The organism is Sphingobacterium deserti, assembly GCF_000757725.1.
In the GTDB taxonomy this organism is placed as follows: domain Bacteria; phylum Bacteroidota; class Bacteroidia; order Sphingobacteriales; family Sphingobacteriaceae; genus Sphingobacterium; species Sphingobacterium deserti.
Map to the genome: position 1 here is coordinate 57,672 of NZ_JJMU01000021.1, position 57,671 is coordinate 115,342.

General features: G+C 45.2%; 31 protein-coding genes (2 of these 31 cut by a window edge). 1 reads left to right on the top strand and 30 read right to left on the bottom strand.

Going from position 1 to position 57,671, the window contains the following annotated elements:
- From DI53_RS05870 to DI53_RS05985, 25 genes are all read right to left on the bottom strand, one after another.
- On the bottom strand, positions 1-113 hold the 5' end (the start) of the coding sequence (locus DI53_RS05870; RefSeq protein WP_037496581.1) for a sodium:solute symporter family protein. Its footprint begins 1,465 nt before the window's first position; the window shows 113 of its 1,578 coding nt (coding positions 1-113); it begins with the start codon at positions 111-113; the stop codon falls past the left edge of the window.
- Positions 110-1,249: a four-carbon acid sugar kinase family protein gene (locus DI53_RS05875; protein ID WP_037496582.1), complete on the bottom strand. Its 1,140-nt coding sequence runs from the start codon at positions 1,247-1,249 to the stop codon at positions 110-112. The genes DI53_RS05870 and DI53_RS05875 overlap by 4 nt, the downstream gene beginning before the upstream one ends.
- Before the next feature lie 2 nt (positions 1,250-1,251).
- The gene (gene pdxA / locus DI53_RS05880) at positions 1,252-2,280 is read right to left on the bottom strand and encodes a 4-hydroxythreonine-4-phosphate dehydrogenase PdxA (protein ID WP_037496583.1); all 1,029 of its coding nucleotides are present in this window, start codon (positions 2,278-2,280) and stop codon (positions 1,252-1,254) included.
- On the bottom strand, positions 2,273-3,211 hold the full coding sequence (locus DI53_RS05885) for a dihydrodipicolinate synthase family protein (RefSeq protein WP_037496585.1): 939 nt from the start codon (positions 3,209-3,211) through the stop codon (positions 2,273-2,275). Before DI53_RS05885 ends, pdxA begins: the two co-directional genes overlap by 8 nt.
- A 1-nt stretch (position 3,212) precedes the next feature.
- Positions 3,213-4,364: an iron-containing alcohol dehydrogenase gene (locus DI53_RS05890; RefSeq protein ID WP_037496587.1), complete on the bottom strand. Its 1,152-nt coding sequence runs from the start codon at positions 4,362-4,364 to the stop codon at positions 3,213-3,215.
- Between the two features lie 20 nt (positions 4,365-4,384).
- Positions 4,385-5,536, bottom strand: a complete 1,152-nt coding sequence (locus tag DI53_RS05895; RefSeq protein ID WP_037496589.1) for a sialidase family protein — start codon at positions 5,534-5,536, stop codon at positions 4,385-4,387.
- Between the two features lie 6 nt (positions 5,537-5,542).
- Positions 5,543-8,287 carry an alpha-L-rhamnosidase gene (locus DI53_RS05900; RefSeq protein WP_037496593.1) on the bottom strand — a complete coding sequence of 915 codons (2,745 nt, stop codon included), beginning with the start codon at positions 8,285-8,287 and terminating at the stop codon, positions 5,543-5,545.
- A 12-nt stretch (positions 8,288-8,299) separates the two neighbouring features.
- Positions 8,300-11,068: a glycoside hydrolase family 2 gene (locus tag DI53_RS05905; RefSeq protein WP_037496595.1), complete on the bottom strand. Its 2,769-nt coding sequence runs from the start codon at positions 11,066-11,068 to the stop codon at positions 8,300-8,302.
- A gap of 12 nt (positions 11,069-11,080) precedes the next feature.
- Positions 11,081-12,514, bottom strand: coding sequence for a sialate O-acetylesterase (locus DI53_RS05910; RefSeq protein WP_052072121.1), 1,434 nt, complete (start codon positions 12,512-12,514; stop codon positions 11,081-11,083).
- Positions 12,514-14,337: a sialidase family protein gene (locus DI53_RS05915; protein WP_037496598.1), complete on the bottom strand. Its 1,824-nt coding sequence runs from the start codon at positions 14,335-14,337 to the stop codon at positions 12,514-12,516. The genes DI53_RS05910 and DI53_RS05915 overlap by 1 nt, the downstream gene beginning before the upstream one ends.
- A gap of 2 nt (positions 14,338-14,339) precedes the next feature.
- Complete coding sequence (locus DI53_RS05920) at positions 14,340-15,260, bottom strand: glycoside hydrolase family 43 protein (RefSeq protein WP_037496602.1); 921 nt, start codon at positions 15,258-15,260, stop codon at positions 14,340-14,342.
- Entirely contained in the window at positions 15,260-16,660 is a 1,401-nt protein-coding gene (locus tag DI53_RS05925) for a glycoside hydrolase family 140 protein (protein ID WP_037496604.1), read from the bottom strand. Before DI53_RS05925 ends, DI53_RS05920 begins: the two co-directional genes overlap by 1 nt.
- Positions 16,661-16,662: 2 nt before the next feature.
- Positions 16,663-19,677, bottom strand: coding sequence for a DUF6298 domain-containing protein (locus tag DI53_RS05930; RefSeq protein WP_206538005.1), 3,015 nt, complete (start codon positions 19,675-19,677; stop codon positions 16,663-16,665).
- A gap of 444 nt (positions 19,678-20,121) precedes the next feature.
- A complete protein-coding gene (locus tag DI53_RS05935; RefSeq protein ID WP_206538006.1) occupies positions 20,122-21,732 on the bottom strand; it encodes a pectate lyase family protein in 1,611 nt (536 codons plus the stop codon).
- Between the two features lie 6 nt (positions 21,733-21,738).
- Complete coding sequence (locus tag DI53_RS05940) at positions 21,739-23,376, bottom strand: polysaccharide lyase (RefSeq protein ID WP_052072123.1); 1,638 nt, start codon at positions 23,374-23,376, stop codon at positions 21,739-21,741.
- Between the two features lie 300 nt (positions 23,377-23,676).
- On the bottom strand, positions 23,677-24,645 hold the full coding sequence (locus DI53_RS05945) for a hypothetical protein (protein ID WP_131555179.1): 969 nt from the start codon (positions 24,643-24,645) through the stop codon (positions 23,677-23,679).
- A gap of 30 nt (positions 24,646-24,675) precedes the next feature.
- Complete coding sequence (locus DI53_RS05950; RefSeq protein WP_037496610.1) at positions 24,676-26,541, bottom strand: RagB/SusD family nutrient uptake outer membrane protein; 1,866 nt, start codon at positions 26,539-26,541, stop codon at positions 24,676-24,678.
- Between the two features lie 11 nt (positions 26,542-26,552).
- Complete coding sequence (locus DI53_RS05955) at positions 26,553-29,765, bottom strand: SusC/RagA family TonB-linked outer membrane protein (protein ID WP_117624852.1); 3,213 nt, start codon at positions 29,763-29,765, stop codon at positions 26,553-26,555.
- A gap of 47 nt (positions 29,766-29,812) precedes the next feature.
- Positions 29,813-31,459 (bottom strand): DUF5123 domain-containing protein, encoded by a 1,647-nt coding sequence (locus DI53_RS05960; protein ID WP_081939396.1) that lies wholly within the window; start codon positions 31,457-31,459, stop codon positions 29,813-29,815.
- A 427-nt stretch (positions 31,460-31,886) separates the two neighbouring features.
- The gene (locus DI53_RS20260) at positions 31,887-32,027 is read right to left on the bottom strand and encodes a hypothetical protein (protein ID WP_157836750.1); all 141 of its coding nucleotides are present in this window, start codon (positions 32,025-32,027) and stop codon (positions 31,887-31,889) included.
- Between the two features lie 546 nt (positions 32,028-32,573).
- Positions 32,574-34,598, bottom strand: coding sequence for a RagB/SusD family nutrient uptake outer membrane protein (locus DI53_RS05965; protein ID WP_037496614.1), 2,025 nt, complete (start codon positions 34,596-34,598; stop codon positions 32,574-32,576).
- Between the two features lie 28 nt (positions 34,599-34,626).
- A complete protein-coding gene (locus DI53_RS05970) occupies positions 34,627-37,893 on the bottom strand; it encodes a SusC/RagA family TonB-linked outer membrane protein (protein ID WP_071790464.1) in 3,267 nt (1,088 codons plus the stop codon).
- A gap of 122 nt (positions 37,894-38,015) precedes the next feature.
- Positions 38,016-38,678, bottom strand: a complete 663-nt coding sequence (locus DI53_RS05975; RefSeq protein ID WP_071790465.1) for a DUF3826 domain-containing protein — start codon at positions 38,676-38,678, stop codon at positions 38,016-38,018.
- A 484-nt stretch (positions 38,679-39,162) separates the two neighbouring features.
- Positions 39,163-40,941, bottom strand: coding sequence for a RagB/SusD family nutrient uptake outer membrane protein (locus tag DI53_RS05980; RefSeq protein WP_037496616.1), 1,779 nt, complete (start codon positions 40,939-40,941; stop codon positions 39,163-39,165).
- Positions 40,942-40,953: 12 nt separating this feature from the next.
- Positions 40,954-44,037 (bottom strand): SusC/RagA family TonB-linked outer membrane protein, encoded by a 3,084-nt coding sequence (locus DI53_RS05985; RefSeq protein ID WP_052072129.1) that lies wholly within the window; start codon positions 44,035-44,037, stop codon positions 40,954-40,956.
- A gap of 395 nt (positions 44,038-44,432) precedes the next feature.
- On the opposite strand from DI53_RS05985, the gene DI53_RS05990 reads away from it, so the two are divergent.
- Positions 44,433-45,308 (top strand): AraC family transcriptional regulator, encoded by an 876-nt coding sequence (locus DI53_RS05990; protein WP_037496618.1) that lies wholly within the window; start codon positions 44,433-44,435, stop codon positions 45,306-45,308.
- A 406-nt stretch (positions 45,309-45,714) separates the two neighbouring features.
- Here the strand turns inward: DI53_RS05990 and DI53_RS05995 are convergent, their stop codons facing one another.
- The 5 genes in view from DI53_RS05995 to DI53_RS06015 are tightly spaced (at most 12 nt apart) and all read right to left on the bottom strand, a layout consistent with a single transcriptional unit that may run on beyond the window.
- Entirely contained in the window at positions 45,715-49,197 is a 3,483-nt protein-coding gene (locus DI53_RS05995; protein ID WP_037496620.1) for a malectin domain-containing carbohydrate-binding protein, read from the bottom strand.
- Positions 49,198-49,199: 2 nt separating this feature from the next.
- Entirely contained in the window at positions 49,200-51,989 is a 2,790-nt protein-coding gene (locus tag DI53_RS06000; protein ID WP_037496621.1) for a glycoside hydrolase family 95 protein, read from the bottom strand.
- Positions 51,990-51,996: 7 nt separating this feature from the next.
- The gene (locus DI53_RS06005) at positions 51,997-53,571 is read right to left on the bottom strand and encodes a glycoside hydrolase family 28 protein (RefSeq protein ID WP_052072130.1); all 1,575 of its coding nucleotides are present in this window, start codon (positions 53,569-53,571) and stop codon (positions 51,997-51,999) included.
- Complete coding sequence (locus DI53_RS06010) at positions 53,568-55,103, bottom strand: MGH1-like glycoside hydrolase domain-containing protein (protein ID WP_037496623.1); 1,536 nt, start codon at positions 55,101-55,103, stop codon at positions 53,568-53,570. The genes DI53_RS06005 and DI53_RS06010 overlap by 4 nt, the downstream gene beginning before the upstream one ends.
- A 12-nt stretch (positions 55,104-55,115) precedes the next feature.
- Positions 55,116-57,671, bottom strand: the 3' portion of a protein-coding gene (locus DI53_RS06015) for an alpha-d-galacturonidase (protein WP_037496625.1). Its footprint extends 195 nt past the window's final position; 2,556 of the gene's 2,751 nt are visible here — the last part of the coding sequence; the start codon falls outside the window, past its right edge; its stop codon occupies positions 55,116-55,118.

Consider the following 57,671-nt stretch of genomic DNA (forward strand, 5'->3'; position numbering starts at 1 on the left):
TAAGCTTCAGTAGATTTCTGATTTTTGGCGTATTTCAACCCGAAATATAAAGTAACCAGTAAAACGGCTACGATAATACCATAATCAAAAACACTTAAAATAGGTTTATTCATTTTATGTTAGGTTTACGTTGTGGACCAAAGGCCCATAATTCTTCTGTCCACGGGTAACTTCCCGGCTTTAGCGTGATAGCAAGTTCCTTTTCCGGAACTTCGTTTCTGATCACACCGGGCGCATGTTCCGCCGTGGGTAAGAGCACATCAATGTTTAGGGCGTTAAGGACAGCTTGCGCCGTTGCTCCGCCCTCTATAATGAGCTCTTTTGGCATATCCGTTTGAAGCATAGACACGGTGTTGGCCATGCTCGTGCGGATCGTGTCCGCTCCTGCAACCAACCCGGCCTGCACCGCGAAAACGGCAATTCTATTTTTCTTGAGTAAGTTAAGCAGTTTGTCAGCGACTTCCCTTTCGCTTCCTTTTCGCCGCCAATATATCACATTTTCTTGCGATAACGCAGTTATTCTTGTAACACTTTGCTTATGATTGGATCCACATATGTACAGGATTGGTTCTTTTCGAAAATACGGCTCCTGCCCTGCTGCCATTTTACGCTCCGAGCGCTTCTGTAGCAAGGCCTCGAAAAAGGCGGCAGCGCCAGCACATAAAGCATTTTCTGGGATATGACGCGACCACTGATGTAGGTCGTCCCAAGATTTGGCCGCCGCTATAACTTGCCTGTGTGTCTTTTGCCACAGCGCAGGTTTTTGCAATACCGACCACAGGCTACTTCCCAATAAATCTAATAGATTACTGGAACGTACCGGAAATTCAGGGTCGCGAGCAAAATCTGTATCTGCGATGGGGGCTCCGGCTACAAGATATTGTTCTCCCTGGATAACCCGATCCAGATTAGGATTAACTGGGCTAAAGAATACATATTCACGCTGTAGCAAAGACTGGTAATAGGCTAACTCTTCCTTGATGTGTCCGCGCAAAGCGGAGTCAAATTTCAAGTAAACCCAATCCCATGTTTTCGTGTTCGATGCTGCGAAAATAGCTGCCCGATGAGCACGGGCATCTTCTGTTTTTAGGGATCTGGAGTTGCTGTTCAACACCAGTACGTCGGCCGTAACCGATTGGTTCAGGTGCCGCACGATCTGGCTGGATAGACCATGCCGAAGCGCGATGCCTGCTATTTCCGCGGCACCGGTCAAATCGTCTGCAATAACCAATATCGATCCCCTACTCATTGTTACTTTTTATTTGCGGCCAGTTGTACGGCTGATTCGATGGCTAAGATCATTGCATCTGCGCTAGCCACACCTTTACCCGCAATTTCAAACGCTGTTCCATGGTCTACTGAAGTACGGATGATGGGTAGCCCCATGGTGATGTTAACTCCTTTTACGCTGTCCATTTGCTTTTTCTCCGCATTCCACTTAAAGCCTGTGAGCTTAAACGGGATGTGGCCTTGGTCATGATACATGGCCACGATACCGCCGTAATGACCTGTGGCTGCTTTTGAAAATAGGGTATCGGCCGGTACGGGTCCATCCACATCATATCCTTTTTCTTTTGCAGCTATTACTGCTGGCAATATTTCTTCGTCGTCTTCGGTTCCAAACAATCCCGAGTCTCCGGCATGCGGATTTAAACCAGCTATACCGATCTTCAAATTTTGCTCGCCCAGACTAATCAAACCTTGCTGCAACAACTCAACAACTTCTAAAATCCGATCTTTCTTCACTAGATCACAGGCTTGCCGCAGGGATACGTGCGTGGAGACATGGATTACTTTCATGTTATCTTCCACGAGTAGCATTGCATATTTTTTTGTTCCGGTGTAATGGGCATAAATCTCCGTATGGCCCGCAAAATGATGGCCGGCTTCGTTGATCGACTTTTTATTAATTGGGCCAGTAACCGTAGCGTCAATAGTGCCGGCAAGCGCCAATTCGATGACCTTGGTTACTGATTCAAAAGAAGCTTTTCCTGCTTCGGCGGAAATTTCGCCAAAGGTTACTTTCGACAGATCGGTATTTTTTAGATCAAAAACATCAGCAGCGGCAGGTTCAAAAAGTGCATCTTCAACGTTGGTTATTGCATGAATCGACAGGGGAATACTGAGTTTTGTAGCTATCTGCTGAAATACGACTACATCACCGACTAAAATCGGCCGACAGATATCGCGAACACGTGCATCTAAAAGCGCTTTTAGCGCAATTTCGGGTCCGATACTTGCCGGATCACCCATGGTGATGCCTATAATAGGTTTATACATGATTGACTAAATTCAGTTTAATATTTTCATTCGTAATTAGGGCCCGGAAAGCCTCAACAAGGGCGCGCTCCTCTTCGATGGCCAACGCATATAATGGCGGCATCATAAATGGTTCGCACAATCCAAGCTGTTTCATCAACACCTTCAAAGCCCACAGCGATTCGCCTAAGGATTTATTGGATTGATAGAGGGCACCCAGTTCATCGGATTGTTTCTGCAATAGATTCGCACGATCCGCGTCTGCTCGCTCCGCGGCTTCACACATCTCGGTGTAGATTGCGGGTGCAAAGTTTCCTGAACTTGGTATAATACCATCGCTACCATGCAATAGGGAATACGCGCTTGCACCTGCCCAGCCCATGTAATGTTTAAAATCCGTTCGGTCTTTCCAAAGCTGCAACGACTGGTCTAGTCGTTCCAAGCTACGTTCCGAGTCCTTAATGGCAACAATCTTTGGATGATAGCTCAAACGATCCAAAAGATCGAGTGGAATCGACATATGTGTTGTCGCGGGGATATTATAAATGATGAGGTTGTTGGGAATGGCTTCCGCCAGATCCAAGAAGTACTTTTCCATTTGTACTTCAGAAAGCTTATAGTAGGTAGGCAAGGTTGCGGCAACATCTTCCACACCCAAGCTATACGCCAGTTGCGCAAATGCGATAGAGTCTTCCAGAATATTAGAAGAGACGCCTACATATAATTTTTTATCTTGGGGTTTGTTCGCTACTGCTGCACGTAGGTAATCTTCTTTAAAGGATGTCGATAGCGACGCTGATTCGCCCGTTGTACCCAGGATGAACGGCGTTGCCCCATTGGCATACAGATACAGGAATATACGCGCTACGGCGTCTTGATCGAGGCTAAGGTCTTCCTTCAAAGGTGCAATGACCGGTACAATGGTCTCTTTACTTTTAATTTCGTGTTTCATATTAATAGGCGGCATTAAATAGGGTTATGGCATCCTGCAGAGTGACTTCTCGCGGATTATTGATTAGTAGTCTTGTTATTTTCAGGGCGTCTTCTGCCATCTGGGGAATGGCTTCCCGAGGGATATTGACATCCCGCAAACGTGCGGGAATACCACATTCGTTGATCAGCTCTTTTACTTTCGCTATACCTGCTTTTGCGGTTTCTTCATCAGTCGATTTTCTCTCACAGCCTAGTGCGACGGCGACATCGGCATAGCGTTTTGGCGCAGCCGGATAGTTGTATTCCATGACATATGGCAATAAGAGTGCGTTGGATAATCCGTGGGCCAGGTGAAACATACTGCCTAATGGATAGGACAAAGCATGCACAGCAGCCGTATTCACGGGGCCTAAACAGAATCCACCCAACATACTTCCCATAGCGACTTCGCTACGCGCCTGTACGTTCTCGCCATTTTTAACCGCCTCCACCAAATTGGCTGCAATGAGGCGCATGCCTTCAAAGGCATACATATCGATAAAAGGCTGTGCAAATTTATTGGTGTAGGCCTCTAAACAATGCGTTAACGCGTCGAGGCCTGTGGCAGCTGTTATGGCTGCTGGCACCCCTACTGTAAGTAAAGGATCTACGTAGACCGCATCCGGCACTAAAAACGGACTGATAATTCCTTTCTTTTGGTTTTCGTCATCCACCAAGATAGCATTTGGCGATACCTCGCTACCCGTTCCTGCTGTCGTTGGAGCACAAATTAATCCGATTGTCCGGCCTTTCAGCAATCCGTTTCCTACAATTTCTTCCAGTGATTGGCTATTATTAAGCTGTGCAGCAACGAGTTTGGCTACATCCAGCACACTCCCGCCCCCAATCCCGACAACGGTGTCGGCATCGACTTGACTATATTGCTGCAAAATCGTTTTAAAGTCGGCAAATGACGGTTCTTGTTCGATTGTTGTATCCAGCACGATAGCTATATCATTTTTTTTCAAATGACTACAGAAATCCTCCAACGCTCCTAGCAAGGGTTTAATCGTCATAATGATGACGGACTTACGGCCTTCCGCAACAATATCTTCTGCAAGCTGCCCAAGCACCCCGTTTCCAAAAATGAGTTTCCCTGGAAAATTTATCTTTAATATACGCTCTGCTGACATAGTTTCTTTCGTCTTTTTTATTATTCTTCTTCGGCTTTATAGGTCTCTAATGTGGGCAATGTATAGCCCTTCACCTGAGGCCAAACGCCATTTTTTATTTTTCGTTTTTTCAGTTTTGCCGGATCAACGACAACATGTTTCATCTTTTGGCGACGCCAGGTATAGACAAAATGAAGCATACCATCCTGCGTTTGTATCACGGCGGGGTATGAGTATTGACTGATTGGCGAATCTTCCAAGATCAATACGGCATCCCAATTTTTTCCATCTTTCGAGATAGAGACATTCAATGGCGTGCGTGCCCCTTTCGGATTCTCTTTCGGTGGCAACACGTGGTTGTAGACCAACACATGTGTGCCGTTTTTCATCGTCACCGCATCGGTACCAGAATTATTATTTGGTAAGCTTGTTTTTTTTAGCGGCGACCATGTTTCTCCGTTGTCTGTTGACCATGATTCTACAATGGCCCAGTTCCGGCTACGTGCCAAGATTTGTAATCTGCCATTGCCATGATCCAACACACTTGGCTGTATGGCATTGAGATCGTCTTCCCCGCGTGCAATAGGTCCCACTTTACGCCAGGTTTTACCAAAGTCGGACGTGATTTCGAAATGTATATTCCACCCGTTTCCTTCTGTGCTAGTGGGACAGATCAAATTACCGTTGCTAAGCAACACGGGCTTATTTTTTATCGGTCCTAAATAGCCTTCCGGAAGTTTTTCCGCTGCCGACCAGGTTTTGCCACCGTCAGAAGAGCGTTTCACCATGCCCCACCATGCGGATGGCTTAGGACCAATTTTGTAGAAAAGTAGTAAGTCGCCAGCAGGAATTTGATAGAGCACAGGGTTCCATGTAGGCAGTCTGCTTCCGTCCTCTTGCACGCCATCCGCTACGGAAGCGGGCGCCGTCCACGCATTGTTTTCATAACGGCATACATAGATCTCCACATCCGGATCGCGCTCGCGCGTGCCACCAAAGAACGCATACACCAGCCCGTTCTGTGTCTCTGCTAAAGTCGCGGAGTGACAAGAAGGAAACGGCGCTTTGTTATAGATGAATTCATCTGTAACAATTCCCTTCCGCCATTTGTGAAGTGCATTTTCCTGTGCCGCAGCCATGAAAGACACGAGCAGAAGTAACATCGTTGTTATTCGTTTATCGATTATCATCATCTCTTTCTATCGTTTTATCTTAAATTCATATTCGCCCGAGCCTACCTCAAGCAATACCTTATCTTTTTGGGTTTCCACATACCTAACGCCTTCGATTTGACCAAGCTTCTTTCCGCCTTCGGTAATTGCCGTGGGAGCCGAAGCCGGGATAAACACACGAGCTTTGCTGTTTGCCGGAATTCGGATTTTCCAAAGCATCTGTCGCTTATCCATTGTCCAGGAGGAGCTAATCTCTCCACGCAAGCTTTGGTAGCTTGCATCAACGTGCGTAAGCCCCGAAATGAAGCTTGGATTCATGTGGATGGTCTCAAAAGCGTTCGTTTCCGTTTTGATACCTGCCAGGTTCTCGTAATACCAAACCAATAGGTCACCCAACATCATCACATGATTTTGCGAATTCATTTTTGGATGTGCCGTGTTCCCGTTCCATAGTTCCCAGATAGTCGTCGCACCATTCTCAATCATATACCCCCAAGAAGGGTATGTGTTTTTTGTTGCGATGCCGTAAGCTAAGTCTGCACGTCCCATTTCGGTCAACGTACGCATGATAAATTGGGTTCCTATGACGCCAGTGCTTAAGTGACCTTTGTTTTCCTTTTCGACAATGTCGACAATGCGTGCGGCTAGCTGCTGCCTATTTTCGTCATCGACAAGGTTGAAATACATCGCTAAAAGATTATCCGTTAAGGTATTTGCGCCGTAGTAGCCTTGTGCATTGTAGAAACGCGTGTTAAAATCTTTTCTAAGCTGAAGTGCTTGATCGGCATAGATTACACTGTCTTTTGCATTGTCTGTCAACACACTAAACCGTTGCATCGTATGCAATAAATGGTAATAAAAGGCAGATGATATCAGTGCGCTTGGGTATTTCTTATCCGCAATTTTGCCGCGCCCTTCTTCGATGCTGGCCGGCGGAAAACACCAATCGCCATAACTATCTTTCGTTATAATGCCATCTTTGTCTGTATACCGCAAACGCATATATTCCATCCATTTTTTCATGGCCGGATAATGTGTTTCCAAGACGCGGATATCACCCGTTTGCTGGTAAAGCATATCTGCGATGAACAGATAGGTGCCGGGCCAGCTGATGTTATCGCTGTAATAGCGCCAAAACGCAGGTGCTACGTCCGGAATGGCACCATCTTCTTTTTGCGAAAGCCGTATATCTTCCAACCACTTGCTGTAAAGCACGGTGTTGTCAAAAAGGAAGCTTTCGCCATAAGCGCTGGTAGGCCTATCGCCCAGCCAAGGTTGTCTTTCATTCCGTTGCGGACAATCGACGGGTATGCCTTTGTAGTTGGAAGCGATACCCCACCAGGCATTTTGATGGATTTGGTTTAATAGCGCATTGGATGAATGAAAAGTACCGATGTTTGCCATTTCATCATACACAAATCGGCCAACAATGTCGGCCGCCTGCAGGTTACCTGGGTATCCGTCCACTTCCACATACCGAAAACCATGATACGTAAAGCGCGGCTCCCATTCCTCTTGCTCGCCTCCCTTCAAGATATAAAGATCTGTTGCTTTGGCATCGCGCAAATTGGTGGTAAATAGTTCGCCATCTGCGGTAAGTGATTCTGCAAAACGCAGCTTGACTTCTGTTCCTTGCTTGCCACGGACACGCATTTTCACCCATCCCGAAAAGTTCTGTCCAAAATCTACAATATATTTATTAGCCGCTTTCTTCGTTACGGATACGGGCGGAATGTCCTGCATCACCTTCATATTGGCATTCAATTGTGCTTCGTAGTTGCCGCCTGGCTCTTGCACATATTCTGCCTTTAGCCAAGCTTTGTCATCAAAGCCAACGGTTGCCCAGCCCGGCATCTCTTTCCGCGCATCGTAGCTTTCACCGTCGTATTCGTTATTAGCGGTGATAGGCCCCTCTGTTGTTCCTTTCCAACTGTCGTCTGTTTTGAAAAGCTCTGTCGTACCATCGGTATAAGTCACCTTAACCTGCATTTGCAGCTTTGGAAAACCGAAGCTTTTCACTTTGTAAGGCTTCGCTTGGCGCATCGCATAGAAACGGCCATTGCCTAGTATGACGCCTATCGCGTGCGCACCCTCTTTGACAAGGGGCGTCAAATCCAGCACATTGTACTTTATATTTTTCGTGTAATCGGTCGGTGATGGCGCAAGTACCTGATCGCCCACCTTTCTACCATTTAGGTAAAGCTCATAAAGGCCTAGCCCCATGATATAGGCTGTGGCTTTCTTCACCGGCTTGCGCAATGCAAACTCTTTTCTGAAATAGCGGGCTGATAGCTGTCCGGAAGTCTTGTCATCTGTTTGCTGGTAATCATCAAAACCGATCCAACGGCCTGCCCAATCTTTGTAGTGCAACAATCCCATGCTCCATGAGGCCGGGGCAGACCACGCTGACTCGCCTTTGTTGCTGTAGATTTTTACTTTCCAATAGGCCTCCGTGCCAGAACCTAATCCTTTTCCAGCGTAATAAACGCTGATACTATTCGACGATGCAGTGTGCCCAGAATCCCACAAGTCGCCGATATTGTTATTCAGGTTTTCTATAGTGGACGCCACAAGGACATGGTATCCCGTTTGGACTACAGCGCGCTCACCCGAGGTTATCTTCCAGCTGAGACGAGGTTGCTGTACATCAATACCTTGCGGGTTAACAAGCAGTTCACAGCGCAGCTCGTCCACTTGTGTAGCGGCATGCAGGTTGCCAGAAAAGATAGCAAGTAGCAGGATTATACCATATGTCAGCACGTTCATCTTCATCAGCCCAAAGGTTTATTTGCCCGAAAAATCGAAATATAATTGCATATGCAATGCTCTTATTGGTTCCTTTTCAAAATCGTAATACACATGTTTCATACCCATGGGTCCGGTTGTTTCCGGTTTTTGGGTTTTCGTACCAATAGCAGAGATACCGTTCATAAACGAGATATCGCCAGTTGGAAAAGTAGGCTCCATATTCTTCCAGTCGGTATCTTGTTGTTCTTTTGGCGTGAACAAACGTAAGAACACATCTTCCCGATCGGTGAATACGCTAAAGGATTGCGATTTCAGCTTAAATTTTGTCCAATACATATTGGCATGGTAGCCTTTAAATTCAGGGTATTCGAAAGGCACTTCGCCGGTAGCGACATCGTTGTAGGCTTTTTCCCAAACCCCGAATCGATTGCCCTTCATCCTGTTTTTCCATACCCGATAAGGTCCCATGCCCATATATTCTACGCCCTGCATCTCCTCTTCCGGCAAATCAAAGTTAACGCCCACAAAACGGGTGAAGTAGCTTTCCGGGAAATATTGCACATGCATTTTCAATTGACCGGATGGGTAGATGGACCATTGCAAGGTGTTGTAACTTTCCTTCTTGTCGAATTTGGATTCGATAATCACGGTATCTGCCACTTGGCGCATGGTAAACGATTTGTAGTTATTTACCGCTTCTTGCAATACCGGACCGTTATGAAAAGGAATAATACCTTTCCCATTTTTAACTTCTGCTAGCAGACCATCTTTTTTGTTAAATGTATATTGTATACCATTAGCTTTCACGACAAAGGCATCGCCAGTTTCCTGTGCCTCTACTTTTGTGCCATCCCGTTTTTTCTTGGTCTCCGCAACTTTTGCAGGCAGCGTGATCGGGAAACTCCAGGTAAACAGTTCTTTTCCGTATACATCTTTCGCCGAAATATACAGCGCATCATAGCTGAACCAATCTGCGGGCAGATCAACCTGTAATGTTCCTTTCGCATAAGGTGCAATACTCGGCGCGGCAATAGCACCAGTCTTGTTGCTTTCGGTCGATCCGTCTAACTTACGAAGTTCGTAACTGAACGTACAGTCTGATGTATTGGTGAATGCGTAGCGGTTTTCGATGGTGAATGCCCCGTTAAAGACGGCGGTCATTTCACGTTTTTCAAAAAAAATCGGGCTCCACACTTCTTTGATGGTATAGAAACTACCTTCACGTTGGTAATAAGGGCCAACAATACCATCTGCTCCACGATTTCCGTCGGTATCCAAGATGCCATTTTTGTCTGTACGGACAATTCCTTGATCTTGAAAATCCCATAGGAAACCACCTGCTGAGAGCGGATTTGCCCACATGGCTTTCCAATAGTCTTCGATACCGGCGCCATGCCCGCCATCATACATGCCGTGCAAGAATTCGGTAGGCATCACAATGTTATGTCCGTGATCATAGGTGCCTATCCCATAATTGTATTCTCGGTAATGAGTGGTTTCAAAGCCGCCATACACCGCCCAAGGATAGATCAGCGGACGTTTCTGGATATCTTGTTCGAAGAAGGTGCTGTCTAGTTCCGCATTATGGCCGCCTTCATTTCCATTCGCCCAGAAAATGATGGACGGATTATTTTCGGAAACCTCGATCATCTCTTTCAAGAGTTTCTTACCGGTCGGCGTGTCGTAATGTCCGTGCCATCCGCCTAATTCATTCATCACGTATAGACCCAACGAGTCACAGACTTCCAAAAAATGGGTATCTGGTGGGTAATGCGCCATGCGAACGGCATTCATATTCATTTCCTTCATCAGAAGTACATCATGCACACTTAACTGCTTGCTTGTGGTACGGCCAGATTCTGGGTGGAAAGAGTGTCGGTTAACGCCTTTAAATTTTATCTTCTGCCCGTTGATGTAGACGCCGTCTCGCTGCCTAACTTCAACCGTGCGGAAACCGATTTTTTGATTGATGCGGTGTACTTCTTTTCCTTTGCTATAGAGCGTTACTTCTGCGCGATACAGGTTTGGAAACTCAGAAGACCACAAGGCTGGTTTTTCAAAGTTTCCTTCCAGCCAAGTTTCCGAACCGCTTGCAGATTTGCGGATTGTTTTACCGAATTTCTTACCCTGTGCATCGTATAAGGTAAGGGCTACTTCATCTGCGCTGCCTTTCGACTGCACCTTTAAACGAAGTGATCCATCTGCTTTTGCATCAACAGAAAGACGCTTTATATGATTTTGAGGTAAAATCTCTAAAAATACGGGTCTGAAAATTCCTCCGAACACCCAAAAATCGCCTTCTCTTTCAGCTGCATTGACAGACTTATTCGCAGAATGTTTGGCGACCTCGACTTCCAACAGGTTTTGTTTTCCCCATTGGATATGTTTTGAAATATCGTACGAAAATGTGTAAAAAGCGCCTTGGTGTATCGGTCCTACAGCTTTTCCATTCACTTTCACGGTGGCATCTGTCATCACCCCTTCAAACACTAGGTTAATTTGCTTATTTTTCCAAGTGCGATCAACTGAAAAGCGGTGCTTATAGCTCCCTATTTCCTTTCCTTTATCCGCTTCTTTGTTAAAGCCATAGTTGTATTTTCCAAATCCTTGGAGCTCCCAGTTGGACGGTACCGGAATTTTCGTCCATTCCCCGGCTTTCATGCCTTCGGAAACTTTAAAATCCCAAAGGATGCCGTCATCTTTTCCCTTTCCGGAAAGGTATTGCTTGATTGACTCTTGGGCCATGGTTTGGCCTGTCAGGGCAAAGAGCAAGGTAAACAGGAAAATGTTGGAATAAAACTTCATGTGCGGCATTCGTTAATTGAGTTTAATGTTTTTAAATGGATTATCGGTGCGAAATGGTAGTGCAGGGATACCGGCAGCATTCACCAGGTTGGGTTGCGCGGCTTCGTCCCAGGCGAAGCGTACACTTTTTATCGGGCCACTTGTTTGTTGTTCGATTTGTACGGTTCGACCGACAATCTTTGCTGGCGCGGAAACGTACTGCCCATTGGTAGTTGCGACTTCGAAACCTGTAATCGGCTTCCCGTCGGCAGCTTGTAAACCATCGGCATGCTGGAAATGAATGATTATTTTATGGTCTTTGTATTGCACTTTTGACAGCGTAGGGCCGTCAGCTACGACGTCTAAACCATACGTTTTGTTTAAGGCTTGCCAGGCCAAGCGCTTGCCTACGTCCCATTTATTAATCGGGTGCAGATCTTTCACATCATCTACAAGATCGGTGGTCACGATGCGGCCTGTATTGGGAAGTTTCAACAAAAGATCTTGTGCTTCGCGGAATTCCGGGAGTATGGTGCGGGCCATCCGCTCCGCTCCTTTTTCATCTACGGAATAGTTAAATGGCGCTATCTGCGTGAAATAAAATGGCAATTTTCTATTTTTCCATTGCTTTCTCCAGCTTTGGATAAGGGTTTTAAACTTATGGGTGTACTCGATGTTTTCTTTCAAAAAAACATTGGTCTCGCCTTGGTACCAAAGTATACCCTTTAGCGTATAGGGCGCCAAAGGAGCAATCATTGATGTAAAGAACTTGCCCGGATCTCCGGCGATCTTTTTGTTAGCAAAATAAGGTTCTTCGGCAAATGCTTGCTCGGAAATCCAAGGCTCGATACGGCTGCCACTTACTGCGGATGAGATTATTCCCACCGGAACGCCTAGCTTCTCCTGCAAGGTTTTAGCAAAAAAATAACCCGGTGCTGAAAACTGCCTTAGCGCAGAATCTTGCGCTATGCTCCAACCGGCATAACTGCTATCTGGCTTTTCTAAAAATTTACGTCGTACTAAGAACAGGCGGATATTAGGATTATTAGCTTCATTCACAGCATCCTTTGGAAAATTACTCCTCTGCTCCGCTGCTGCTATTTTCTGTAATTTCCGCATCTGGAACTCCATATTGGACTGGCCCGAACAAAGCCATACTTCGCCAATCAAAACATCGTTCAATAGGATGGTATTCTCGCCGCGAATTTCCAAGGTTTGTCCCTTTGCATTCGCGCGCATGGGTGAAAGCAGCACCTGCCATTTCCCGTTCGCATCGGCGCGGCCTTTCTTGTTTTGATCGTTAAACCGAACCTGCACTTCTTCGCCTGGCTTTGCATTACCGAAGATGGCGACAGGTTGTTTCTGTTGCAGCACCATATGATGCGCAAAAATATTCGGAAGCACAACAGATGCCTGGGTTGAAAACCACAGGCATACCGTAACGATCGCTGCTCCTAGTCCTTTCATTAGTTCAATTTTTCTGCAGTCAACGATAGAATGCCGTAAGCTGCTTCGTTCACGGCTTTACCTGCATCCTTCACATCAAAATCCTGATCTGTCGGGGTATCTGCATCTGGGTAACGTCTTACTTCACCTGTACGAAATGATACTTTGCTGATGTTAGCTACGGGTTGAAAAAACAGTCTTGTACCCTTATCCACGCCATTAATCCATAGTTGGAAAGATCGCGTAGTGACGTCTACCAATAGACGAATGTCATATACCTCATCTGCTTTATAGGCTTGCACGCCGGCATTTCTATAGCCCGCTTTATTTTTAATCTGTCCGTCCCTGTCGAAGATCAGGCGACAAGCCGCTTGCCCCTTATCGTCGGTTAGCTCAATTTCGAGCGTACCACGATCGGTCTGTTTTGGGGACACCTTAAATTCGATATTGGTCTTCTTCGCGGACGCTATAACGCGATCTGCCTTTGCATAGTCATAAGGATCTTTATCGCGTAGTACCAGTGCATTGCTTTCTACTTTTGCAGTTGCCCAAAGCGGGCTATAGATGTTCCATTTTTGGTAAGCTGCTGTTGCTTCTTGCGCAAAATCATCCTTTACAGCACCCTGAACTTTAGCGACAACCGGCACGGGCACTTTAGCCACCCACATGTCTTCTTTATTCATGCTGTAGGTTAACCACATATCCGATCCCGGAGGCGTACCATTTTCTTCCTGAATACCCCGCACATATTGCGGTCCGTATGATTTATAGTTGCCACCATAGCGCATGGTGCTAATTTCACCATTCACCAATAGCAGGTCTGTGTATCGTAAGCCGTCGTCACTGGTAGACACCGCTAATGGCCAACGAAATTCGGAAGGATTGTATACCGTTGCATAACGGTTATCAGCTGTTTTCTGCCCCCAGATTTTGGCATTGCTATTGACGAAACCGGGTGCACGTAATGGCGTATACGTCCAGCTCTTTCCATTGTCATTGCTGATTGATGTCAGGGCGTGTTTCCAAAAGCCTGCAACACGGCCGTCTGGCAAATGGTAGTAAGCGAATGCTTTGATCGGTCTGTTATAAGGCACCAATGGATCATTGCGATCGGCTTCCTCTACCCACTGCTGCATCATCAACGGTTTTTCCATGAGCTCTTTACAGGCTGCGACAAAGGCTTTATCCTTGCTTTTGGTATAGAAAGGATATTTTGCCAGCTTTTGGTTGAAAGAACTATTAAATCGTATGAAATAGATTGGTCCAAAGGAACCGTCTTTATTAATTTCGCGCACAACACGGCCAATGCCGTTCCCGTCGTTGGGATCATCCTTGGCATCTAAAGCCACGCCGTAGTACCCAATGGTTAGCAGCTTCCCGTTTTTAGCGGTGTAGAAGCCCATCCGTTGGTGCATAATGGCGTATAGGTCTTTTCCGGCTTTATCATCCCGCCCGGGTTTGGTGAAACCTTCCGGAACTAGATAGGGCGGAAAAAGCTCCTGCGGTTTCGACCACGAATAGCCATCTTTCGACGTTAAAAGCAGTGTCTTTCCTTCCGCAATATGCTCGCCTATTGGGTTGCTTAAAAATTGTAAATAATAGTTGTTGTTCCAATATGCTAAAAAGGGTTGGTGGTTGTAGGTAAACCCATGTCCGCCAGCCAGATCTGGAAACTCACGGTTTGCACGAAACACCTGAATGTTGTGTGTGCCAACAGCAGGCGTCAGTTGTCCGTGGTGGTAATCTACGTTCGATAGTGTTTCGCCGACATATTTTACTGTATCCTGCGCCATCGCGCATGATGTAGCACACAGCATGGCCAACCCTACTATTTTCAATTTCATTGTTATTCCTTTCCTTTTAGCAACTGTTTTAAATCTCGTTTTGAGGCTTTAAAAATAGTTCCGTGTTTATGTCCTTCAGGTACCCCTATTTTATGGTTTACCTTTTCAAAGTGTTTAAAATCTTTTGTGGCAACAGCTTCATAGCTTTTGCTGCCGTACGAGTCGAAATAAATCAGCCACTCGTTCCCTACTTTGACTACACTTGGCCCTTCTGTCAGGTAGTCCGAAAACGGGGCGGATACGTTTGTAAATGGCCCTAGTGGATTATCCGCAAAGGCCACCTTTAAGTTTCTGTTCGGGCGACTGTTGTCTTTCAGCACCAACACGTAATCGTCTTTTCCCTTCTTCACGATCACCGCATCAATGATGCTGAAACCCGGATCGGCAAAGAGCTTCGTCGGCGCGAATGTCTCGAAGTCCTTCGTCGTGGTGTAATACATCCGTTGGTTGTTGTCTTCTGCCTCGGCATCTTTCGGAAAACGATGTGGAATCGTTGAAGCCCAAATAATGACAAAACGATCTTCGTCTTCATCATAAAAAAGCTCCGGCGCCCATACATTGACGGTGGTCGGCTCATGCGCCATCACCGGAATAATTTTTTCCTGCTCCCAATGAACAAGATCTTTCGAACGGGCATAGCCGATGCCTTTATCGCCCTTCCAGGCGATGGTCCACACAAGATGGTACCAACCGTTTTTATCACGTAGCATAGACGGGTCGCGCATAATTTTTTGCGATCCCAATGTCGGTTTTAGGTAGACACCGGGAATCTCTTTCCAGTGATAGGCGTCTTCACTGTACAGGTAGCGAAGGCCTTCATTTGCAGGCTCACGAAACGATGTAAACAGGTAAACATCCCTTTGGCAGGATGCCAAGAGGGATGTCACTAACACAAAAACTAAAACCTTAATACTCAATTTCATTATATACTATCTAATATCAGCACCCAGTCGTTGCCGTCTTTCGTCTCTCCTTCAGGCTGGAAGCTTTGCACGCCCTTATTATCAAATTCGCCAATTTTTTTTGTTTCTCCATTACGCGGATTAAACCAAGCTGCTTCTACTTTATCGCCAGCAATCTTGCCCATATTGATTTTCATCTCGCGGCCGTTGTAATTGTATATAAAAGCGTATTTATTTGTCCGTGTTGCCAAGAGCTGGTTATACTTTTCGCCGTTATCTGCCACAATGCTCTGGTCAGGTACGCGCTCGAAGTAATCGCCACGAGAGAGCATCAGGTCTTTGATATATTTCATTTGCGTGGCACCTGGAGCTTGCAAAGCTTCTGTCCATAGCTCTTTCGAACCATAAGCCGTGGATGTATCAGACTGCGAATGCATCTGCATAACAGAGTTTTGTCCGTAGGTATACCCAAAGCCACCTGAGAAAACGGACCAATATCCATAGCGGCGAACATCTGCGGCTGTCCAACGTGGTTCTTTGATGTCATGCAATCCTTGTGGAATGCCTTCATAAGACGGTTCGCCGTCAATCGTCGGCTTAATCGGCGTACGCTTCCAGTCTGCGACCATAAACTTCCAATTATCTTCGCCGTAGTGCTTATCCTCGTTCTTGGACGTGTCCTGATCGTAGCGTCTATGCCCTGATTGTACCATGTTGAAGTCTAACCAAGATTCATCATGAAACCAGTCTGACGATGCAGTGCGTCCGCGTGGGTGAAAGGTCATTAAATGATCGGGATCGATGGATTTTATCGTCTTGCCGATTTCTTGCCAAACGGCGATAGAATCGGATCCTTTGATATCACCACCGTTTAACCAAATGATGTTCTTTTTTTCTTTCCAACGTTCGGCCAAAAAACGTGCATATACTTTTGCTTGTTCAACAGAAACCTTTCCGTCTTTCACGGGTGAACCCCACACAGGAACGAGCGCCATGTACAATCCTTTTTCAGCTGCCTTGTCGATGATGTAGTCGATATGGTCCCAGTAATCATACTCGTCCGCATTATCAGGATTATTGCCATCCGTAACTAGCGGGCGTGCAATATCCTTGTTAACGATAGATGAATCACCATACACATTTACAGAGGGCACGGTATGTAACACCATTGCCTGGATTACGTTAAACCCTTTATTCTTGCGATCTTCGAGATAGGTCTCCGCTTCATCACGGTTAAGTTTGTTAAACAATAACCAACCGGTATCGCCCAACCAAAAGAAAGGATCGCCATCACCTGTTGTCAGGTAACGACCATTTTCAGAAACCTTCAGTACATCGATTTCCTGTTTGTCTTGCCGAGACGTGCAGGAAAATAAAGCTCCCGCCAAAAGAATAGGTAACAGTTTTTTGCTAATCGTCATGCTTATTTTTTTGTGATCCAGAGAATTTCTGCTGTATTTTTATAATTTTTCAGTGTGGTGCTTTTTCCTAACTTCAGCGGCTCAGTATGAAGTATTTCTCCTGTTTTCGGGCTGATGTGCACTACGTTGTAATTGCCTTTCAGGCTTGAAAGATCCAAAGTGGTGCCTGCCTCGTTATTGTAGACAATGGCTCCCGAAGCACTTTTAAGCACCCAAGTATTGTTTTCAACATCAGCTTTCATGGTTGATGCTGCCTTATAGAAATCAGGATTATTTACGGCAGGAAGATTAGCCATTGATCCGCCGGCCATGAAGATCGCCCAGGCCATCTCGGGGTAGTTGTCACCATGATATAAAACGGCTTTATCCGGATTTTTAACGCGATACTCGGCTACTGCGCGATACACCTGCTCCGCTGATGTCTTTTTCGGTTTCAGCAAGCGAGCATGCTGGCGCGGCGCTAAGTTTTGGCCACCTTTCGGAGCATAGGCAGATCCATCCGCTTGGTAATGCCAGTAACGGATATCAATGATCTGAATTTCCTTTGCACGCTCTGGATCCGCTAAAATAGCATCTTGCACATCTTTGGTAGCGCTAAGTGCGATCATTGGCGTTTTGCCCGTCTCTTGCTTCCATTCTTTAATGACGTCGATCCAGAATTGGACGAAATGTAGCGGTCCGGTATATTCGGCGCTGATCATTTGGATTACGCCGGTATTATCTTTAAAATTATCTAAGCATTGGCGGATGTAAGCACGATGCAAGGCCCGACGTTGTGGGTGTGTCACATCATAAAATTGCTCGGCCATAAAGATGCGCTTGTCCCCCGCATAAGGCACCGGCTCCGGAAAGCCCACATCGTTAATGTTATTTGCCGTACGCCATGGAAAATCGGCATAGTGCGCGCCCGCTTCAATAATATTGTGCTGAAAATAGTTTTGATGGATCAGTACCAAACCTTTTTGATCAGCAACATCTGCAAACTCCTTTAGTCTGTTCCAGTAAAACTGATTGTATTTTGTCAGGTCATATTTCGACAATCCATCGTATGCCACTCCTTGGCCGCTCCGCGCAAAGGGAAGCTCATAAAACGGCGGCCACACTTCGCCATCCATGCGGCGAATGCGTTCGTGGTCGTCGCGGCGACGATCATACCAAAGCCCGTAGTTATGATCGATACTTAGGGTATGAGTAGCAAGCATACTGTCTGCTGTTGCAAGCAAGTTGTCCGTTAAGCCCAAACCTTCCTCTCCCGGCACAAAGCGGGTGATGTGCGGTTTTGCTTTTTCGACTCCATGTGCACGAGCGCTGCCGTTCCACCATTGAATATCTGATTTTCTCCCTACCAACACCTCATTGCCCCGAACCAACCAACCTTGGGCAAGCTTCATATCCGGAGCCATAGCAGGCGCTACCTTTTTAACCATAGGTAGCTGATCTACTGTCTTTAATCCCTTCAGATGATCAGCAAAGTTTTCGCGTTTGGAAGCCTGCGCGATAAAATCCTTCAACTGTAATACCGGCTCTGCCGCTTGCTTCGTCAATTCCATGGCCACATCAATCGATGGGCTACTCGAGGCTTCGCTAAGAACCGGAAGCAATACTGCTCTATCTTTTGCTTTGCCACCTAAACGCTCTTGTAATTGCGCATAGTATAGGCTTCGCGGCTTAATGTGTTCATTGGATTGATCCCAAAATCCATCGCCCTGGAATTGTGCCCAAACACCAAAAGCCCAATTTTGCGCTGTTGGCGGCTGAAAACATTCCACTAACGCGGCGCTACATTGCCAAAAAACGCTATTTGCGGCGGCCCATCCTGCACCTTGTCCATCCTGGCCGCGGTTTGCAAAACTGAGCGCCTGTGCATCAATATCGATCACATCAAATAGTACTCCTGATGCCCAACTATCGACAGCGCCACTAAAGCTATGCGGTTCTATAGCCTGGCATTGCACAAAAGCGTTCGGGCCTGCGGCCAAGTAGCCTACGGCGAAATCATGGTAGCCGTTTTCGGCGTATAGTCGTTGAAATAAGGTCTGCTGACCTTTCGTATAAAAGGTGTACCTGCGCTGACCACCAATCTCTGATACGGGCGCTAGGGACAAACAATCTTGCACCGTGACCTTGCTGGAAGTCGCTAATGCATAAACGGCGGAGCCAGCAAAATGCTTAAATTGTATACTGCGCACCCAGACATTTGTGGCGTTTTCAATACTGATCACCATCCAACGGTGATCCTCGTCTTTTGGATTAGCCTGATCGAAAGCTGAAGTGAGGTTCATATTTTCCACCCCTATTTGCGCGATTCTGCCCGACCATGTGGATTTTTGAATGCTAGATACACCGAAGGCTTTGTCCAACGCTGTCGTAAGAGGCGCATCAATAACAATTTTATTACCGTTGATGGCTTTGATCTGGCGATGCCATACCACATCACGCTGACCGGGTTTCCATCCTAATGACGTTATTCCGCCACCGAAATGATCCGTTCCCAAAGCTTTTATCCAGGATTCACTGGAAGGGCGGGTTATTTCAATCGCATCGCCTACCTTATAGGCTGCGGCGTTAGTTACCGTAAAGCTCATGGCGTTGACGGGAACGTATTGATCTGTAATTTCTTGTTGTAAGGTATATTGGCGATTATCCTTACCAGCTATTCGAATTAACGTTTCGCGAGAGGTGCCCGCTCCAAAGAGCGTTGTTCCTTTGTCGCCAAAGCCTGCGCCGCGCAATACGACACCATCACTATGCAACGTTAAGGATCCCATGATCTGGTATGTACCCGCTTCAAGCAAAACGGCACCGCGAAATCCGTCTTTATCAACGGGAAGCTGTGCTACATAATCGATAGCGCGCTGTATACGTGCCGTTGCATCGCCATCTTTTAGAGGCACTAGAATTTTAGCTTTTACAAATGGAATGGCGTTTTCGCCACCTGCATAGCCCGCGTAGGAAAAATCGGGAATGCGATTACCTTGCGCGTCAGCGGTATAAAGGAGGGTGTTATCTTTTTGCAAAGTTATGGGCGAGAGCTGCTTCTGCGCATATCCTACAAGACATGCGCCGAAAACAACCAGAAAAATGGATACCAATTTTCTAACACACAAACTACTATATACAAAAATTTTTCCCAACGTAAAAGCGAATTAATAAGGCTTATAAAGCTAATTATAAAGAAGTTACCGGATCGAACATTTCGTTATTTATATAAAAGAAATGGGGATAATCTGTCTTTATTGCTATTACAAACATAGCTAAAAAGGGATGTCGATGGTTGTATTATTTTCTCTAGCTATTGTATCATTTTAGCTGTTGGGTAAGGGTAAACTGGCTAAAACCGCCTATAGCGATAATAGTATCGTATAGGATTAGCTAAACACGATGGCGGGTTGACAAAGAAAAAGGGAGACTGGATTGAAATTTTCAATCCAGCCTCCCTTTTTAATGATCTATTGCGTTGCTTATGGCTTGACCTGTTTTAAAGGAACCACACTATTCAAATAATTTTCTATATGCGCATAGCCATTATCGCTAATTTGAGCTGCATCCTTCGGATCACGCGGGTTTAACCCCATTTTGCGTTCATAATCATCTGGAAGACCATCATTGTCCGAATCTTTGTAGGGCTTTCCTTTATATGTTGGATAGCCCCCTACTTGGCTAATATCCGTGATAATTCCTTGTTTATAAGAATCTGCCGGCAACCTCCGTTTTACGTAAGGTGAGGGAGCAACAGGAGTTTTTGGCTCTTGGTAAAAGACCTTTCCGGTCTTAACTTGCTTCACAATACGTGCATCTACAGCATCACGTTTCGGCAATATCGCCCCGACATTTTCCAATACATACGCGTATGATTCCTGGGCTGACATAATTTTGCCAAACGCTGCGAGCGGAAATGGATCATTTACCTTAATCTTCGCCAATACAGAAGCATCGGCATCGGGCTGTACCCCCCCATCCCAATTGTCTTTCGTCACTTTCGCATTACCTTCGATAATATTGCCTTGTACATAGGCTTTACCGAAGGTGTTGGCAAACTCCTTATCCCGACCCGATTCAGGTTTTAGTATCCTATAGGAAATAGGTTCGCCGACAGGCGTTATCGGACCAGGCTTGTAATAGTTATTAATAAAATTGTACAACGAACGATGATCGCCGCCATCGGCTGTGCGATTCCACCAGTTCCAGACCACGTTATTGACAAACCCAAAATCGCCATACATACCAACGGAGGGATTTCGGCTGATGTTGGATGCCCAAAGATTACGCATAAACGTACTGTTCAAACCCCCGATCGTACTACCAAAAGAGTGATTATAGGTATCTAATGCTTCCGAAAAAATAGAATTTTGGATAGTAATATTTACTGTAGGTAATTTAAGGTTTTGTCCCTCACGATCGTAGACATGCCGATACATAGACATGTTTTCATCCAACCCCCAGCTGGCAGATACGTGATCGATGATAATATTTCCCACGCCATTACCACCCAGCGCGTCATCGCGCCGCGTCACATCTGTCGTTCCGCGGCGAAAACGCATAAAGCGAACAATCACATCATGCGTATCAATCAAAAAGGATTCACCGGCAACGCATACGCCATCGCCCGGCGCGGTTTGTCCGGCGATAGTGATGTAAGGTGCTCTGATCGTAATTGGGTTTTCCAACTGTATGATACCTGCTACATTAAACACAATGATCCTAGCTCCACCACTTTCGCAAGCTTCGCGCAATGTCCCCGGTCCACTATCGGCAAGGCTAGTCACCACCATAACCTTACCACCTCGTCCGCCTGCCGTATAGGCTCCACCTCCTTCAGCACCCGGGAATGCGAGAATCTTAGCCTGTGGCAAATCTTTTGGTTCCGCAGCATTTGGAATGAAAGGTCTACCTTCCTGCTTCATTACCTTCTGTGCTTCTTCCCAAGCCTTGTCGGCACGCAATTGCCCTAACTGTTCCCGTTGTGCGGCGATGGCCTTCAACGAATCAGGAACAACAGGATATTGCGCTTGCGCTAAGTGGGGCAATGCAAAGACCAAAGCCAACATGCCGGTTTTAAACGTGATCTGCATTGTAATTTATTTTGAAGCGAGGTTATTTAGATAAATCTCGATATTAGCGTAGCCTGACTCCGTGATTTTCGCCGCGTCGCTAGCATCTTTCGGATTCAAGCCCATTTTTAGTTCCACATCGTCAGGGATACCATCGTTATCGGAATCTTTGTAGGATTTCCCTTTGTAAGTTGGGTAACCTCCTACCTGTGAAATATCGGTGATGATACCTATTTTGTATGAATCCTTTGCTAAACGACGGTGTTCAAAATCTTTCTCAGGCAACTTTACATTTTTTAACGGCGTAGGCTTCCCATCGCGCACTTCCTTCACAATACGCAAATCTACCGGATCACGTTTTGGTAAGGTTGCTCCTGCATTTTCAAGTACATAACTATATGAATCTTTTGCGCTCATAATCCTAAACTCCGCATGCGGAAAAGGCTTAGCTGCTTTCATTGCGGCAAAGTATGGTGTAGCTTCTTCGAACGTCATACCTTTACCTTCTTTGTTTTCCACCTGCACGCCGCCGTTCCAATTGTCGGAAGTTACTTGATCATTTCCTTCTACAATATTACCCGCTACGTAAGCGCGGCCAAAAACAACATAAGGCAATTTACTCCGCCCGGATTCCGGTTTTAAAATGCGGTAACTGATGGGCTGCCCGGCCGGCGTGGCGGGGCCTGGTTTAAAATAGTTATTAAAAATATTGTATGTGGCTTGATAGTCGCCACCATCGATAGCTCGATGTACCCAGTTATAGATAACGTTATTCGCAAAATTGAAAATACCATTCCAACCAATAGATGGATTACGAGCTGCGTTGTTCGCCCAAAGGTTACGCATGAACGTACAGTTTTCACCGCCTAAGGTACTTCCAAAAGCGTGGTTCCAGGTATCTAATGCTTCCGAGAAGATCGAATTTTGAATCGTGATATTTACTGTACCGCGTTTCTCTTCCTGTTTACCGGTGCTATCGTTATACATGTGTCTGTACATGGACATATTTTCATCAAGCCCCCAGCTGGCAGAAACGTGATCGATCATGATGTTTCCGACTGGATTACCGCCGATGGCATCGTCACGCCGACCTACAAAGGTTTCTCCACGACGGAACCGCATGTGGCGTATAATTACATCGTGTGTATCAATCCACACCGATTCTCCGGCCACACACACCCCATCGCCGGGCGCGGATTGACCCGCTATGGTGATGTACGGCGCGCGAATCATTAAGGGCGTTTTCAAACGGATAATACCTGCAACGTTAAATACAATGATTCGTGGCCCACCTTGTTCGCAAGCTTCACGTAACGAGCCGGGGCCGTTATCTTCCAAACTTGTTACCACGATAACACGGCCACCTCGACCACCAAATGCATACTTGCCTCCACCTTCCGCTTCTGGAAAGGCTGGAATTTCTGCTTGTGGCAAATCAGTAGGGCGGCCCGCCCAAGGGATATAAGGCTTTCCTAGTTTGGCGTACTGCTCGATAACAGGCAATGCCTTCGCCCATGCTGCGTCAGACTGCTTTCTTGCAGCGCTCATCATATCATCTGAAGCCTTTTTGACTTCAGCTGGAATTTTTGGGTATTGTGCACTTGCCTTGAACGTCACCAAACAAGCAAACACCATTAACATAAATGGAGTTACTAAAAATCTCATTTTTTGAATTTTAATTAAAATTTGACATTGTTTCCTTTCCTACTCACCCATCCGTTGAGGCACACAGATATGGCCTCATTTATAAATGGCATAATCAAAGTAACGCAGATTTTTACCGTGTAAAATAGCTTAGGTTATCATATCATTCTAGCATATTAGCATAGAAGGGTTGACTGTTGTCGATAAAATAAGCAATATTATACATGATTGTTACAATGATATGGAAATCCCCATCAGCAAGATTACTGAGGGGGATTTGTATCGCTACCATATTGCCACCGCGATGTGGCACTAACGCTCTTAATTTTGGATTTTGGTACTGATGCTCAGGTATTCGTTATTAGCCGCATCAACCGTGCTCTGATTAATAAGTATAGCGCCATATTTTCCTTCTGGTGTTAAAAAGTATAGCAAGGTACCTGCGTTTAAGGCAGTTGTAAATTCCGTCAGGTTTGTTTGCGTTTGGTTAATGTTTTGCTTCTTAGCTTCCTCCTCTATTCTGCTGGATGAAACCAATGTGGTATTAAAAATTCCACTTGGCCCGCCCGCATTTCTGATGGGTGCACTAAATAACGTTCTGCGCTTCGTCCAATTCGACAGGTCAAAAGAGGGATATGGATTGGGTTCCGCAGATACGGAATATAAATTAAACACTAGACGACCCAAATTTGCTTGCGTTTGATCTATTCGTGCATAGATACCAAAATCGATATCCGACGAATTTGCTAAACCCTCAGCATAAGTATACGCTTTCCCTTGTGCAATTGCATAAAAAGTTGGCAGTTCCGGCTTATCGGCGTTGGGGCGGTAAACCTTTCTATCTGCCAAAATGGTATAGCTAGGCGCGCCCTCTATGGTTACCGATTTATAACCATCCCCCATGTACACATTCTTTTCGTCCAATGCAAAAATACGAAATGTAGCCCGGCCATCTCGCCGCATCTTAAGGCGAAGTCTACCGCTGTATGACCTTCGTTCATTGCTCTGTAAGATAACTTCATTTCGCTCGTTTGATCCGCCATTACCCGTGGTCGATTCCACGACGATCTTCATCATGTCTCGATTCGCCGATGTAATGGTGAAACTGATATGCACACTATCGCCATCATTGTATTTTCTATAGTCCGTAACCGAATAATCACTATCGTCGTGATACGTTACCTTGACGTCGTCGAACATGTTAAAAATGTTATCTGACTCCACACGACATGACGCCAACGTAGCCAAGGCAAGGACGCTCATAAAAGCCAATATTTTTCTCGTTGTCATATTTCCTGATTAGTTTTTTTGAATACCGTATTAATTATCCAAAGGATCAAAAGTTCCTCCAGCCCAGCCAATCGTCGGGTAGATATCAACTCCTCGCCAAACAAAATCATTATGGAAGGTATAAAAATTGTGATATTCCGGAATGTTTATAGAACCAAAGCCTGTAGTTTGTTGTTGGATGGACATTCTAAAATTCTGCTGATATTGCGCTTTGTTCTCCACATTGATGTTGTTTCTACTGCCTGCATTTAGCGCTGCTGCATCGACACCTGGCTGCAGTTCAATGCGAATTGTTTCTAACGATTCGCCCGATAGCAGGTGCCACCTTCGCGTACGGCGTAGATCAGAATTGCGCTTATTTTCAAAGGCAAATTCAATCATGCGTTCATTCAATATTAGATCGCGCATGTCTGCTATACTTGCGGCGCTTCCAAGACCGTAGTCATTGTTCCCGACTTCAATACCAGCGCGCTGTCTTAGTGTGCGAACCATATTTTTTGCTGTGGCCATATCGCCTGTTTCGTTGGCACAGTCGGCATAATTAAGCATGACCTCCGCCAAACGCATCTCAATCCAATCCATACCGCTACCACCGACATCGTTTGCCAATGGAACATTGGAGGCAGGTAGCGTAGGCGTCGTAAACTTCTTGGTATATATACCCCAGTTGGCGCTTTCCGCGATCCCATCCACAGTGGCCCCCACATACGTCCACTGAATTCTATTAACGCCTTTATTACTTAGCGGATAAACACTGCCATTGTGCGCAAATGTAGCTGTAAAGCGAGGGTCACGATTTTGCCAAAACATGACCGCGTCGTAGCTGTAGTTGCCAGCTTGATCAATGCGATTACCGTCTTTCATCGGATACGCCTGGAGCAATTTCCAAGTTGCTCGGTAAGCCCGATCAGGCGCTCCACCCTCTGATTCTGGACGGTTCTTTCGTTCTTCGTTGTGTCCTCTTTTCGGGAGTGTCGCGGAATAAGATCTGGAAATAATTGCTTCCTTGTTTGCTGCCCCTTTTGTTCGCCAAATCTCGGCATAATCGGCAACTAAGCTATGTCCCTTGGTCACACACAAGTCGTAGGCTGCCTTATTTGCTTCTAAGGCGGCTTGCCATCGTGATGCGTCGTAAGGATGCTTCGGATCGTTCAGCGGATTGAACTGCGGGCTAGCCCAGTATAAAAGCGCCTTTGCCTTCAGCGAGGCCGCCGCTTCTTGGGTAATACGCCCAAAATCGGCGCCTGCATAGGTTACCCCTTCCAGGTAGTCTACCGCCTTTGTCAAGTCGTCAATAATAACGTCAAAACACTCGCGCGCGCTCGCTCTTCCTCTCGCCTGTAAATTTTGCGGGTCCTGAGGTTCCAGCACTAAAGGGGTTCCACCATATATTTTCACCAATTCTAAATAGACCATGGCTCGCATAGCATGGTATTGCCCCAGAAACCGACGCTTTGCGGTTTCACTTATGGTACTTTCAGGGAGGAATTTTATCGCATTGTTACATCGTGCGATATCCATATAGCGGTTACTGCCATAATTCAACGTGTAGATGTTTCCCACGTAAAATACATCATGGTTATGAAGCGCTTCTCCATTGATTCCCATGGCGCGCGCAGCATGTCCCGCGACAGAGGCGAAATAGTTTTCGTCATTTGCTAAATGTATCTCCCACCGATTTGGGATCACTTGATGTGGCCATTTGGGAATAATGAGTTCGTAAGTTTTGTTCAAGTGGAAGTCTATCGAACCCTCAGAGTTCCAAACCACATCGCTGCCTAGACCGTTACGATCCTCCAACAAGAAAAATTTATCATCGTTACAGGCCGTGAGCATGCCAGACATCAGCAGGATACCGAGACCTTTTCTTACTATCGTCTTTATATTTGTTTTCATCACAATTTCGTTTATAAACCAGCACTAAAACCAATTGATATCGTGCGCACCGTTGGATAGTTATACGCATTATTCGTGTACGGATCCTTATAGCTAAATGGATTCACCAATGTCCAGAGGTTATTACCCGTTAGCAAGATGCTTGCATTGGACAAACCGACGCGTTTGGTGGCAGTCGCTGGCAGCGCATACTTTAACGTCATGTTGTTGATCCGTATCGTCGTCGCATTCAACGCCCAAAAATCTGCATTTACACCAATAAGGGGATCATCCGCACGAGGAAATGTTCCTTCCATAGGATTATCGGGCGTCCACCGATCTCTCCAAAACGCCATCACATTCCGTGTCGTTGTCGGTGCCGATCTAGAATTTCCATCAATAAACACCTTGCCTCCAAATCTACCGAAGATATTTGTACTCAAGCTTAACGCTTTGTAGCCTAAGTTGAGCGTAATCCCTGTTGAGAAGAAGGGATTTGTGCGATCAAATAGATACGTCTGATCCTGTGTCGTAACAACACCATCTCCGTTAACATCTTCATAAATCAACCAACCGGGTTGCGGGACCTGTCCACCAATGCGGTAATTCGGATTTTCACGAAGGTATGCATCCACCTGCTCCTGTGTGCGGAACATGCCTAATACCTTATACCCAACATTGCTGCTATTGTAGCGTCGCGGATCTGTACCAAATTGATTCCCAAGCCAGTTGCCATCCGAACGATCAGTTACTAGATAACTCGCTGGTGCAAATAGCATCTGTGTCACCACAGAATTTCCCCATCCAAAGTTCATACTTGTACCGATCCTAAAGTCTTTGCCTACACGGGTGTTATAGCCGATGGAGAACTCAGAGCCCCAGTTATATGCTTCCCTGTAGTTGACGGGAGGTGCAATAATACCCGAATATAGTGGGTTGGATGTCACACCGCCTTGATCAAAACCATCATAAACCTTATTCTGGAAAAACTCCGCAGCAAAATTTAATTTATTGTCTAGCAAAGTGGCTTCCACACCAACATTGACGGTGCGCTTTTTCTCCCAGGTTATGGAAGGGTTGGGATAAGCGGTAGGATTTAGGCCTACACCATACCTTTCGCCAAAAAGATAGCCGTTATCATTATCTATGGCATAGCGATCTTGCCACAACCTGTCGGCCACGCGATCGTCTCCTGCAATCCCCACGTTTGCCTTCAGCTTTAAGAAGTTAATGAACGAGACATTATCTTTAAAGAAGCCTTCTTCACTCACTACCCATCCTAAACCAACGCTTGGAGACAAACCCCAACGCTGACCCGTAGCGAAATTAGATGATGCATCAAGACGAGAAACAATCTGCAGAAGGTATTTCTTATCATAATCATATGCAAGTCTACCGAAAAATGATCGCTTCGTACTTTCCGCAATCGTTCGTACCGTCCGCTGTGTGTTGATGTCGAATGCCCAATATTCATCAGAGCCAGCAATCAACTGATTGATATAGCGGGATGATAGACCTTCTCCATAAGCCATGGTCTGCTCGCCGCCGACTACCCCATCAATACTGTGTTTGCCGAACGTGTTTGCATAGGATAATGTAACAAAACCTTGGGTACTATTCAAACGAGATACGGATGTTGTCAAATCGGCACTCTGTTGGGTGACAGGCTGGTATTCTGGGTTCGACGTTAGTTGTGTGGAGTAGAACTGTTGGTTATTACCCATGGTGACAAACGTATACAAATTGTACGGTGGGGAATATTGTGTATTGTTGTTAGTCTCGCCGCCTGTAGACACCTGTATTTTTGCCGTGAAGCCTTTCAGAAACTTTGGTTGGTAGGACAAGCTTGCATTCACGCGATAATTCTGTGCATTTCGCTCATCGTAGAATCCCGAATTAATGAGACCCAAAGGATTACGCGTTCCCGTACGTGCGAAATTAACCGGTAAACCGTTGATTTCCATAGGAATCCAATCTGGCGTGGAAAGCAATGTTTCAAAAAAAGTTTGGTCAGTATCATTGCCTAATCCATTGTTGCTTTTGCGAATACGGTTATCAATATTGAAGTTCACATCTGCTTTTAAGCCATCAATGATCGTTGCCTGCATCCCACTACGCAGTGTGTATTTATCCTGTTTGGTGCCGGCGTAGTTGCCATTTTCATTCTGATATCCACCGCCTACGAAGAAGGTAATTCTCTCGGAACCGCCAGATATACTCAGGTTGTGACGTTGCGTCAAAGAAGCTTGCCAAAGTTGGTCATACCAGCTATCTGCATTCAATCCCTGTAGGTATTTTAGATCATCATTACTAAAGTATCTATCAGCAGAGGCATTGTTCATTCTATATCCTTCGTTCAGCATGACACCCAGCTCATAGGCCGATAACATATCGGGTTTTCTAGCGGCATCCGTAATCCCGGCGTAGCCGTTATAGGAAATACTTGGTTTGCCAACTTTACCGCGTTTAGTGGTCACTAAGATAACCCCTTTTGCACCCGAAGCTCCATAAATCGCGGCAGATGCATCTTTCAACACCGTAATATTCTCAACCATGGAGGCATCGAGGTTATCAAAAACATCACTGCTCACTGTAATCCCGTCAATAATATACAGCGGCTCACTGGTCGACCCGATGGACTGACCAGCAGCACTCGTGGTCGAATTACGGACATTCAAAGAAATACGCGCACCTGGACGGCCGGAGGCTTCCGACACGCCAAGCCCTGCTATACGATTACGCAACGCTCCGGCAATATTTGGAGCTGGAATATCCATTAGCTCCTCACCTTTTATTGTAGCCACCGATCCAACAATTTCCGAACGCTTTTGCGTACCATATCCGGTGACAACCACCTCATCGATTGCAGCGCTTGATTCCTCCAGTGCTACGGTGATGTCTTGTTGACCTGCTACATTGACTTCCAGCACCTTGTAGCCCACAAAGCTGACCACGATATAAGGATTTTCCGAAGGCACATTGATACGAAAGGTACCGTTTTGATCTGTTCGAACGCCAGCCTTCGAGCCTTTTACAAGTACCGTAGCGCCAGCAATAGGTTTGCCATTGATATCCACAACTCTACCCGTAATGTTAACAAATAGCGCTGCCTTAGACGTATAATCACTTACAGTTTTTTCAGCGGAAATTCCTGCCATCGGCGTGGAAAGCACGCATGCCAACGCCAATCCCTTAACCAATGTCCGAAAAGAAGTTGGTAAATTTATAGTGTTATTTAGCATCATTAAATTAGTTTACCCTTGAATAATATTATAACTAAAAGCATCTCCGCTTATGGGCGCCATCTTGGATCCCCCGCACTGTTAAAAGTGGGATTTCGGATCGTAAAATTCCGCGCTGCAGGATCTTGGAAAATGTTAGTTGACGATGTGTTAGCGGCGCTGAGAATGTTTAGTATTTGTCCTTTGACATCAGATGTGACAAAGCTGTTCGTCACGGTGACAGCCATACTTGAATTTCCGCGTATATTCACATCCCCATAAGACGCACCCGCACCAACTATACTGTTACTTATACTAAGTCCCCCTGTAAAGGTTCCGTCATTCATCAGATCATAAAACCGCCCACTTCCCACGTTGTAAAATGTCACATTATTGACCGCGCAGGAGTTTCCGTGATTGGTCCTTTTATTAAGCTGGTTATAGATAAAACGCTGTGAATTTATGACGGTGCTGTTCGTGATGGAAATATCCTTGAAAGCTGCATTTGCATTCGCATTACCGACACATGCCACTCCTAGGTCATTAAGATCTTGAATGATGCAATTGTTAACAACATACCTTGACACTTCAAAAAACACGGTGTTCGTTGTAGCGGTAATACGAGCCACCCCCTTATGATTTGAAAGTATACAGTTTTCAAACTCAATTTTACCAACTTTTCCTTCCGCAGATATGTTAAATACATATCCGGATTGGCTGCTGCTTATCCTAACATCATCAAACTTAATAGAGTCTATCGTACCAACAGGTTGTACGTTCAGGGATGAAGCGATCTGAATATGCGCTGGTTCACCAAACCCGGGCTCACTCATAATCGTAACTGAACGATCAAATCTGTAACTTGTCGGAAACGTGTACGTCACACCGCGTTTGAGCACGAGCTTCGCTCCGGGAGCTGCATTTGGTAGCGTTGATACCAATACCAGCGGATCAGCAGAACCTCGTAAATCCGTATAGCCCGCACCGGTCACATCGGGTTTAGTACGGAAGGATTGCCGCCCCCTTCTTTGAAGGCCTCTTTCTCCAACTGCCAGGTAGAGTTCCGCACGTAAACTTTCGCCAGCAGGCAGGTCGTTCACTGTAGCTAAGCCATCTTTTTTCTGCTCATCTGTCAATACGAGCTCTTTACGAAATCCTGAACTCTCAGACACCAACACCAACGTTGTAACCTGTGAAGCGGGAATCCAGCGTAACCTAGCAGCAACATCGATGACATCACCCACTTTAGAAGGTTTAAAATAACTGATCTCTGGCAACACGCTAAACGTTCTAGCACTGGTGCTGCTCACGTAATTCACCCACGCCGAACCAGACATGCTTGGAGTCGCAACAGTTCTGACGCGCGCATAGTAACTTTGGTAAGGCGTCAGCGTTTCTTTTCCTATTGTAAACGTCAAAGAATCCTGAATAACTTTTATCGCATCAGGATCCATAAATTCAGCATCCTTTGCGACTGTAATTTCGTACGATACTTCCGGTGCCGGACGATCGCCTTCCCACGTCTTTAAAGCAGGCTCCCAGCTAAACGTAACAGATGTATCGGCATGCAACATTTGCACAGCACCATTAAAATTAGTCAAACTGAATCGATCACCAATTGTTGCTTCTTTCTTGCAACCGCTAATTCCAACGGCAACTATGCACAAAAACAACATTTGATAAAATAGCCTCATTGGATTAATCTCTTGAAATCTCATGATAATTAGGTTATTTAATTAAATTTAAATTTTGATATCTATCTAAAAAAGAAAAATAAAATAATTGATATATTCTTCGTAAGCACAAAAAGCTAAACTTCTAAAGTGCCAGGTTGAAGGGTCATTGGGTTAGTTAAAATCGTATGATCACGATACTTTACATAACTATTGCAAACTGTGTGCAAGATTTTTATGCTCCGATTGTTCTCATACTAAACAGTAAATCTTTGTATCTCATAATAACTAGGTTTATATAATTAACTTGATATAGTGCCCTCCTGTCAACCCAAGGTTAGAAAACCACTCTTCCCAAATAGAAAAGATTATCGGTTTATCTAGATATCTGTACAACGTTGTGGTTAGCTACAAAGCATACATGAACATCGATCGCATTAGGCTACCGTTAAAGCACTCTTTTTTTATTTTTTTATTTGTTCTCCCCATTCACGCCGCATACTCTCCTATCGTATCCGTCAATTGCTAGATCAAGCTGTGTAGCCTGTCTTGCTATCGACAAATTTTCAGCTACCTGCAGAAAAATAAAGTCAGTCCCCTGCATATCTCTCATCTATTTAAATTTCCCACACTTCGTAAAGATTTCATAGGATATTAATTTAACATTATTCAGATTGTACTGGGAATCTTATAAGCTGCATTACAAATCCCAATGAATCTATAATTGATTATTTCAAAGTAACGCATTCTTTACAGGGAAATTGTATAAGCGATTATCTATTTATTATACGATATTATCAGCTACCCATATAGGATTCGATAGCAACCGAAAAAACTCCCCTCCCTTTATTTCAGCTCAAATATTCTTGAATTTTCCGCTATTGACTGCCGTAATAAAACCCTGTTAAAGTGGATGTTTGACGAATCAAATATATGAATATCCCGAGATCTGTAGGCTTATATCCTACAATCATTAGGTTAACGATTTAGCGCTCACAAAAAGCTAGATTTGTTAGATTTTTTTCACGTAATCGTGTATCATATTATCCTAAAACGTAACGATACTATTGCGGAACCTCTACGGTGCACGCTTGCCACAAAAAAAACGAGGCGACATAACTTGTCAACCTCGTTTCCTTACTTATAAAGATTCGTAGTTTTACAGTAGGGGGTCGAAATTTCCGGCGCTACCGAGGTTATTCCAACCTTTTGTTTGTTCTAAATAGGGTGAAGCATCCATGACATTTTGATGGATACCGAAGTAATAATATTCAGGGTACCACTGAAACGTCCAACGCGGAGATGCATTTGTTCTATCCAAATCATCTTTCACGCTTACCTCAAAATGGTTATCATAGAGATAGTCCAGGTATTGCTCGTACGTTGTGATTCCTGCTGGATAGGTTGTCGCGTTCCGGTTTGCTACGGGTGCATTGCCACCATTAGCGAGCAAAGGATCAGCCACACCGAAATACTCGCCGCCAGCTGTTTTAACTTTTATAGTATAGCCTGTTCTACGGGTACCATTCAGCACGGGAATGCCCAGTCTTGAGTTCATCCCTGTTGCGTCATCAAACAGCATCCAGCGTCTCAGATCGTAAAAACGCTTGCCTTCGTAGGCAAACTCGATTTTACGTTCATTAAGCACAGCTTTAAATAGTTGATCGCGGCTCGCAGCCACATTAGCAAGTCCATACGAACCATCATTGTTCTCAAGCCCAGCACGTTCTCTGATGGCAACGATACCCTGTAGTCCCTCGTTCAATCGACCAATACCTATTGCGCTCTCTGCAAGATTTAAAACTACTTCTGCAAAGCGGAGTTCCATAAAGTCCGTGCCACTGGCCTGGAAGTTATTAATAACGTTACTTGCTCTTAAATTGGAAGCTTTACATATATAGATTCCGCTCGCGTTGGCACCTCTCGTCTCGGTTGATGTATAGGCCGTGCTCGGGCTGTTATTCCGCTTCCATCCATAGGTCCAAATTTTAAAGTTGTCATCACCTCCGTAAGGCCAAATCGCACCATTATACGCAAATGATTTATAGAAACGAGGGTCTCTATTTTTGTAAAACTTATTGGGATCGTAGGTATACTCAGAGGTATTATCATCAATAGCCTTTCCATCTTTCATCGGGAAGGATTCAACAATCTGTCGAGTTGGCGACACAGATCCAGCACCGTTTATTTCGCGTGGACGGATCGCCTGTTCCCAGCCATTGTTTTTATTGGAGTTACCCCCTACCGCAAAGTCATTAAAACCGTAGACAATAACTGCTTCTGGATTATCCTGCTCCTTGAACCACATTCTTCCCCATGCATCACCATTTTCTAAACTTCCTTCTCTAAAAAGTCCAAAACCATTCTGCTCTAATAGTTCCTTTGCAGCAAGGTTAGCATCATAGGCCTGTTGCCATCTTTCGGCATTGTCATTTGGATTAAAAAGTGGGCTTGCCCAGGTCAACATGACGCGACCGCGCAAGGCTGCCGCTGCACCACTTGTGATGCGTCCCCAATTAGGGCCATCCCACCTACCTGGCAACAAGGCAATAGCCTGATCCAAGTCTGCGTTGATCTGTGCGATGGTTTCCGTTGTTGAGCTCCGCGGAATAGAATTTTCTTCGTTACTTTCCACCGTCGGAATTTGTGCTTCCAAAACTATTGGTACACCCCCGTAAAGGCGCATAAGCTCGAAGTATTGCCAGGCACGCCAAAAATACAGCTGCCCTTTAAGCGGGTTTTTTATATCATCCTCCATACCGTATTTGTCTACTTCAGTCAGGAACATATTGATCTGCCGCAGGCGGGTCCAAGTATTATTGCTGATATTTGTGCCCATACGTTGGCCGAAATATTTGTTAGCGTGGTTGTTGATATTGGATATTACTGGCCAAATTTTATTGTAATCGGTTTCTCCCGGCAACTCGTCGCTAGTTTGTGCGAAGACGGTATTGTACGAGCCATTTTCGGAAGCCGTTTGCGTAGTCATAAAGCCCGTTCCATTATTCGCTGGTTGAAATAGTCCGTAAACATAATTCACATAGGCTTGCGCTAAAACAGGGTCTTGAAAAACGTCTTCATTCGCAGCAACAAGATCACGCTTCTCCTCTAAAAAATCAGTAGAGCATGAGTTTGCAAACAAGGTAAGGGATAAAAATAGGGATATATATATATGCTTCTTCATTAGTCTTTTCCTTTCGTTTAAAATTAAATTAGAGGGTAAGGTTTAAGCCGAACGCTATGGTGCGCAGATTTGGATAGGCATCCCATGCAGTGCCATAGGTATCTTTATAAGAGAAGGCATTGTACAGTCCAAATGGATTTAATGCGCTTACATAAACTCGTGCATTGGACACTTTCATCCGTTCTACGATTGATTTAGGCAATGAATAATTCAAATTCATACTGGCAACACGCGCCCTAAATGAACTTACCTGCCAAAATTCTGAGCTAACGCCATATGTATTTTCCCAATTGGGATTAGGCATTGTTCCCGTAGGATTCAACTCCGGGTCGTAAATGTCGCCCCAGATTTCCGGCAAGTTGTTATATGCGCGAGTGATATCATTATTCAATTTGCTGCGTTCGGCAGAGCCTATTTCTGCGTAACCGCCAAAACTACCTGCAATTACGGTTTCAAATGCGAAGCTTTTATATCCCGCTTTTAACGTTACGCCAAACCCATAAAGGCTATTCTCCTTACGGCTGAGCTGAATCTGATCATTATCATCGATGATCCCATCAGGGCCAGCGAAGGTTCCGTCAGCCTGTAGTGGTCCTCTTACATCCCGGTAATAAAGCATCCCGGGTTTAAGATCGCCGGCGTTGGTACCGAAAAGGGATTTTATGTCGTATTGGCTTACGTATGCATCAATCTCCGCTTGATCTCTAAACATGCCTAAATAATCGTAACCCCACTTCCCTACATCTTCCGAAGCGCCGTTGCGCGGCTTCCAAGGGTATAATTCATCTACAGCATTAAAATCAACGTACTTGATGGTTAAATCAGACCAAGAAAGGCGCGTGTTAATGCCGTACGTAAAGTCTTTTCCGATACGATCATTCCAACCCAACGCTATTTCGTAACCATATGTATTGACGCGTGCGTAATTTTCTGGGGCCATGGATCCGCCGACGGAGACCGGCGTATTGCCCAGCCGCTCTAGGAGAATATTATAGGCTTTGTTATAATACCCCTCCAAAGTGACTGAAAACCGGTTGTTCATAAAACGGGCATCGATACCAATGTTGTTCTTGATCTCATCACTCCAGGTTGCATTCCGATTTGGTGAGCGGTCCATCTTCATCCCTGTCTCACCCATCCCGTTGCCACCAAATACCGGCCCTTTGCCCACTTCATACGTGAAACGTTGGCGCCATAACCATATTGGAAACTGGTCATTACCCATAAAACCAAGCGAGTAGCGCAGTTTCAAATAATCAATTCCTTTTACTTTGAAAAAATCCTCCTCGCTCACTACCCAACCTGCGGATGCAGAGAAAAATTTACCCCAGTAATTTTCAGGCGCAAATTTATTAGACGCATCCGAACGGAACAAAAACTCGGCTAAATAGCGCTCATCATAACGGTAGTTAAAGCGCGCCACATAACCCAAAGAGCCCGATTCATATGCAAAGGTACGCCCCTCGACAGCACCGAAGGCTGTACCAAACTGTCCATTTGTACTTTCCACAGGATCCGCTTTCCAAACATCTTCCTGCTGCCCGTCTGCTTCACCGCGCTCTACGGATACCAAACCACTGAAATTGTGCTTACCGATTTGCTTGTCGTAGGTCAGGAAAAAATTGTACTGTGTGTTGGTTCCGTTCTCGTTTGAAAAGTATAAACGATTGCCATTACTCACGGTTAGTGATCGAGGGTTTGTTGCCCCTTCATAGATATGCTCATTAGATCCCGATCGAGCGAATTCATATAATTGGTAGCGGGTACCGATTTGGCTACCACGAGAGCTGCGCATATTGCGTGAATAGGTAGCGCGTGCTTTAAGCCCTTCGACGAACGGAACTTCATATTCGGCGGCGATATTAACTGTGAAAAACTTTGTCTGCGTTTGCGCCAAATTATTCAGGCGTTGAATTTCAAAGAAATGATAGGCCGACAAATCATTGGGGCGGCCCGGCAATTTAACAGGCAAACCGTTGATGTAGGCCGGCACGTAAGGTGCAGATGATAGCAAATTTTTGTAATCATCTTCCGGCCCTTCTCCTGAAACTTTGTTAAACGTTCTATCCAATTGGTCTTGATTTCCGGAAAGTTGCAAGGACATCTTCAAATTGGAAGCCACCTTTACATCAGTGCCTGCACGAAAATTCCATTTATCATAATCTAATGTTCCGAGGTTACCATTTTGCTTTTGATAAGAAACACCCGCAAAATATGTAGCGCGTTCCGCTCCACCGCTTAGGTTTAGCGCATGCCGTGTATTGAATGATGATGACCAGGCATCTTCCAACCAATTGTGATTGATTGTCTTGAAATGCTCCAATTCGTCTTGACCAAACACCCGGTTTTTGTAATCAATCGATAAGGGATCAACATCTGCACCATTTGGGCCATTCATAATATTGAAGTACTGGCCAAATTGATAGGCATTCATCATCTTCGTTCTGTACACCTCGTCGTTTACAGCGTAAGACCCATTGTAGGATATTTTAGGGGTACCGACTTTCCCTCGTTTTGTTGTTACGAGAACGACACCATTTGCCCCGCGCACACCGTAAACTGCCGTTGCACCATCTTTTAAGATAGAGATGCTTTCTATCTCAGCCGGATCGAGGTTGTTGAATTGTGTTGATTCAGGGTTGTTTTTTTCGTCTACCTGGATCATCCCATCGATTACGTATAAAGGCTCACCCGTTCCGGAATCTTTTCCGTACAAAACAGGTTTACGAATTTGCAATCTTGCCTTACTTCCTGGCCTTGCCGTTCCGCCGCTAGCCTCAACACCGACCAAACGCCCAGCCAATGCCGCACCTAGGTTTGTCGCCGGTAAGTCTTCAATGGCTTCCATGTCTACAGTTTCCACCGCACCCGTTAAGTGGGCCTTTCGTTGCGTACCATAACCTACCACAACGACTTCGTCAATGGCCGCTACAGGTTCTAGCTTCACGTCGATTGTTGTTCTTCCGTTGATGGCCACTTCTTGCGGTTCAAAACCCACGAAGCTTACCACCAAAATCTCACTGCCCGGAGGCGCGTTTAAACGAAATACCCCGGTTTCATCAGATTGTGTGCTGGTGTTGGTACCCTTGATGACTACGGTAGCACCGATAACGGGTTTTCCCTCGGCATCCGTAATTTTCCCCATTATATTGACAAACCGGGCCGAAACCGATTCGATTTCGATAGGTTTGGATGAGGCCAAGACTTCCCCCTGCGGCAACATAACAAGTGCAGGACAAAAAAGTCCTAAACTCTGCCAAAGAAGCCTCTTTTTAAAAATTGAATTAAAATTCATGGTTACTCTCTTATAAAAATAGGTTTACAGCTTATAAATTATTCTCTCTTGTGCTTAGTTAGCCTGCCTACGCAAAAAGAAGGATTTACTAACACAGGTTAGCAAATCCTTCGGAATCGGTATTATTTTTTTGCTTGTTTTTGAGCTTTTCGTTCTTCCCACTTTTTACCTTCCTCTTTGAGGTCGTAGCCTTCGGAAGAAAGGTAGTTATTAATCCGGCCTTTATACTTTCCAAACACTTGATGCTTTTCTCGAGAACCTGGCTGGTCCATGGCCAACTCGCGCGCCTCCGTTAAATAGGTAAGGATTTTTTCTTTTTGTGCCCCATTTAAGTTCGGGATCATATCTTGGTAGGCGCCGTAGGTTAGCGGCAATACACCATAGGTCATGCCATCCTTAACTTTTTCAACCTGCTGTGGGCTTAGCAAACTGCTTAGCCTCCCGATGTATTGCTTGTGCAACTTCTGCAACACCGCATCTTCCTTTGCTTCGAGTTTGCTACGCTTGCTATCTAGCGCTTCCTTCTGCCCGGCGTACTTATCTTTAAGCGCCTTGATTTTTACTTCCCGCTGCTCATGGTGCGTATTTAAATTATCATACTGTTGCACGACAACGGCGCGTGCTTTTTTATACGTTGCAGAATCAGCAATGGCCAACTGGGCGATTATTTTATCAGACCGTTCCGTAATCACTTGCAGATATTTCTCCCGATCGGATTGCGCAAACGTCATCTTGAACATGCATAGCAACGCTATCGCTAAGCAAACATTTATCTTTGTTTTCATTTTAATTGTTTTATCTTGATCTATATTGGTGGGTATATGCTATACCAACATTCCTCATTCTATACGTTTTTTTCTCAGGCTTTTTCCTTTTAGACTTTGCTGCATGTTAACAATGTAGACTCTTGCATGCAACGAATTACCTACAGAAATCCGATTATGCGTGATACTTCTTTTCAGGAAAATGCCAGCGCAGGCATCAGTAATGATAAACACAAGTCTCTAAAGGGCATTTACATTTATAATCGCCGATTCAAATTAACGTAATATTAATCCTTTAATAATATTTACGATTATCTATTTATTATAAGATATTATCATCAGCTGTTAATCAGGCAATTTGGTTTATTGACGTTTCGAGAGGAGCGGCAAACAAGCTAAAACGTCTTGACAAGCGAAAAAACAAGCACATTGGGGAATATGCCCTAAAAAATTGCTTATTGGCCGCACGCACATAGGCGTAGCCAATAAGCAATATTGTATGAAATTAATAGCCAGGGTTCTGGTAGCCTCCGGGATTACTAATTGCATCTATTTGCCCTTGTGGAATAGGGCGAACGGTATGTATCGCATCAACAAAATATTGTCCTACGTCCGGATTTGTCGCCATGAGATAGGCCTTTGTTAATTTTCCGGTACGTTTCAAATCATACCAGCGGCTATATTCCCCACACAGCTCGCGGGCCCGCTCATCCAATAGGAACTGTAGCGAAATATCGCCGGCAGTGATTTGTTGACCGTTTACCCGCTGGCGCAGCACATTGATAAAGTTTGCGGCAGTAGCATTCGCTCCGCGCAAATGAAACTCCGCTTCGGCGGCAATAAGGTATACTTCGCCCAAGCGCATCACGGTCGCAGAAGCATCACTTGTGAAGCTATTTGTCCGCGGACTAATTAATGATCCTGAATTAAACTTCGTGAGTGAAGGATAGAAGCTGATGAAGGGATTGTCAACTTGCCCTGGCTGTTGATTGACTCTCGTATATCTCATTTTCACGCGATTATCAACATCATAAAGATCTGCCATATCTACCCAAAGGTAATTTCTGGATAGTCGGGTTGGTTTTTCTGTCGCATAGTCTGCTTCCTCCAGCCGACCGATCTTAATAGCCAACGAACCATTCGCCAGATTGCTGCCTTCTTGTACTGCTGTTGAATTACGGTCATACTGAACCAACGCATCCCGCCCCCAATTGTAATTGACATTAGATGTCCAGCTTGTTTGAAAAGAGAGGTTATAGCGCGGATCCAATGTACCATCTGGATTACGGAAGACAGACATCAAGTGCGCGCTTGGCATAAAGTTGCCGCCAGACCAGCGTCCGATAGTGGTTTGAAAACCAGCCAACTGAATAGCACCAAAAGCAGTAGGATAACTGTAAAAGCGTTTGAAGTCGTTGTTATGATCATAGACATTTGTCGAACCATACGACTGCGAGTAAGTAATCTGGAACAGAGCCTCTGTGTTTCGTTTATTGTTTGCTTCATTAAAATTATCGGCAAAATTAGCGAACAATTGGGTCTGATAAGTTGCGCCCTGCTCTATTAGTCTTCTTGCTGAAGAAAGTGCTTCTTCTAAATAGGTGTCAGCGCCATATTCTTTCGTTTGCAGGCAAGCTCTGGCCAATAAGCCTAAGGCCGACTTCTTCGACGGCTTTCCGGCAATAGCGGCGATGGTCGGCAGATTTTCAGCCGCAAAACGTAAATCAGGCAGGATGGCCTTTTCGTAAATCTCTAAAGGCGCCACGCGCACGGATTCCGTGTTGGCTTCGGTCGTTTCATGCAATGTCAGCGGTGAGGCGCCGAATTGCTCGACCAAATGAAAGTAGTAAAGTGCGCGGAGGAAATGAGCTTCGGCAACCTTTGCATTACGCTCTTCGTCGCTTGCAAAGTCCGTCACCTGCCCTACCCTGTCGATAACCAAGTTGCAGTAATTGATCGCATCGTAGGCACCGTTCCAGTAGTCTTTCGCCATATCCAAAGACATCGCACCCCCTGATGCATATTTCATGTAATTTTGATTGTTATTGGAGTTGAGATCTGACGTCCACAGGTCGGTTCCGCCCTCGGTCACTAGCAATAAGTTGCGCCCATAGAAATAGCGCGGCAAATCGAAATAACAACTGTTGATCAGTTTTTCAAAACCCGCTTTATTCTCAGCAACCTTGTCGACCGTGATTCCAGACGGGTTAAGCTCATCAAGCGAGCATGCTGTAAATAGCAAGCTTCCTGACAAGATATAAGTATATAAATTTCTTTTGTTCATTGGAATATTATTTTAGAACGTAACATTTAAGCCTACTACAAATTGTTTGGTGAGCGGAAAATTATCTGAGCCATTAGATTCAGGGTCTTGATATTTTAGCAAATCGCTTTTTGTCCAAATGAATCCATTATTCGCTGTCGCGTAAATACGGAATCGTTGCATAGCCGCTCTTTTCGCAATAGACTCTGGCAAGGTGTATCCCAAGGTTATATTACGGATCTTAAAATACGAGCCGTCAACATACTTTAACGATTCAAAGCCGATATAGCCGCTGGCTGTTGCGTGTAGCCCGGGGCGCGGAAGGTAGGCGCCGGGATTTTCTGGCGTCCAATAATCAGAATCGTCAGGGCTATTTCCGTCTGCCGTGGTTGGGTTATAGCGCGTTATCAAATTACTGGAAACCATTTGTCCCCAACGCGCCGTGAAGAAAATGCTGGCATCCCAATTTTTATAGCGCAGGTTATTCTGCAATCCGCCTGTCCAATCGGGAACGGCTGATCCAAGAATCATCTTATCATTCGCGCCATAGGCATGGGTGCCGTCTTCTCTGAATGTCCCATCAGTAGCCAGTTTGATATCGCCCGGCAACGAATTATAACGCGCGGCTTCTTCCTCTTCCTCAAGCTGCCATATTCCTAGGTATTTATAATCAAAGAAGGTCTTAATAGGATGTCCCAGAAATAGCCCTGTAGAAATCAAATCTTTGTTTCCCGGTAAGGTGACGATGCGCTCCCTATTCGCTGCGAAGGTTACCGTCGTTTCCCAAGAGAAATTATCGCGCTCTATATTTTTAGTTGTCAATAATATTTCCAAACCTCTATTGACCGTTGCACCAACATTCTGCCACATCTTGAATGGTGCTCCCCAAGAGCCACCCAATGAAGCGGGCATATCGCGCAGGTACAACAGATCTTTGGTATCGGCATTATACCAATCAACGGTTAAATTGATGCGCTGGTTAAGGAAAGATGCATCTAATCCGATATTTGTGGTGTAGGATTTTTCCCAACCCAACGCGTTATTCGCCAGTTGCTGATTGAGTATAAATGCTGGTGCCGGCGTATCGCCAAAGCCAACGGGACGCGGGGCGTTAAATCCGCCGGCCTGTGTGCCATACGCTCCTACGCCGCCTGAGTTACCTGTAATACCATAACCAACCCGAAGTTTCAGATCAGAGACAGCAGCTTGTAGCGGCATAAAAAATTTCTCATCACTGATGCGCCAAGCGAAGGCGCCTGCCGGGAAAACATCCCACTGATTTCCTTGCGACAAACGTGATACGCCATCCCACCTGCTTGAAAGGCTGAATAAATATTTCCCTTGATAGTTGTAATTGAATCGGCCTACATAGGACATCGACTGGCTGCGAATGTAGGAAGACCGAATGATAGGGTTCGTTCCGGCACTCAGGTTGTGAAAGGAATAGGAGTCCAAATCAAAGCCCGACGCGCCAGCATAGGCTTGCTCGGCTTGGTTTTTTGCCCATGATGTAACACCTGTTACGGTGAAATGATGATCGTCTTGAATATCAAAAGCATAAGTTAGAATGTTTTCCCAGCGATAATCGTAGTTCCTATCGTTGATGATAACAGCCGCGGGCACTCTAAAGCCTGCTTCTGGGTTCGCGATAGATTGCGTTCCAAAATAGCGCCCTGTTCGGGAAGAACCCAATATCGCACCGAAAATAGAGCGAAAGGACAAACCCTCCATCGGGGTAATATCGACAAATCCGTTCCCGGAAAAATAGGTATTCAGCGTGTTGTTGACATATTGATCTTTTATTTGATCAGACAATGGGTTTGTCACACCGTCAACAGGAATATGCTGGATATTCCCTTGTGCGTCAAATGCATCGCCTAGCGGTAGAAACGTTAATGCATTACCAAAAATATTTTGTGCCGCTTGGTCATTGTCCGTATGCGTTAACTGCAGATTGGTACCTAGTTTAAATACGGAAGAAATCTTGTGGTCAACGTTTGTCCGTACGGCATATTTTTTAAACCGATCAATCTTGATCATCCCCTGTTCATCATTGAAGTTGAGGGAGAGGTACGCATTGGTTTTTTCTGTACCCCCATTTACAGCCAAGCTGTAGTTTTGCTGAATGCCATCACGCAAAACTTGATCTACCCAATCTACCCATTTCCCTTGTTCATAGGCTTCCAGATGTGCCGGGTTTTTAAAAATATTGTTTAAAAATTCTGGGTAATTCCCATTTTGGGTACGATAAGCTTCACGTTTTAAATTCAGGTAGGCATCTCCTGTCATCCCATGCGGATATTTTGGGAAACCGTTGTAACCAAAGTAAGAATCGAAATCCACCACGGTCTTTCCAGCCTTTCCTTGTTTCGTCGTGATAATGACCACACCATTCGATCCTGCGGAACCGTAAATGGCGGTGGATGAAGCATCTTTCAAAACGTCAATTGACGCTATATCACTGGGATTTAATCTAGAGAAATCGCCCGGAATACCATCAATGATATAGAGTGGGTTGTTGTCTCCATAGATCGATCTGCTGCCGCGCAAAGCGACGTTGACGTTGGCGCCCGCCCGCCCAGAGCTTTTCATGATATCCATCCCCGATACCTTGCCCTGCAATGCATCCATGACGTTGGCTGTAGGTGTCCGCATAATCTCTTCCGATTTTACTGAGGCTACGGCACCCGTAAGATCTCGCTTCTTCACAACGCCATAGCCGACGACAACCACCTCATCCAAAACACCCGACGGCTTTAAGCGGATTTGCAGAGGTTCTACAGTAGTCACCTCTATCTCCTGTGTTTCATATCCTACATAACTAATTACAAGTGTCTCCCCCAGTTGATCTATTTGCAGACTAAACTGACCTTCCGCATCACTTTGTGCTTGTATGTTCTTTCCTTTCACCTGTATGGTTGCGCCCACTACAGGCTCATCATCATTCGAAAAGATGGTTCCCCGAATATCCACGACGCGTGGCTGCTGCTGCAAATACAGCAGGTTGCGATGGGCAGTGATCGCATGCAGCTGAGCCGAGAACGAAGTAATGACGGATAGGAGGCCGCATATGGCCCCCTTCCGTATTCCGTTTTTAATAATAAATTTATAATTCATGTTCAATCTGGTAAATGACATTTTAAAAACGTAGCATAAAACGAGATCGTAATACAGATGATATCCGCACACATTAGCTGCATTAGATATGAAAACTTAATAGAATACGCGTTCGCTTAGGCTAAAGTATGTTAGTCATATGCACCATCGGTACTGCTATCTATCTTGCTTCATTTCTATTCCATTTGTGCCCGGGAATGGGCAACGAACAGCCAAAAAGAGTTTTATAGCTTTATAATTGTTATAGCAAATAAACGAAATCCTTGACGCGTATTTTTATGTAACATTATCCATTCACTATAAGATATTACCATATACTTTGAATAAAAAATGTATATTAGCAAACCGATTTAAAAATATTGTAAACCCTTTGTTAGACAACGCTTTCGAAGACTATGAAACCTCTGTACAGAAAACTTCCTGCGAAACTGGAAAGTTCGTTTTCCGCGAGACATGATGTAATGCCCAATTTCGGTAATGTATGGCATTACCATGAAGAGTTGGAGCTACATTACACCATCCGCGGTGAGGGAGTGCGCTTTATTGGAGACAACATCAGTACCTTCGCGGCCGATGAAATTATTCTCGTTGGCGAAAAGCTATCGCACGCATGGCGCTGTAAAGACGAATACTTTCAAAATAACCCAGATTATAATATAGAAGCTATTGTTTTACAATTCCTTCCCGACTGTTTGGGTAAGCAACTTCTCCAATTGCCGGAATCATATCTGATCCCCAAATTATTTGAGAAAGCAAAAAGCGGACTTATTATAAAAGGAGAAACGAAAAAGCTGGTTGCCGAATTGATGCAAAACTGTGTGAATGAAACCGGTTTCGGGAAGGTTATTGCGTTGCTTCAAATATTAAGAGTCTTGGCAGAAAGCGATGAATGCGAGACGATCGTTAAAACGCAAACCACGTTCCATCAATCTAACGAAGCCGATAACATTCGCCTGAACAACATTTTTAACTATACACACGCGCATTACAAAGACGATATCACGTTAGAAGAGGTTGCTAATATCGCGAACTTAAGTATCACCTCCTTCTGTCGATATTTCAAGACGATGACGCGCAAAACCTACTATGACTTTCTGGTGGAAATCCGTATCAGCCATGCTTGCCGCCTCTTGGTAGAAAACAAACTGCCTACCGAGGTAATCTGTTTTGAATGTGGCTTTAATAACGTTTCGAATTTCTACCGACACTTTAAAAAAGTGATGGGCCTTACACCACTAGAGTACAAAAAGCGCTATTTAAGCAGAAATTAGTGAATAGTATTTAGTAGGTAGTACTGGGTAGATAGTACTGAGTATTAAGAAAAGTTATTCAGGAACTTCCACTTTTGACTTTTGATTTCTTAATTTTTAACTTCTTGACCAAACGCAGTGAGCTCATCGAAGATAATTTTAACTTCTCAATTGTTATCAAGCAAGTTCTTCTTATTTACGACTTACAACTTTTGATTCGTCAATTTTAACTTATCACTTTTGACTTCTAACTTTTTAACCGAGTGTAGCGAGCTCATCGAAGCTAATTTTAACTTTTCAATTGTTATCAAGCACGTTCTTCTTATTTACGACTTACAACTTTTGATTCGTCAATTTTAACTTCTAACTGCTCAATTTTGACTTACTAATTTTTACTTTTTAATTTTTAATTTTTACTTTTTAATTTCTATTGCACCTCCAACCCATCAATGTAGATCGCCTTCGCATCTAAGCCGCGCACGATAACCCGATAGGTTCCGGCATTGATCATCGATCCTGTCGTGGTGGTCGCGTAATTCCATTTCCCGACCCGTGTAGGGTCAAGTTGCAGCTTTTCAGCGGGCTTTAATACGGAACCGTCCAATGTACGCACTTCCAAAGTCAAGCTTTTGCTATCTTTAAATTCGTTGTGGTATTTTAAGGTCAGCGAATAGACATCTGCAACGCCAACTTTCATTTGGAACTCCAGGAAGCCATTGTCTTCAGCGTAGCGCAAGCGTTCCTGCTTCAGAAAGTCAACTCTATCCATCTTTTGAAATACCTTCACCGCATTGGCTTTATAGTTTGCTGATTCTTTCAAATCATACGCCGGTTGTAAGCCAGATTGCTCTTGGAAAGCAATGAGATCTAGTGCGGTAACAGGCACTTGAAATTCCTCCCCGGCAGCCAAGACCTTGCGGTAAACCTGATATGCCTCTCCCCGATTGTTCACCACAGAATCTCCGGTAAGTTCCATTCCGTTGACAGGAGTCTGCCCGAGTATGTAAAGGTTCGTTGGTTTTTTAAAGACGACAAGAGGATTGGTGGATTCTGCTTTAAAGAAACTAGATCCATATAAAAAGCCGGGCAAATAATGGAACGACAGGCTGTCGGACTTGTTATACATCTGTCCAATATCCATCCAAGAATGCAAAGCTGAACCCTTCCCTGTTTTAAGCGGAAGATTGGCTTGCTGTGAACTTTTTGAATACTTCTCCTTTGACTTATCCATAGGAGCAATCGCAATAGCCTGAATGATCGCCTGCCCAACTGCAACATGCGGGAAGTGTACCTGCAGCTGCCCGTCACGAACATCTACGGTATAGACTCGTTTCAGCGCATTGTCGTGTCCCACTTCCTTCCAGATATCCAAGTCGTGCTCTACTGTTTCGCCATTCAAGGCCACATCAAATAAGCGCATGCCAGTAGCGTCACCGCCACCACCCGTGCCGACCCAAGGCTCCGAGAAGTAAAGTTCTACACGGTATTTCCCATTGGGCATATCAAAGCGATAGCCTAACTTATCAAGACCATAACGAAAACTTTGAAACAAAGACCAGTCAGCCGTGCCCTTTATAGGATCGAACGTGCGGCGTTGGCTCGCAAAAAAGGAGGCTATCTCATAGTCATCCGCCCAGGAGTAAGATCCCCACGCACTGGATGTATCATGGGCTTGATCTGCCTTCCAGATTTGTCCGAATGTATCTGTATAGGTGTCGCCACCACAATTCACCCGGTACAGATACTCGAGCGACTTATCCCCCTTGATAAGTTCCGACTGACGATCCAGCAACTTTTCGAAGTTGGGACTAGCTGGTAAATTATGCAAAACAATCGTATCACGAGCCACAACCTTTCCTGCATTTCGCCCCTCAACGTACAGCACATTATACTGGATTGGTATGCCGTTGAATTCAAAAGCTCTGCCTAACCCCGGGTTCTTCTGCTTACCTAATGCTATCGATTCTATATCATTAAATAGCTCCACTTCTTCACAATTCGAGTATATACGGATACCATCTTTTGTGCCGGGGCTGAGCCAGCGATTGGGCCATGTATGCGAGGCGATGTAGACCATCGGCCTTGATTTTTCACCGTAGTGGGCACGGTACATGTAATAGGCGTCCGTGGGTTCGCCCCAAGGTGTTAACAAGCCTTTATAGTTCACCGGCCCGATTTTATCCATATCGCGATAGCCTTCTCCGCCCTGAACGCGGCCCGGATTATCATGCGAATTCCAAAGCCACAGATAATGTCCAATACTTTCCTTTTTTACAGAATCTGCCAGGCGTATCTTGGTTTCTAAAATTTCCGTAAATCGATCTTCGCTGTAAACAGAATGATTAGGCAAATAGGGAGCCTCGCTGTGGAGTTCTAATGTGCGCCAAGCACCGTACTCCCCAACGAGCAACTGTCTTTTTAAATCTTCGCCGTAGGTATGGTGATCGCCACCGTATGTTCCTGTCCAGTTTTGCGGCACATCCCAATCGGTGCCGCTACCACCATTGCATGTGGTTACTAAACGCTGTACAGACGCTGTTGGATCCATCGAGCGAATGATCTCCATACATTCACGCGCAAAGTCCTCAGGCAATGTACTTTCATTTTCTATTCCCCACAAAAACACAGAAGGGCTGTTTCGGCGTTCTTTCACCCAATCGCGCAGGAGCTGCTTAAAATTGGTCCGGAAAGCAGGCGTATCAAACCAAATGTGGGCAGCCATCTGCGTCCATAACAAGATGCCATTTTCATCCCAATAGTGGTTATAGCGAAGGTTGTGCGGCTGGTGTGCATCACGAAAGGAATTGAATCCCATAGCTTTCATATCCCGAACGCGAGCAGAAATTTCCTGATCGGTAAATGCGTGCGAGCTACCAAGTTTATGCTCGTACTCCGCGATGCCGTGTATAAATACAGGTTTACCGTTCACAAGCAATTGATTGCTACCTACGGGCTTCAATCCCTTCGGCCAACGAATGGCACGGACACCATACGGTGTTTGCAGCTTATCTAAGACTTTATTTCCCTCCTGAATCCTTGTTTCCAAGCTATAGAGGTAAGCGGCCTGCGGCTCCCAAAGATGAGGTTTGCTGAGCTGAATGCTGCTTAAGGAAATTTCTTTTGTTGTGGACGCTTCAATCTGTAGTTGGTCTGTTGAACTTCCCACGCGCTTGCCCTTGGCATCTAAAAGATAGGTTACCACTTTCAGCTTCCGCGCTTTGGCAGTTGTATTCTGAATTTCTACACGCTGCTGTATCGTAGCCTGTTCATCGTTCGCTGTTTCATCGTTCCAATAGTGCACGCCAAAAGGGGCGATATTAACTTCATTTTTAACAATAATGCTAACTGGGCGAAATATGCCGAGGGGTTGTGAGCCCTCGGAGAAGCCGCGCTCGGTAGAGCAGCCGCCATCCACCCAGGGCAGATCGCGGATTTCGGCCGGATGATCTGCACGTACTGCCAAAATATTCTGCCGTCCATCCGCATAAATAGCGTCTGTAGCATCCAGCGTAAAGGTTGTGCGGCCACCGGCATGGTAGCCAATCTGTTTGCCATTTAACCATACGGTCGCATAAGACCCAACGCCCTCAAAAAACAAATAAAAACGCTTACTCTTCGTACGTTCTTTTATTGTAAATGTTTTGCGATACCAGGCATAGCCGTGAAGATTACCGTGAATCTGCCTGCGGTAGCCCGCATAGCTATCCCAATTATGGGGCACATCAACGCGTCGCCAATTTTTATCTTCCTGAAAGGAATTTTTCTCAAAACCATTGTAGCGCAGTGTATCGTGTTCGTCCATTGCCGTAGACCACCGCTTATCCAATGAGATAATTTGTCGCACATCTTGCGCCCTGACACAGCTCACCCCTACATATAGCAAACACAGGACAAAAAAAGCTTTACGCATTATTATAATAGATTTAGTTCGGCATCAAACGAGTATACCTTATTTTTCTTGGTTTTTAATTCGACAGTTTTTCCGTCGTATCGAAGTTTCAGCGGCTTACCGGCTTTTGATTTTAGCTGAAGCATTTTTAGCTTGCCATTTTGCCACTGTAAGGCAATTTCAAAGTTTCCACGCGCTTTAAATCCGCGTACATCGCCCTCCGGCAAGGATGCGGGCAGGGCGGGTAAAATATCGATATAGCTGCTATGACTTTGTAACAACATTTCGCCAATACCGGCCGCACCTCCAAAATTTCCGTCGATTTGGAAGGGCGGGTGTGCATCGAATAGGTTGGGGTAAGATCCGCCAGCCTTTCCCGCAGGGCGCATCAGCATCTTTACCATACCATAGGTATGCTCTGCATCTTTCAGCCTTGCCCAAAAGTTTATTTTCCAGGCCAAGCTCCAACCCGTACCATCGTCACCACGCATCAACAAAGATTTTTTTGCAGCGTGCAACATATCGGGCGACGTTTCTGCATTAATTTCGTTCCCTGGATGAAGCCCCCACAAATGGGAGACATGCCGATGTTTATTTGTGGGATCATCGATATCCTCCATCCACTCTTGCAGCTGGCCATACTGACCAATTTGGTTCGGCGCAATTTGCGGCAGCATCTGCTGAATAGAATCACGCAACATATTATCCTTACCAACCAATTGCGAAGATTGGACAAATATAGAAAACAGCGAGCGAACGATTTGGTGATCCATGGTAGGCCCTTTTACCAAACCGCCATTTTCGGGCGAATTGGATGGACTGCTTACCAACCATCCTGTTTTAGGATCTTTGACCAACACATCTTTGAAGAATAGCGTTGCGCCTTTGATAATGTCGTAGTAATCCGCAATAAATTTAGGGTCTTGATTGTATAAATAATGCTCCCATAAATGCCTGACGAGCCATGCGCCACCTGTAGGCCAGATACCATGATTTGCATTATTGATAGGCGCGGTACCGCGCCAAATATCGGTGTTGTGGTGCAATACCCAACCCCGCGCGCCGTAGTAGGCTTTTGCCGTCTCTGCGCCGGCTACCGACAGATCCTGAATCATTTCAAAAAGCGGCTGATGAAGCTCGCTGAGATTAAGCATCTCGGTAGGCCAATAGTTCATCTCTAGATTGATATTGGTCGTATACTTGCTCCCCCAAGACGGCTCCAAGAGGTGATTCCAGACGCCCTGCAGATTAGCGGGTTGCGTGCCTTTCCGTGAGCTGGCTATTTGTAAGTAGCGGCCATATTGTATGTAAAGCGCTACTAGCGCCGGATCGTCCGTTTCGACAAATCGCTTCAAGCGCTCGTCTGTCGGCAAAGCATCGGCGGCGTTACCGCCAAGATGGATAGAAAAGCGCTTGTACAAACTTTCATAATCTTGCTGGTGACTTGCCCGGATCTTTTTGAACGACTTTTTCTGCACACGCGCATGATCTTTCTCAGCCTGCGCCGCGTAGCTGCTGTTTAACGCCTTATAATTTTGAAAATTAGTTGCCGCAGTGAGGTAAATGCTTGCCTCATCGGCTTTATCAACGACCAGCCAACCATCTTGCTCCTGGATAGAACCGCCCTGCAACTTTATACTGACGAAGGAAGTCCCTTCAAGCACACCATCTTTTACCTTCACGTGCATGCCCAGACTGTGATCATCGATCTTCCACACACGGTAGCCCTGGTGCTTGGCATCCATTGTCAACGAAAACGAAATTTGCCCGCGCCTATCTGCAGCTAAGTGTAGCGCAAGTACATTATCAGGCGAACTTGCTAAATAGGTACGCGTAAAGGACACATTATTTTGCATATACGATACAGTCGCCAGCCCCTTCTCTAAATCCAGGCTTCGGCTGTAATTTGTTGCATTAGCACTTGGAAACCGCAGCTTTAACGAACCAAATGGTTGGTAGCTGGCTTGATAATCACCCACCTTCGGCGCCTTGCTATTCTGTACCCAATATTTCCACTGCCCTACTATGGAAATGAACTTTCCTTTTTTACCGCGCACACCGATAGCCTGCCGGGTGTCTTTGTATCCCGAAATGCCGCCTTTGCCGCTTAGATTTATGACTTGGATAGCAAGTACATTTTTTCCTACACGCAGCTGCTCTTTCGGAATCCGATAGACTCTTTTCTCCTGATCACCTTCGGTATGACCCAGCAAACGCCCATTCAAAAAGGTATAATCCTGTTCCCGTACTTTGTTGAGATCCAGCACCCAATCGTCGCTCAGATCTTGCTCAGTTAGGGTGAAGCTGCTGCGAAACCACACCGCGCCATCAATTCCCTCCAAACCGACAGCTTCCCAGCCTTCATAGGCAGGTACCTGTATGCTCTTCCAAGCTGTGTCGTCAAAGCTGTAACTTGCAGCACCTTGTGGGTTTTCCCGTTCCGCAGACACTTGAGATAACCATGCTTTCGGATCCTCCGTCTCACTCTTCAAGCCCATAAACTCTTCTTGAGCCAGCACTTCGGCTTTGCGCTGTTGCCCCTGGTCAAGAAGTGTTCGAATGCTATCTAGGTAGCGATAGGCTCCTTGCTTATTGTATTCGCGTGGCTCACCCGTCCATAAGGTGGCCTCATTAAACTGAATTTCTTCATTTTGTACAGCACCGTAAATCATCGCGCCTAAATAACCGTTGCCGATAGGTAGTGCTTCCTCCCATTGTTGTGCGGGCTGCTTATACCACAATCGTTGCTGTGCTTGGGAAAATATACAAAAGCACAGCGCTATTTGCAGCAAAATGATAACTCGAATGTACATATACACCTTATTTCTTTACTTCAATATTGTTTGCCGTTGTCAGCGCATTTTGTTGACCAATGGCTACGGTCTGCACGTTGCTAAAATTATTGCCGTGGATAAAAACGTGCTCGTTTTTCTGACCTACTAGCTCAAGAAACACTTTTGTTCCAGCCATAGGATAATTTTGCTGAATATTGACATTTTTAACATCTTCCAAGAGCAACAACGGACGATCTGCCAACGGAGTAAAATTCTGGACGGCACGAATTTCTAAGATATCCACATTTTTGGCTTTGATAAATGGCTCATTCGCCACATCAACCTGCACATTGTTAAAAGAGATTTTCTTAGCATTTTCCAGAGAGAAGCCTGCTTTAGATTGCATGTTGATATTATTAAAGCTTACATTTTCGATCGGCATTTCGTCTAAACCGCGCAATAGCCCCACGCGGTTGGTGCTGCCCGCCATATCGCTGATGTATATGTTTCTGAATTGCGGTGTACGCTCGCTTACAGGTTCGACATCAGTTTTTGCATACTGCATATCCATAACGATGGCCTGATCACGAATGTTGCGCATAACAATATTGCTCACACGGATGTTCTCTACAATACCACCTCGTCCACGTGCTGTTTTCAAGCGAATACCACGATCTGTCCCATCGAAAATACAATTGGAAATAACGATATTTTTCACACCGCCAGACATCTCGCTGCCAATCACCACGCCGCCATGACCACGTAACATCGTGCAATTGGTGATGGTGTAGTTTTCCGCGGGCACGTTGATCTGCCGTCCCGAACGGTCTTTACCAGATTTGATCGTGATACAGTCATCGCCCACGCTGATGTGGCTGTTGGCAATACGTACATTGCTACATGATTCTGGGTTGATACCGTCCGTATTCGGCGATGGAGGGTTATCAATAGTGATCCCATCAACCGTTACGTTATCGCAATATTGCGGATTGATGGTCCAAAACGGTGAATTTTGGATTTTGATATCTTTTATCTGTATGTTCTTGCAATGAAGAAATTGGATAAATGGCGGGCGTAAAAATCCACGCTCGATCCAACCTGGCAAATCAGGAGCTAGCACATTTGGATTTAGGCGTTTAAATTCTTTCTGCCATTTGCTATCTTCTGTTTGTTTCTTTACTTCGATCTCCGAGTAGCCCCACCACTTTTTACCGTGACCATCGATGATTCCACGGCCCACGATAGCGATATTCTCCAAACCATTACCATAGAATAGTGGGGAGAAATTCGTTACCGCCGTTCCTTCCCAGCGGGATTCTACCATAGGCAGGTAATCATCAAAATTATCGCTAAAGTGCAGTTCTGCACCCGCGTCAATAAATAGCGTAATGTTGCTTTTGAAATGGATAGGACCTGTAATATATTTACCCGCCGGAAAATAAACGGTACCGCCTCCTTTTGCAGCGGCAGCGTCAATAGCTTTAGCGATGGCCTTGGTATTGGTGCCGGTACTATCATTCTTGCCACCATATTTCAGTACGTTATAATACGACTGCGCTTCAGCCAGTTGCATAAGCCCCGCAATAAACACGAAAAGGGCGTAGATTCCTTTTTTTATCATTTTATATTAACTTTTAACGATTTTAATTTTTTGGACTTTGCAAGCAGCTTTCCTTCCGCATAAACGCGTAGCCCTTTACCCTTTCCATAACGATTGCCTTTCTGATCCCAAAAGATGCTGATCAACTTCCCTTTATAAGGGATATTTTGAAGCGAAAAATAGGACCAGCTGCCTTGCGGAATAAGTGGCTTCAGCTCAAAACCATCATTCAATAAAGGTTTAAACCCGATCAGATCCTGAATTACTGCATCGGCAAATGTGGAGTGATTATAGAATTTACTCCGTGGATGATCACCCTTTAACCATTCTCCATTCTTTTCATCCTGATACTCGCCGATGTAGGGCTTGCCGTGCATGACATGCGATTTTGCATACTGCTGTATTTCGTGATAAAAATCTTTTTCATCAATTCCACCTTTGTGTTTGTAGGTAGACAAGAGATTGGCCATGCCGCGTAGGGTTTGTGATGTAGCAAAAGGCCAGATGGCGCCATCCCATTCGCAGCTATGGCCGGTTCCACGTGTACGAAAACTGGGCTCGCGGCGTTCGGCCGTCGTGTGGCCCCACGGAGCTCGAAATCCCGCGGTATCGGTAACCTGCGACCACGATACGCTATATCTTTCCTCGTCAGGCACAACATTAAAATACCAAGGAATAAAACCTATCGCTTCACGCGCCGGGTGCAAACCGCCTTTCTCTAGTTTTGTTTTGAAAAATTGATCGTCCTTGTCCCAAAGTGAGTCGAGAATCAAATGCTGTAATTTATCTGCCTTTTGGTTATAGGCATCGGCTAGCTTTTTCTTGCCGGCCATCATGGCGATAGTCGAAATTGCTTTAGCGTTGCCATACATGTAACTGTTGATCGTAGGACGCATGTTCTCTTCACGACGTGCGCCAGAAACGGACTCTTCCATCCCATCTTTTACATCATGCTGCCAGAATAACCCATTAGCAAGTTGCCTTTCTTTTTCCCACACGGCGTAGTCTTTGTCTAAGGCATCTAATCGAGACAGGACATAATCCTTATCGCCGGTTACTTTATAATACGCCAATAGTGCATCAGCTATCCACGAACTAAATTGGTGGAAACGCGGTCTGTTTTGGTCTTTATCCGCATGGTAAAACCAGAAATCGATGTATTCTTTTAAAAAATCAGTCTCGCGCAGCCAGCGACCTTCATAAACATGATGGCCAAGCGCACAACTGATCGAGTTGTATTTACCGGCATGCTTCACCGGTTCGATAAACTCTGTTACAATCGTTCCTTCCGGCGTGCTTTTGATATGTTTCCGGAACGACCACCAGCGGAAGTAATAAATTTGTTCGATCGCCGAATCGGGGCAATCCAGCAGGGGAATATTTGCTGCCATCCAGGCTGCAGATTCTTTGTTTGGAATCAGGTTAATTACTGCTTCGTTGTCATCCTTATTGAACTGTGCGACGTAGCTGTTTAGCTTGCTATTTAAATCTTGTTGCGCGATGGCAAAACAAGGAATAAACAGGGATATTAAAAATAAAAGTCTTATCATCATGTTAAATAGTCATTATAGTTTGGTTTCTCCAAAATAGCCAAATAAATCGTCCACGTCGTCCCCTTGGTTATCAACATCCGCATTGTATGGATGCAGCAATTCGCTATCTTTTACAAACCCAAGTATGATTGCCTCACCTTTAGGTAGTTTCAATTCATTTTTCCCGGCAGCGAAGGAATAGGTATGTACGTCAATCATCGGCATATACTGCACACGCAAAGCGTTTCGCACCTTGGTATCCGCTTGTCCGTAGTCATTTGCAGTGGCATCTATCTCCAGCACAGGCTTAGGTGCAAATACTTTATCGCTGCTGTTAAAGTAGCCCACAAGTACTTTGACGGGGGCGGCCGCTTCGAAATGCAAGGACGTGCCTTCCAGCTTTTGCTTAGCGGCATCGACCATTACTGCTTGCAATCCTTCAAACTCGGGCGGCAAATGTGTAACAACGAGCTCTTGATCTAGGTATAAGTTTGCACCTTTTTTTAACGGTACTAAACGCGTCTCATCAGCTAGTTCAACAGATGCTGCGGACAAGGTCTCTCTTCCTTTTTCTGCACCTGCGCCATGTGTTTCCAAAGAATCGATAGCCTGCTTAAAGTTAGCAAGTTCCGTTTCAAACACAGGTAGCATTTCTGTCCAGTGCTTGAATGTCGCATCCACACCACGCATCGGAATCTTACGTTGTTTGGTTTGCATACTGTTTGCATACAGGTAGCTATCAGCAGTTAACTGCGTCAGCGTCTTGTAAGCATCCACGCTTTTTGCCAAATCTGGTAAGGCATGTTTCAACGATTGCACATCTTTCGTATACTTATACTGCAAGACCTGCACCGCCGCTTTTACTTTAAAACTATAGTGTTTAGCGAGTGCCTCATGGATATATACATCATTAATCAGTCTGCGCAATTCATCTGGTTGTTTGCTCCCCACTTGCAGCTTTTGTATTTTCGAAACAGCACGCTCAGCATGTGCCACAATTTCATCGGCCACTTGAATAGGCGTCTCCCCAATATGCTGCTCACCTTTGAATTTCTTCTCGGCATAGTCGATGATCATCTCACCTTCCGGAGCTTCAGATTCATATAAAAGCGTAAATAAACCATACCTATATGGATTGATTAGCTGCGTCATTAACATGCCTAGCGAAGAGGTCTGCCGATTCCCATCCGTAATCCCAAAACGGCGCAAAATTTTCGGAGAAATCTCGCCCACTTCATTTAAAGCGGTCAACAATGCCGTGGCGCCTTCTTCAGTTATCCCATAATGATCAATAAGCGCATTGCGCCAGTATCTTCGATCTTCTTCTTCATTGGGGGCCGCCTTCCAAGCATAACGGGCCCAGGCTTTGTACCACATCCAATCTCTATCGACCTGTAATAAACGTTCTTCCGCTTTATCAGCCGTGTAGGGCCAATCCCAGTAGGATGCTTGCGGGTAGATATGTATCCCATTCGATAGATGAACATCATGCATCGCTTTTACTGATTGCTTTATAAAGTCGGGCGCAGCGTAGCGAAACGGCTCTAGGTTAGCCAAAATATGGACGTTTTGAATATGTACGGTACCTATTTTTCCTAAACGCTGATGCAACTCAGCCCATTTCCCACGCGGCGTATACGTCGTAAGTGCCTCGCCATTATATTTGGCCATCGTGTAGAGGTTTTTATAGATAGGTAGCGCTTCTTTCATGACGGCCGGAGCATCCGTATCATGTGCTCGCAAGATCACTGGCGGTTCTACCGTACTGCTGATGGCGTGCAGGCCATCTTTCACGCCTGGCAAAATAGTCTTGGTAAACCAATTGATATCGTCTTGGCCGACACCCTCCATAGCCTCTCCTAAGGTGATTAAAAGACCCACATTCGGATATTTCTCTACGAAGGCAGCAATAGATTTCCGGGTATAGTCTTCGATAAGCGGTGTGATAACGCGGTTTCTCTCTTGTGTTTTTAAACCATGCTTATCTGCAAAGGGCTTGGGCAATATAATATTGTAAAACATCTGTATCACCCATATCCCGCGTTTGTTTGCTTCCTCCGTAAGAAACTTATACATGCGCTCATTCTTTGCAAAAGTGGCATCGTCTACCTCCAGCGCATATGGATAATCTTTCAGCTTCACGAGTGATGAAAAAGGATGGCCGTTCCATAAGTATAAGGTATTGTAACGGTTTTCGACAAGCATATCCAGGTAGTCCAGCCACAACTGCTGATCGTAAAACCAGGGGAATAGTTCCTCTGTGTATGGATATTCGTATACATCTCTACCGGGAAGATATTCTGTTTTTTGCATCCCGATACTGGTACCTCGAAGTACCATCTCTGGCGCATCAACCGTGGAAACAGCTTTCCCAGCGAAGTTGGCATGACGAATGGCCTCTTCGCACCCGTAAAGCAACCCCGTCTCATCGGCACCGATAACGACAAGCGGCGCATTTTTATCTTTTTTATAAAGCAGGAAAGATTCGTTTTTTGTTAAGGACGATAACAGTGTAGCGGGCACTAATTTACTCCAGTTGTTAGATCCCTTCACGCCAACAATAACAGCATCTTTTCTTATTTTTTTATC

Coding starts and splice junctions, on each gene's coding strand:
- DI53_RS05875 (WP_037496582.1), bottom strand. CDS start 1,249: ATGAGTAGGGGATCGATATTGGTTATTGCAGACGATTTGACCGGTGCC.
- pdxA (WP_037496583.1), bottom strand. CDS start 2,280: ATGTATAAACCTATTATAGGCATCACCATGGGTGATCCGGCAAGTATC.
- DI53_RS05885 (WP_037496585.1), bottom strand. CDS start 3,211: ATGAAACACGAAATTAAAAGTAAAGAGACCATTGTACCGGTCATTGCA.
- DI53_RS05890 (WP_037496587.1), bottom strand. CDS start 4,364: ATGTCAGCAGAGCGTATATTAAAGATAAATTTTCCAGGGAAACTCATT.
- DI53_RS05895 (WP_037496589.1), bottom strand. CDS start 5,536: ATGATGATAATCGATAAACGAATAACAACGATGTTACTTCTGCTCGTG.
- DI53_RS05900 (WP_037496593.1), bottom strand. CDS start 8,287: ATGAAGATGAACGTGCTGACATATGGTATAATCCTGCTACTTGCTATC.
- DI53_RS05905 (WP_037496595.1), bottom strand. CDS start 11,068: ATGAAGTTTTATTCCAACATTTTCCTGTTTACCTTGCTCTTTGCCCTG.
- DI53_RS05910 (WP_052072121.1), bottom strand. CDS start 12,514: ATGAAAGGACTAGGAGCAGCGATCGTTACGGTATGCCTGTGGTTTTCA.
- DI53_RS05915 (WP_037496598.1), bottom strand. CDS start 14,337: ATGAAATTGAAAATAGTAGGGTTGGCCATGCTGTGTGCTACATCATGC.
- DI53_RS05920 (WP_037496602.1), bottom strand. CDS start 15,260: ATGAAATTGAGTATTAAGGTTTTAGTTTTTGTGTTAGTGACATCCCTC.
- DI53_RS05925 (WP_037496604.1), bottom strand. CDS start 16,660: ATGACGATTAGCAAAAAACTGTTACCTATTCTTTTGGCGGGAGCTTTA.
- DI53_RS05935 (WP_206538006.1), bottom strand. CDS start 21,732: ATGCAGATCACGTTTAAAACCGGCATGTTGGCTTTGGTCTTTGCATTG.
- DI53_RS05940 (WP_052072123.1), bottom strand. CDS start 23,376: ATGAGATTTTTAGTAACTCCATTTATGTTAATGGTGTTTGCTTGTTTG.
- DI53_RS05945 (WP_131555179.1), bottom strand. CDS start 24,645: ATGACAACGAGAAAAATATTGGCTTTTATGAGCGTCCTTGCCTTGGCT.
- DI53_RS05950 (WP_037496610.1), bottom strand. CDS start 26,541: ATGAAAACAAATATAAAGACGATAGTAAGAAAAGGTCTCGGTATCCTG.
- DI53_RS05955 (WP_117624852.1), bottom strand. CDS start 29,765: ATGATGCTAAATAACACTATAAATTTACCAACTTCTTTTCGGACATTG.
- DI53_RS05960 (WP_081939396.1), bottom strand. CDS start 31,459: ATGAGATTTCAAGAGATTAATCCAATGAGGCTATTTTATCAAATGTTG.
- DI53_RS20260 (WP_157836750.1), bottom strand. CDS start 32,027: ATGAGAGATATGCAGGGGACTGACTTTATTTTTCTGCAGGTAGCTGAA.
- DI53_RS05965 (WP_037496614.1), bottom strand. CDS start 34,598: ATGAAGAAGCATATATATATATCCCTATTTTTATCCCTTACCTTGTTT.
- DI53_RS05970 (WP_071790464.1), bottom strand. CDS start 37,893: ATGAATTTTAATTCAATTTTTAAAAAGAGGCTTCTTTGGCAGAGTTTA.
- DI53_RS05975 (WP_071790465.1), bottom strand. CDS start 38,678: ATGAAAACAAAGATAAATGTTTGCTTAGCGATAGCGTTGCTATGCATG.
- DI53_RS05980 (WP_037496616.1), bottom strand. CDS start 40,941: ATGAACAAAAGAAATTTATATACTTATATCTTGTCAGGAAGCTTGCTA.
- DI53_RS05985 (WP_052072129.1), bottom strand. CDS start 44,037: ATGAATTATAAATTTATTATTAAAAACGGAATACGGAAGGGGGCCATA.
- DI53_RS05990 (WP_037496618.1), top strand. CDS start 44,433: ATGAAACCTCTGTACAGAAAACTTCCTGCGAAACTGGAAAGTTCGTTT.
- DI53_RS05995 (WP_037496620.1), bottom strand. CDS start 49,197: ATGCGTAAAGCTTTTTTTGTCCTGTGTTTGCTATATGTAGGGGTGAGC.
- DI53_RS06000 (WP_037496621.1), bottom strand. CDS start 51,989: ATGTACATTCGAGTTATCATTTTGCTGCAAATAGCGCTGTGCTTTTGT.
- DI53_RS06005 (WP_052072130.1), bottom strand. CDS start 53,571: ATGATAAAAAAAGGAATCTACGCCCTTTTCGTGTTTATTGCGGGGCTT.
- DI53_RS06010 (WP_037496623.1), bottom strand. CDS start 55,103: ATGATGATAAGACTTTTATTTTTAATATCCCTGTTTATTCCTTGTTTT.